This window comes from Pontibacillus marinus BH030004 = DSM 16465 (assembly GCF_000425225.1).
GTDB classification, from domain to species: domain Bacteria; phylum Bacillota; class Bacilli; order Bacillales; family BH030062; genus Pontibacillus; species Pontibacillus marinus.
Genome location: NZ_AULJ01000008.1, coordinates 115,343 through 173,013 on the forward strand (window position 1 = coordinate 115,343; position 57,671 = coordinate 173,013).

General features: G+C 39.3%; 46 protein-coding genes and 3 riboswitches (2 of these 49 running past the window's edge). Of the genes, 29 read left to right on the forward strand and 17 right to left on the reverse strand.

All coding sequences use genetic code 11. The annotated features are described in order from the left end of the window. Positions 1-135: the 3' end of a helix-turn-helix domain-containing protein gene (locus H514_RS0101745; protein ID WP_027445393.1), read on the forward strand. Its footprint begins 153 nt before the window's first position; the window shows 135 of its 288 coding nt (coding positions 154-288); its start codon lies off the left edge, out of view; its stop codon occupies positions 133-135. A 62-nt stretch (positions 136-197) separates the two neighbouring features. Here the strand turns inward: H514_RS0101745 and H514_RS0101750 are convergent, their stop codons facing one another. Continuing rightward, complete coding sequence (locus H514_RS0101750) at positions 198-2,153, reverse strand: PTS fructose transporter subunit IIABC (protein WP_027445394.1); 1,956 nt, start codon at positions 2,151-2,153, stop codon at positions 198-200. 106 nt (positions 2,154-2,259) lie between these two features. Further along, positions 2,260-4,176, reverse strand: a complete 1,917-nt coding sequence (locus H514_RS0101755) for a BglG family transcription antiterminator (protein WP_027445395.1) — start codon at positions 4,174-4,176, stop codon at positions 2,260-2,262. Between the two features lie 196 nt (positions 4,177-4,372). Here H514_RS0101755 and H514_RS0101760 point away from each other — a divergent pair, with 196 nt between their 5' ends. Continuing rightward, positions 4,373-4,528 (forward strand): hypothetical protein, encoded by a 156-nt coding sequence (locus H514_RS0101760; protein WP_161625877.1) that lies wholly within the window; start codon positions 4,373-4,375, stop codon positions 4,526-4,528. Between the two features lie 20 nt (positions 4,529-4,548). Here H514_RS0101760 and H514_RS0101765 read toward each other — a convergent pair whose 3' ends face one another. The 3 genes from H514_RS0101765 to H514_RS0101775 form a co-directional block, all read right to left on the reverse strand. Continuing rightward, the gene (locus tag H514_RS0101765; RefSeq protein WP_027445397.1) at positions 4,549-5,502 is read right to left on the reverse strand and encodes an ATP-grasp domain-containing protein; all 954 of its coding nucleotides are present in this window, start codon (positions 5,500-5,502) and stop codon (positions 4,549-4,551) included. Further along, on the reverse strand, positions 5,499-6,563 hold the full coding sequence (locus tag H514_RS0101770; RefSeq protein WP_027445398.1) for an LLM class flavin-dependent oxidoreductase: 1,065 nt from the start codon (positions 6,561-6,563) through the stop codon (positions 5,499-5,501). The genes H514_RS0101765 and H514_RS0101770 overlap by 4 nt, the downstream gene beginning before the upstream one ends. Positions 6,564-6,718: 155 nt before the next feature. Beyond that, positions 6,719-6,822: riboswitch (SAM riboswitch) on the reverse strand. A gap of 167 nt (positions 6,823-6,989) precedes the next feature. Beyond that, the gene (locus H514_RS0101775) at positions 6,990-9,152 is read right to left on the reverse strand and encodes a glycoside hydrolase family 3 N-terminal domain-containing protein (protein ID WP_027445399.1); all 2,163 of its coding nucleotides are present in this window, start codon (positions 9,150-9,152) and stop codon (positions 6,990-6,992) included. A 229-nt stretch (positions 9,153-9,381) separates the two neighbouring features. On the opposite strand from H514_RS0101775, the gene H514_RS0101780 reads away from it, so the two are divergent. The 5 genes from H514_RS0101780 to H514_RS0101800 all read left to right on the forward strand — a co-directional run bounded on the left by H514_RS0101780 (position 9,382) and on the right by H514_RS0101800 (position 14,486). Continuing rightward, positions 9,382-10,620 (forward strand): sugar ABC transporter substrate-binding protein, encoded by a 1,239-nt coding sequence (locus H514_RS0101780; RefSeq protein ID WP_027445400.1) that lies wholly within the window; start codon positions 9,382-9,384, stop codon positions 10,618-10,620. Between the two features lie 76 nt (positions 10,621-10,696). Then, positions 10,697-11,584, forward strand: coding sequence for a carbohydrate ABC transporter permease (locus tag H514_RS0101785; RefSeq protein ID WP_036841691.1), 888 nt, complete (start codon positions 10,697-10,699; stop codon positions 11,582-11,584). Positions 11,585-11,622: 38 nt separating this feature from the next. Next, positions 11,623-12,453 carry a carbohydrate ABC transporter permease gene (locus tag H514_RS0101790; protein WP_027445402.1) on the forward strand — a complete coding sequence of 277 codons (831 nt, stop codon included), beginning with the start codon at positions 11,623-11,625 and terminating at the stop codon, positions 12,451-12,453. A gap of 298 nt (positions 12,454-12,751) precedes the next feature. After that, the gene (locus H514_RS0101795) at positions 12,752-13,735 is read left to right on the forward strand and encodes a LacI family DNA-binding transcriptional regulator (RefSeq protein ID WP_027445403.1); all 984 of its coding nucleotides are present in this window, start codon (positions 12,752-12,754) and stop codon (positions 13,733-13,735) included. A 217-nt stretch (positions 13,736-13,952) separates the two neighbouring features. Beyond that, a complete protein-coding gene (locus tag H514_RS0101800) occupies positions 13,953-14,486 on the forward strand; it encodes an REP-associated tyrosine transposase (RefSeq protein ID WP_027445404.1) in 534 nt (177 codons plus the stop codon). A gap of 66 nt (positions 14,487-14,552) precedes the next feature. On the opposite strand, the gene H514_RS0101805 is transcribed toward H514_RS0101800, so the two are convergent. Together H514_RS0101805 and H514_RS0101810 are read right to left on the reverse strand one after the other, a co-directional pair. Next, positions 14,553-15,518, reverse strand: a complete 966-nt coding sequence (locus tag H514_RS0101805; protein ID WP_027445405.1) for an HD-GYP domain-containing protein — start codon at positions 15,516-15,518, stop codon at positions 14,553-14,555. 147 nt (positions 15,519-15,665) lie between these two features. Next, positions 15,666-15,872, reverse strand: coding sequence for a hypothetical protein (locus H514_RS0101810; protein WP_027445406.1), 207 nt, complete (start codon positions 15,870-15,872; stop codon positions 15,666-15,668). A 339-nt stretch (positions 15,873-16,211) separates the two neighbouring features. Here H514_RS0101810 and H514_RS23820 point away from each other — a divergent pair, with 339 nt between their 5' ends. From H514_RS23820 to H514_RS22270, 5 genes are all read left to right on the forward strand, one after another. Then, positions 16,212-18,641 carry a trypsin-like peptidase domain-containing protein gene (locus tag H514_RS23820; RefSeq protein WP_051254980.1) on the forward strand — a complete coding sequence of 810 codons (2,430 nt, stop codon included), beginning with the start codon at positions 16,212-16,214 and terminating at the stop codon, positions 18,639-18,641. A 284-nt stretch (positions 18,642-18,925) separates the two neighbouring features. Then, positions 18,926-19,405 (forward strand): flavin reductase family protein, encoded by a 480-nt coding sequence (locus H514_RS0101820; RefSeq protein ID WP_027445407.1) that lies wholly within the window; start codon positions 18,926-18,928, stop codon positions 19,403-19,405. 114 nt (positions 19,406-19,519) lie between these two features. Then, positions 19,520-19,636 (forward strand): symporter small accessory protein, encoded by a 117-nt coding sequence (locus H514_RS25330; RefSeq protein ID WP_324604026.1) that lies wholly within the window; start codon positions 19,520-19,522, stop codon positions 19,634-19,636. Next, entirely contained in the window at positions 19,633-21,210 is a 1,578-nt protein-coding gene (locus H514_RS0101830) for a sodium:solute symporter family protein (protein ID WP_027445408.1), read from the forward strand. Before H514_RS25330 ends, H514_RS0101830 begins: the two co-directional genes overlap by 4 nt. A 186-nt stretch (positions 21,211-21,396) precedes the next feature. After that, the gene (locus H514_RS22270; protein ID WP_051254981.1) at positions 21,397-23,184 is read left to right on the forward strand and encodes a methyl-accepting chemotaxis protein; all 1,788 of its coding nucleotides are present in this window, start codon (positions 21,397-21,399) and stop codon (positions 23,182-23,184) included. 77 nt (positions 23,185-23,261) lie between these two features. Here H514_RS22270 and H514_RS0101845 read toward each other — a convergent pair whose 3' ends face one another. Next, entirely contained in the window at positions 23,262-24,815 is a 1,554-nt protein-coding gene (locus H514_RS0101845; RefSeq protein WP_027445409.1) for a S8 family peptidase, read from the reverse strand. Between the two features lie 271 nt (positions 24,816-25,086). Between H514_RS0101845 and H514_RS23825 the strand changes: the two genes are divergently transcribed. Further along, a complete protein-coding gene (locus tag H514_RS23825) occupies positions 25,087-26,592 on the forward strand; it encodes a DUF5050 domain-containing protein (protein WP_051254982.1) in 1,506 nt (501 codons plus the stop codon). 49 nt (positions 26,593-26,641) lie between these two features. Here the strand turns inward: H514_RS23825 and H514_RS0101855 are convergent, their stop codons facing one another. Next, positions 26,642-31,048, reverse strand: coding sequence for an S-layer homology domain-containing protein (locus tag H514_RS0101855; RefSeq protein ID WP_027445410.1), 4,407 nt, complete (start codon positions 31,046-31,048; stop codon positions 26,642-26,644). 69 nt (positions 31,049-31,117) lie between these two features. After that, positions 31,118-31,205, reverse strand: a riboswitch (cyclic di-GMP riboswitch). A 680-nt stretch (positions 31,206-31,885) separates the two neighbouring features. Then, a riboswitch (cyclic di-GMP riboswitch) is annotated at positions 31,886-31,971 on the forward strand. Positions 31,972-32,114: 143 nt separating this feature from the next. On the opposite strand from H514_RS0101855, the gene H514_RS0101865 reads away from it, so the two are divergent. The 3 genes from H514_RS0101865 to H514_RS0101880 all read left to right on the forward strand — a co-directional run bounded on the left by H514_RS0101865 (position 32,115) and on the right by H514_RS0101880 (position 36,419). After that, positions 32,115-34,307: a leucine-rich repeat domain-containing protein gene (locus H514_RS0101865; protein WP_027445412.1), complete on the forward strand. Its 2,193-nt coding sequence runs from the start codon at positions 32,115-32,117 to the stop codon at positions 34,305-34,307. A gap of 102 nt (positions 34,308-34,409) precedes the next feature. After that, positions 34,410-34,991 (forward strand): SMI1/KNR4 family protein, encoded by a 582-nt coding sequence (locus H514_RS0101870; protein ID WP_027445413.1) that lies wholly within the window; start codon positions 34,410-34,412, stop codon positions 34,989-34,991. A gap of 1,011 nt (positions 34,992-36,002) precedes the next feature. Next, positions 36,003-36,419 carry an immunity 70 family protein gene (locus tag H514_RS0101880; RefSeq protein ID WP_027445415.1) on the forward strand — a complete coding sequence of 139 codons (417 nt, stop codon included), beginning with the start codon at positions 36,003-36,005 and terminating at the stop codon, positions 36,417-36,419. 66 nt (positions 36,420-36,485) lie between these two features. On the opposite strand, the gene H514_RS0101885 is transcribed toward H514_RS0101880, so the two are convergent. From H514_RS0101885 to H514_RS0101905, 5 genes are all read right to left on the reverse strand, one after another. Beyond that, positions 36,486-36,959, reverse strand: a complete 474-nt coding sequence (locus H514_RS0101885; RefSeq protein WP_027445416.1) for a hypothetical protein — start codon at positions 36,957-36,959, stop codon at positions 36,486-36,488. A gap of 143 nt (positions 36,960-37,102) precedes the next feature. Beyond that, the gene (locus H514_RS0101890; RefSeq protein ID WP_027445417.1) at positions 37,103-38,251 is read right to left on the reverse strand and encodes a mannitol-1-phosphate 5-dehydrogenase; all 1,149 of its coding nucleotides are present in this window, start codon (positions 38,249-38,251) and stop codon (positions 37,103-37,105) included. A gap of 1 nt (position 38,252) precedes the next feature. Then, on the reverse strand, positions 38,253-38,690 hold the full coding sequence (locus H514_RS0101895) for a PTS sugar transporter subunit IIA (RefSeq protein WP_027445418.1): 438 nt from the start codon (positions 38,688-38,690) through the stop codon (positions 38,253-38,255). 12 nt (positions 38,691-38,702) lie between these two features. Then, positions 38,703-40,802, reverse strand: a complete 2,100-nt coding sequence (locus H514_RS0101900; protein ID WP_027445419.1) for a BglG family transcription antiterminator — start codon at positions 40,800-40,802, stop codon at positions 38,703-38,705. A 177-nt stretch (positions 40,803-40,979) separates the two neighbouring features. Then, positions 40,980-42,449: a PTS mannitol transporter subunit IICB gene (locus tag H514_RS0101905; RefSeq protein WP_027445420.1), complete on the reverse strand. Its 1,470-nt coding sequence runs from the start codon at positions 42,447-42,449 to the stop codon at positions 40,980-40,982. Positions 42,450-43,073: 624 nt separating this feature from the next. On the opposite strand from H514_RS0101905, the gene H514_RS24915 reads away from it, so the two are divergent. Both H514_RS24915 and H514_RS0101920 read left to right on the forward strand, forming a co-directional pair. After that, positions 43,074-43,361, forward strand: a complete 288-nt coding sequence (locus H514_RS24915; RefSeq protein ID WP_036841687.1) for a hypothetical protein — start codon at positions 43,074-43,076, stop codon at positions 43,359-43,361. Next, positions 43,354-43,935, forward strand: coding sequence for a Fic/DOC family protein (locus tag H514_RS0101920; protein WP_027445421.1), 582 nt, complete (start codon positions 43,354-43,356; stop codon positions 43,933-43,935). The genes H514_RS24915 and H514_RS0101920 overlap by 8 nt, the downstream gene beginning before the upstream one ends. Before the next feature lie 79 nt (positions 43,936-44,014). On the opposite strand, the gene H514_RS25275 is transcribed toward H514_RS0101920, so the two are convergent. Both H514_RS25275 and H514_RS0101930 read right to left on the reverse strand, forming a co-directional pair. Further along, entirely contained in the window at positions 44,015-44,143 is a 129-nt protein-coding gene (locus tag H514_RS25275; protein ID WP_267879763.1) for a hypothetical protein, read from the reverse strand. Between the two features lie 23 nt (positions 44,144-44,166). After that, positions 44,167-44,487: a hypothetical protein gene (locus tag H514_RS0101930; protein WP_154657296.1), complete on the reverse strand. Its 321-nt coding sequence runs from the start codon at positions 44,485-44,487 to the stop codon at positions 44,167-44,169. Between the two features lie 207 nt (positions 44,488-44,694). Between H514_RS0101930 and H514_RS0101935 the strand changes: the two genes are divergently transcribed. The 5 genes from H514_RS0101935 to H514_RS23830 all read left to right on the forward strand — a co-directional run bounded on the left by H514_RS0101935 (position 44,695) and on the right by H514_RS23830 (position 50,559). Next, positions 44,695-45,000 carry a hypothetical protein gene (locus H514_RS0101935; RefSeq protein WP_027445423.1) on the forward strand — a complete coding sequence of 102 codons (306 nt, stop codon included), beginning with the start codon at positions 44,695-44,697 and terminating at the stop codon, positions 44,998-45,000. Between the two features lie 128 nt (positions 45,001-45,128). Continuing rightward, entirely contained in the window at positions 45,129-46,127 is a 999-nt protein-coding gene (locus H514_RS0101940) for a nuclease-related domain-containing protein (RefSeq protein ID WP_027445424.1), read from the forward strand. A gap of 24 nt (positions 46,128-46,151) precedes the next feature. Then, entirely contained in the window at positions 46,152-46,799 is a 648-nt protein-coding gene (locus H514_RS24520) for a hypothetical protein (RefSeq protein WP_051254983.1), read from the forward strand. A gap of 165 nt (positions 46,800-46,964) precedes the next feature. Next, positions 46,965-48,140: a beta-ketoacyl-[acyl-carrier-protein] synthase family protein gene (locus H514_RS0101950; protein ID WP_027445425.1), complete on the forward strand. Its 1,176-nt coding sequence runs from the start codon at positions 46,965-46,967 to the stop codon at positions 48,138-48,140. A 13-nt stretch (positions 48,141-48,153) separates the two neighbouring features. Next, positions 48,154-50,559 carry a sensor domain-containing protein gene (locus H514_RS23830; RefSeq protein WP_051254984.1) on the forward strand — a complete coding sequence of 802 codons (2,406 nt, stop codon included), beginning with the start codon at positions 48,154-48,156 and terminating at the stop codon, positions 50,557-50,559. Between the two features lie 240 nt (positions 50,560-50,799). On the opposite strand, the gene H514_RS23835 is transcribed toward H514_RS23830, so the two are convergent. After that, complete coding sequence (locus H514_RS23835) at positions 50,800-51,120, reverse strand: hypothetical protein (RefSeq protein ID WP_051254985.1); 321 nt, start codon at positions 51,118-51,120, stop codon at positions 50,800-50,802. 193 nt (positions 51,121-51,313) lie between these two features. Between H514_RS23835 and H514_RS22300 the strand changes: the two genes are divergently transcribed. The 6 genes from H514_RS22300 to H514_RS0101990 form a co-directional block, all read left to right on the forward strand. Then, positions 51,314-52,294: an N-acetylglucosamine kinase gene (locus H514_RS22300; RefSeq protein WP_051254986.1), complete on the forward strand. Its 981-nt coding sequence runs from the start codon at positions 51,314-51,316 to the stop codon at positions 52,292-52,294. Then, complete coding sequence (locus H514_RS0101970; protein ID WP_027445426.1) at positions 52,291-53,244, forward strand: GNAT family N-acetyltransferase; 954 nt, start codon at positions 52,291-52,293, stop codon at positions 53,242-53,244. Before H514_RS22300 ends, H514_RS0101970 begins: the two co-directional genes overlap by 4 nt. Then, positions 53,241-54,293: a serine hydrolase domain-containing protein gene (locus H514_RS0101975; protein ID WP_231566548.1), complete on the forward strand. Its 1,053-nt coding sequence runs from the start codon at positions 53,241-53,243 to the stop codon at positions 54,291-54,293. The genes H514_RS0101970 and H514_RS0101975 overlap by 4 nt, the downstream gene beginning before the upstream one ends. A 14-nt stretch (positions 54,294-54,307) precedes the next feature. Then, positions 54,308-55,888, forward strand: a complete 1,581-nt coding sequence (locus tag H514_RS0101980; protein WP_081672896.1) for a glycoside hydrolase family 3 protein — start codon at positions 54,308-54,310, stop codon at positions 55,886-55,888. Positions 55,889-55,992: 104 nt separating this feature from the next. Further along, positions 55,993-56,823: a MurR/RpiR family transcriptional regulator gene (locus H514_RS0101985; protein WP_027445429.1), complete on the forward strand. Its 831-nt coding sequence runs from the start codon at positions 55,993-55,995 to the stop codon at positions 56,821-56,823. A gap of 220 nt (positions 56,824-57,043) precedes the next feature. Next, on the forward strand, positions 57,044-57,671 hold the 5' portion of the coding sequence (locus H514_RS0101990; RefSeq protein ID WP_027445430.1) for an exo-beta-N-acetylmuramidase NamZ family protein. 524 nt of this gene lie beyond the right edge of the window; only the first 628 of its 1,152 coding nucleotides appear in the window; the start codon lies at positions 57,044-57,046; the stop codon falls past the right edge of the window.

Here is a 57,671-nt window from a genome sequence, read left to right on the forward strand (position 1 = left end):
AAATCAACGATTGGAAGGATTGAAGCGGGCATAACGAGTCCTAGACTAGATACCTTACTACAGATTTCAAAAGCATTAGACACTGCCTTTGTGATTGATGGTACGAATGATCAACCTGATGTCAAAATTCCATAAAAGTGCCTGACCCCCACCACGGTGATGCTTTAATGCGGTGGGGGTCAGGCACTTCTGTCTATTTATTTAACTTCTTCCAACAACTCATATGCTTCTTCTTTAGTCTCAACGTTCAACAACTTTTCACGATACTCTTCATCCATCAACTGGCGAGATAACATCTGAAGAATCTTCAGGTGTTGGTCACCTTCGCTATCTTTCGGTACTGCGATCATAAAGATGAGTTTTGCAGATGTGCCATCGAAGCTATACCAGTCGACTCCGTCTTTTTTACGTCCGAAGACAACACTTGGTTTGGTAACGGTGTTTGATTTTCCGTGTGGGATGGCGATGTTCATGCCGATTCCTGTTGTGCTTTCTGCTTCGCGAGCTAGGATGGTTTGTTTGAATTCATCTTTTGATTGGATCGAACCATTTTGCTCTAGTTGATCTACCATGTGGTCAATTACGTCATCTCTTGTGTTTCCTTCTACATCAATGTCAATCAAGTTCATATTTGTGAGGTCTACAAGTTTTTCAGACTCTTCTGCTAGTGTTTTTTCTTCCTCAACAGGAGCCTCAGGTTGCTTTTCTGCGACAGGTTGTTCAGCCTGAGTTTCTTCAGTAGATGAAACTGTTGCTTCTGTTTCTACATCTTTTTTCAATAAGTTCGCAACCGTTGCAGTTACTAGAGAACCAGCGATAATTGCGATAAAGAACATAAATACGTTATCTACTGCGCCAAGTACAGCAACAATTGGACCGCCGTGTGCAACACGATCGCCTACGCTACCTAACATTGCAATAACGGCACCGACCATAGCACCTGCCATGTTACTTGGGATTACGCGTAATGGGTCTTGCGCTGCGAATGGGATGGCACCTTCCGTGATACCGAATAGTCCCATTGTGAATGAAGCTTTTCCTGTTTCGCGCTCGGATGATTGATATTTCTTTTTTTTCATAAATGTTGCAAGTCCCATTCCGATTGGAGGGATTGCGATTGCTGCTGCAATGGGTCCCATGATTTCGTAGTTACCTTCACCGATCATAGCGGAACCGAATAGGAATGCTACTTTGTTTACAGGTCCGCCCATGTCAAAGGAGATCATGGCGCCTAAAATCAATGCTAGTAAAATAGAGCTTGTACCCTGCATGCCTTCTAACCAGCCTGTTAAGCTCGTGAATACCTGTGCAATCGGAGCACCTAGGAATAGTACGAAAATAAGTCCTACAGCAAGGGATGCTAGTACAGGGATCACGATAATAGGCATGATCGGTTGTACAGCTTTTGGTACCTTCAAGTTCTTAATCCATAGTGCAATGTAACCAGCTAGGAAACCAGCGATAATACCGCCAAGGAAGCCTGCGCCAGCTTCACTTCCATAAAGTTCACCGTGATTGGCAATGTAACCACCCACCATACCAGGGGCTAGTCCAGGACGATCAGCAATACTGTATGCAATAAATCCTGCTAAAATTGGAACCATGAATGAGAACGATGCTGCACCAATGCTTTCGATGGTTTTCCAAAATGAATCATCCGGTATGACGATTCCGCTTGGTGTTTTGTCGCCACCGATTGTTAGGGCGATGGCAATAAGTAGACCACCAATAACGATGAACGGAATCATGTAGGAAACGCCGTTCATTAAGTGACGGTAAATCGGGTTTTGCTTATCTTTCTTTTGACCGGAATCAGAGGAGGCTTCATTCCCGTTTCCTTGATAAATGGCTGCCTCTTTATTTCGAATTTGATTGATTAATTTTTCGGGTGAGTTGATCCCTTCTTGAACCCCAACAGCTACCATTCTTTTACCGTTGAAGCGGCTTTTCTCAACAGTTTTATCAGCTGCAATAATGACGCCATCAGCTTCACGAATATCTTGTTCTGAAAATTCGTTTTCAACACCAATGGAGCCTTGCGTTTCTACTTTAATCTCTACACCTAATTTTTCGGCGGCTTTTTGTAGGTTCTCAGCTGCCATGTAGGTGTGTGCGATACCATTTGGACATGATGTAATCGCTAACAGTTTCATGTTTGTTCCTCCTTCGCCTTTCGTAATCGCTTACATATAATATAACAGCGAGATCTCATCTAAAAAGACGAAATCTTTACCGTAGGCTCCGGAAGTATGTGATTTATTATGATTTTAACGAAGCTAAAAAACTCATTGCATCTTTTTGTTGGGTTAAACGGTGAACGTGATCAGGGTTTTCACTTAGCTCTGATAGTTCTTGGAACAATCGTTTTGTTTCCTCGCGATTTTGACTATGAACAGCCAGTAAACAGATGAACGATACCTTCTCAGATCCCCACTGAATCGGCTCTTCTAATGTAGCGATTGCTACGGCCGATTGTTTTATATAATTGGGATTTCCGTGAGGGATGGCTAGCCCACCGCCGATGTTTGTTGATGCTGATCTTTCGCGTAATAAGCAAGTGTGGATATATTCTTCTTCGACGTACCCTTTTTTGTATAGCTGTGTTGCCAGTTCTTCGATTAGTTCATAGCGATGAACAGGTGGGTGTTGCAGGTTTACAAGAAAAGGGCTGGTAAAAGTTAATAAGACGGATTCTTGCTTTTCTTTTTCAGGATTTTCTTTTATAAAAGTTTCTAGTTTCTGTTCATCTTTTGCCTCAAGTAATGGTGACACCACGATATGAGGTGTGCGGATGTTTTCCAAAGGGATGGTTGAGATTACAAAATCCACTTGGTTCTCTTTTAGATAATGAGACAGATCTGCTCGGGCGATAGAATCAACTACAGTTAGGGTTTGAAATTTCCGTTCTATCTTGGTTTGGAGTAGTTGTGACATCCCGATTCCCATATGGCAGACGATCAATACATTTTTCTGAATTCCTTCTTGAGAGGTTAGGCGTTCTAGAGCAGCTTGGAAGTGTAAAGTGATATAGGCTGCTTCCTCTTCAGGGATTTTGTAAGAAAAGTGTTGTTGAACGTCTTCTAATACAAGGAGTACTTGATCAAACATATGAGGATACATCTTCTTAATGTCTTCGAGCATCGGATTGGATACTGAGAATGCATAATCCAAACGGTGCAAAGTCGTTTTGAGATGCGTCTGTAATCCATTTTTCAGCTGAATATCCTTATCGAAACTTAGCTCACCTAGTTCAGTCATCCGCTCAATCATAAATTCTGTAATAGGGAAGAGGGAGGGATGAGATTCATCTGTTGAATCAAACCGAACCTTTCCGCCTAGAATGTGTAAAGTGATATACACGATTTCTGGTTCAGGGAAACGAACAACGAATGTGGGCTGGAGCTTATCGAGAAGCTCTTTTGTCCATGCGTATTCTTTTTTCTGTTTTATCTGTGAAAATTCATTGGCCGATAGTTGTATGGGGTCCCCGATTTTAACGCGTTTGATCATCAATAATATATGGAGCGTGAGTCCGTTTACTGTGTCATCTGTAAAATAAAGCTCATGCTTTCGCTGGAAAGAATCTAGCTCATTTTTGATGATCGATACCTCATGATTATTGAACAAACGTTTGATCAAATGATCTGTACCCGTTTGCTTATGGGTTAAGTCGTGAACACGAGCGAGCGCTTTTCGCTTGTTTTTTTCTGTTCCTTCTATATAAATACCTACACGTTTCTTCGTAATCAACGCTAAGTCGAAGTTTTCGAGCCAATGTTGAATTTCCTCTAAGTCTCGTTTGACCTGAGATTTCGGTGCAAAATATGTGGATGTTATGCCGTTTATCGTTTTTGGTGACTTGGACATTAGTAAATCATATGCCAAACGCATTACAAGGTCATCCTGGTCTTCTTCTGTATTTGCGTCTTCCTGATATACGTAGTTATAGAGAGATGATTTTTCTGCCTCATCAATGTCTAAGGAAACACCAAAACCAGGTTTTCTGTTTATGGTAGCCTTCCAATCCTCTTCGTGAAGTAACAGTTCAATGCTTTTTAAGTCATTTCTTACTGTCTTCTCCGAACAATTTAGCTCTTCAGCAAGGTCTTGAACATACATATATTGATTTGGATTTCTAAGTAAAATTGAAAGTAACTTTTGGTGTCTTGGGTGCATGCTTTCACCTTCTTATGTATTTGGTCCTAGGTGTAGTATAGACCAATGCGGTGCCTGTCACCACCCGGGGATTTTGTTGGTGCCTGACCCCCGGTGCGGTGATGCGGTAACGCGGTGGGGGTCAGGCACCGTGCAAGGCACCGTGCATAAAATTCAATGTGACAAGGGAGAATCTCTAATGAAGGAGGAGTTAGGGATGAATTTTGAAGAGAAGAATCGTCGATCAAATCAGAATGAGGAGGGGGAATCAGGTAAGAAGAGGGAGCCTTATTTTGATCCTTCTATACCTGATGAACCTCTCATGTCTGATGAAGATACATCTATTAATGCATCCAATGCTAAGAAGAAATAACTCTTATGCGTATCTCTCCATCATGATGCTTGATGGGGAGATACTTTATAAAGCTGATTTCCTAAATATCTAGCTAATTCAAGCATTCCATGGATATTCGCTTCTTGCTCAGCGTCCGTATTATAATTGGTATTCGTGTTAACATCATATGTGTACACTTGGCCATGCTGATCGTGAATCGCTTCAATGCCTGCTACTTCGATGGAATTGGCATATAGTAATTGTTCATAGTATTCGATGATCGGGTCACGATATTCAGTTAAGATCTCAAACTTCGCTCCACCTTCTGACTCTGCTCCAGTTGGGCAGTATTGATCTTCAATGGAACAAGCATCTGCAGGGCAGAGTTCGAAGCCTTCAGATGTGTCTACTTTTACTGCATAAAGGAACTTTCCACCCACAAATTCATGACGGATAATATAAGGTTTTGGTGCATCAATATATTGCTGTACTAAAGTAATACCATCTACAGGTTCCTCGAAATTCGCACCATATACATATTCCTCAAGAGCTTGAATAGAGTGAAAGAGCTGAACACCTTGACCTTTACCAGCACGATTATGTTTTGTAATAAAAGGGGAGAGGTTTAACTGCTTCGCTGCGCTTACAATGTCATCTTTTCCTAATGCTACTAGAGTTTTAGGTGTTGTAACCCCGTTTTGATTTAAGCTCATATATTGCTCCACTTTGCTTAATTCCAAACTAAGTGCACGACTGCCGTTAACCACGGTTCTACCATGACGCTCCAGCCATGAAAGGACCGCTTTTGTAAATTCAGGTGCAAAACGGTGATTCCTTGTGTGTGAGGATGCACTCATTCGGTTATAAAAGACTCCTTGAGGTGGCTCCTTGGTTAAATCAATGGATCCATGATCGAGGTGCCAGCATTCGTAGGGAAGGTGCAACTCTTCTAAACGTTTCGTTAGGTGAGCGGTCCATTCTTCGTTTTCGTGTAATATATAAATTTTGCTCATGTTTGTAGCTCCTTTTTATGTGTTCGTTTTGCTTCAACTAAAGGCATGACCTTTTTACTGAAGCGTTCCATTTCTTCTAATTGAGGTGAGCATTGTAGTAAAAGAAGGTCAACTCCAGCTTCTTCAAACTCTAAAATGCGTTCCGCGATTTGTTCGGGTGTACCAATGAGCTCAGGGCGTAATCCTCGATTTGAAACAGAGTAATCTAAAAGCTTCACTTGTTGTTCAAGCTGAGACTTGTTGGTGAAGTCTTGATAACCAGCATAAGCGCTCGATTCTTTTACCTGTGTAATCCGGTTCAGCTCATCAAAAGCTTTCTGTTCTGTATCGCGGCAAATAACATAGGCTGCCATGCCGAATGATTGAAATGGAGGTTTACCGGCTTCTTTCCGTCTGCTCTTCATATCTTCAATTTTTGTTTGGACCTCTTCAACGGTGCCGCCATGCATGACATAAGCGTCACAATGATCAACAATTGTCTGTTTTCCGCGAGGGCTTTCTCCGCCAGCATATAGCTTCGGATTTGGTTTTTGTACCGGTTTAGGGTGGAGATGGGTGTCCTGAACCTCGTAAAACTTACCTTCATAACTGTAGGTCTCGTTTTCCTCAGCCCATAGGCCTTTTACAACTTCTAAAAATTCATCGGTTCTGTCATATCGCTCATCATGCGCCGTGAATGCTCCGCCATATTGTTTCGCTTCTTCTCCCCACCAGGCTGACACGACATTTAAGGTGAAGCGGCCACCTGAAATGTGATCAATGTTAGAAGCCATCTTTGCTGTAATGGCTGGGTTATGAAAGTTAGGGCGAACCGCTGCCATGATCTCGGTTGTCTCGGTCACCGCTGCTAGGCCAGCTGCCGTTGTCCAGGCTTCTAGAGAGTCATGTTCTGGTCCCTTAATATCATTTAAATAAAGCTCTGCGATTAAAGTCGTATCAAAACCTAACTGTTCTCCTTGCTGGATGACCTTTTTTGCGTATTCAAATGTGGTAGGCATTCCTTCATCCTCTACGTTCCGTAACCAACCTCCAAAAATCGGTAGCCAATAGCCATATCTCACATCATTCCACTCCTTCATTGTTCTTATAGTAATCATATGAACTTACTTGGTTTAATGGTGCTACTAATTAACATTTATAGCTTTAATATATAAAAAATCCCCTCTTCAAGTCTGGCAGACAAGAAGAGGGGATTTGGTATAAGGCTATCCCACACTTCTCATCTGCCAGGACACTGCCTGTTGGAATTGGCACGGTATTCACGTGGAACCCGTTGCCGAGGTTTCAAAGGGCCTTTCCCTCCACCTCTCTGGATAAGAAGATTGAATTTTTTGATATATTGTAAATGTAATCATACACGGCGTGGGAGGAGGTGTCAAGTGCCTGTCACCACCCGGTTTTTGTCGAAGTATGTTGTTACAGAAGGTGCCTGACCCCCGCCGCTTTACAGCATTACCGCGGTGGGGGTCAGGCACTACTTCACATTTTTATTTCAATTCAAACACTTTCCCGTTTTCTACTGTGCAGTTTTCTCCGATAAATACTTGGAATTTTCCTTTATCGCTCTTTAATTCCATGTCGGCATGGTAGTAGCGTAGTTGTTCTTCTGTAATGGTGAATTCAACCGTTTTGGATTCGCCAGGTTCTAGGTGGATTTTCTCGAATCCTTTCAATTCTCGAACGGGGCGTACAACTTCTCCTACTAGGTCACGTAGGTAAAGCTGAACGACTTCTTCACCTGCAACTTCTCCTGTGTTTTTCACTTGCACAGAAGCGGTTAGCGTATCTGTTTTACTTATCGTTTCAGATGACAATGTAACCTCACTATAATCAAACGTACTATAACTTAACCCGTAACCAAATGGGTAGAGTGGGGTGTTTGGTGCATCCAGATACTGTGATTGGAAACGGAAGTCCGGGTCATTCAATTCTTGTGGACGTCCTGTATTATAGTGGTTGTAATAAATCGGCACCTGTCCAACTGAATGAGGGAAGGACATGGTTAGTCGTGCTGATGGATTTACTTCCCCAACCAAAATATCTGCTACTGCGTTTCCGCCTTCTGTACCTGGGTACCATGCTTCAACAATCGCATCGGAGTGCTCAATGACACCGTGCAAATCAAGCGGGCGTCCATTAAACAGTACAGTGATCACTTTTTTGCCTAAAGCACGGATTTCTTTAATTAAATCCAGTTGAACTTGTGGTAGGCGGATGTCCGTTAAGGATCCTGCTTCTCCGCTCATATCAGAATGTTCGCCAAGAGCTAAAACAACGGTATCAGCACCCTCTGCAGTTTTTATCGCTTTATCAACCAACTCTTGTGAACCTTTTTCAATTCCACAGCCTTCTGCGATTGATAGGTTTTCAGAAGAAACGTACTGACGTAACCCTGTTTCAACGGTTATGGTATCCTTGCTTTCGCCTCCCCATGACCATGGTCCAAGGATGTCTGTGCTTTTTGCAAATGGGCCGATGAGTGCTACCTTTTCACTTGTGTCTAACGGAAGTGTTTGTTTGTCATTTTTCAAAAGCACGATCGATTTAGATGCAAGGTCTCTAGCTACCTGACGATGTTCATCTGATAATATCACGCTTTTCTCTTCCTCAGGGTTAGCAGAACGGTAAGGGTCCTCAAATAAGCCTAGCTTTTGCTTTAATTGTAGAATTCGAAGGACAGCTTCATCGAGAACCTCTTCTTTTAGCTCTCCTTCTTCAATTAGAGCTTGTAGATAATTCACATAGCAAGACGTCATCATTTCGATGTCCACGCCGGCTTCGGCTGCTTTTAGAGCGGCTTCTTTTTCATCTTCAGCAACACCGTGTGGAATTAATTCTTTTACAGCTCCCCAGTCAGAAATCAATACGCCATCAAAACCAAATTCCTCACGAAGGACTTTGCGCATGAGGTGTTTGTTTCCGGTAGAAGGGATTCCATTTAAAATATTGAAAGCTGTCATCACCATTTCACAGCCTTCATCAAGGGCAGCTTTATAGGCAGGAAGGTACTGTTCACGTAGCATCCATTCGGACATATCTACCGTATTGTAATCTCGACCGCCTTCTGGAGCCCCGTATGCTGCGAAGTGTTTTACACATGAAGCAACTTTGTATGGATCGTTCACCAAGTCTCCTTGGAAACCTCGTACAAACGAACGTGCGAATTCACTATTTAAAAACACATCTTCTCCTGTTGATTCCATGACACGTCCCCATCTAGGCTCTCGGGATAGGTCAACCATAGGTGCGTAGGTTACATGAACGCCTGAAATAGCGGCTTCTTTTGCTGCAACTTCTGCACTTTTTTCAGCTAAGTCCAAGTCCCATGAACCACCGATTGCTAAGGGTACAGGGAATATGGTTTTGAAACCGTGTACAATATCGGACATAAATAATAAAGGGATTCCTAGACGGTTATCCTCTAAGTGTTTTTTCTGGATATTGATCGTTTCTTGTGCGCCGGAAGCTCCCAGTACGGAACCAGCTTGTTCAATATCTTCTTCAGTAATATTCATGTCTACCATAGGACCTGTAATATGTCCTCGGTCTGAAGCTCCTTTAAAAAATGGAGTGGCTAATTGAACAAGTTGTCCGACTTTCTCCTGTAATGTCATTTCATTTAGTAATGATTCTAGTTGGTCGTTTCTCATAATTACCTCCAGCAAACTGTGTGATGATTTGAAACGTTTCGATTCGATTTAAGTAGAAGTATATAGACCCGTATTCTCTGAGTCAATAAGTAAACACTAAATAATAAAGGGTTTTCATAAAAATTTAGAAAAAATTAAAAAAGTTGTTGAAAGCGGATACATGATGTCGTAGAATAACCTCAAGTGAAACGTTTCGATTATTCATTTTTTAAAAAAAGGAGAATTCTTAATGAAAAAATTACTTGTCCTTATGTCGATGATGGTACTATCCCTTGCATTAGTTGCTTGTTCTGGTGGCGATGAAGGTGAATCGGCAGATGGTGAAAAGACGTTAAAGGTATGGGCTATGGGTGAAGAAGGTAAGAAGCTTAAGGATTTTGTGAAAGATTTTGAAGAAAACAATCCGAAAATTACTGTAGATGTACAAGCTATTCCTTGGGGGAAAGCTCATGACAAATTATTAACGGCTGTTGCATCAGGAAATGGTCCAGATGTTTTACAGATCGGAACAACTTGGGTACCAGAGTTCGCTGAAGCAGGTGCATTTAAGGATTTATCTGAGTACATGGATGACTATGAATCATTTAATAAAGACAATTTCTTCGACGGATCTGTTTCAACCATGAAATATAACGATCAAGTCGTTGGGGTTCCTTGGTATGTAGATACACGCGTTATGTATTACCGTACAGACTTATTAAAAGAAGCTGGATTTGACCAAGCACCAGATACTTGGTCTGAATTGAAAGATGCTGCGAAAAAGCTAGCTGACCGTGGTGAAGGACAGTATGGAATTGATATTGACCGAAATGACCAGATCAATCCATTTATTTTTGCATGGCAGAATGGATATGAAGCTGACCTTGCGAATAAGGATCTGAATTTTGAAAGCCCTGAATTCAAAGAAGCGATGGAGTATTATGTAAGTTATTTTGAACAAGGTCTTAGTCAAAAAGAAAAAGGCGGAGACATTATCCAAGGCTTCAAAACAGGGAAAAAGCCAATCTTCTTCAGCGGTCCTTGGATGATAGACATTATTCAAGATAAGGCGCCAGGAATAGAAGGTAAGTGGGCAACAGCTGTAATGCCTAAGAAAGAATCTAGAACATCAAGCATGGGTGGATCAAACCTTGCTGTATTCCACAACACAGATAAAGTAGATGCTTCACTCAAGTTTATCTCTTATATGACACAAGTAGATACACAATTAGATTGGTTAGAAACGTCTAACACACTACCTTCTCGTACGGAAGCATGGGAAGACTCTGCATTAAAAGACGATCCAATGTATGAAACATTCGGAAAGCAGCTTGAGCAAACAAAACCAGGCATTCAAACAGAGCAGTTTGAGCGTATTGCACAAGAACTATTAGCAACATTAGAAAAAGTTGTTGTAGGAGATGCGGATTTAGAAAAAGAACTAGAGAAATTCAATAAAGAAGCACAGGAATTAATTACGGAAGATTAAAATGAATCGCAGGTGGAATCAGTCGATTTCGCCTGCCTTTCATCTACATCAAGATAGAATTAGGTGGTGTAAGACAATGAACCGTTTATCTGGCAAACCAATTAATAAATATCCTTACCTATTCATTGCACCAGCCGTGATTTTATTGGTTATCTTTTTCATCATTCCGATTATAATAGCTTTTGGCGTTAGTTTTACGGATATGGACCTAAAAGGGTTAGCCAATTTATCGAATGTTAGTTTTGTTGGTTTGGAGAACTATACGGATTTGTTCTCAGATGAAAAGTTTCTAAAATCGATCTACAATACAGCGTTTTATGTTGTGATTGGAGTACCTCTAGTCATTATATCTTCTCTGTCAGTTGCTCTTATGCTGAACTATGGGAGTAATTGGTTGTTCAGGACCTTTCGTGGCGTTTATTACATGCCATCGATCACAAACATCGTTGCAATTGCTGTGATCTGGGGGTATTTATACAACACGGATTACGGTTTGCTTAACTATATTTTGTCATTAATCAGTATCGATAAGATTCCTTGGTTGCAGGAGCCGACAATTGCTAAAATTTCTTTAATTATTTTGGCTGTCTGGAAAGGGATCGGAATTAATATGATCATCTTTTTAGCTGCATTACAAGGGATTCCAAAGAGCTATTATGAAGCAGCTGAAATGGATGGGGCAAATCGAATTCAAATTTTATTTAATGTCACACTACCTCTGTTGCGCTATGCGACATTCTTTGTAACGGTTACAACCTTAATTGGATGGATGCAATTCTTCGAGGAACCTTTTGTCATGACAGATGGTGGTCCATTAAATGGTACGTTATCTGTTGCGCTATTTATTTATAAGGAAGGTTTCCAGTTCAGTGAATTTGGATACGCTGCAGCCGCATCGTTTGTATTATTTATCATGATCATCATTGTAACATTGGTTCAATTTAAGTTTAGTAAATCGGAATAAGATTAATAATGGAATGACTGAAGAGAGGTGTGACAACCATGGCAAGTCGAGACAACAAAAATCGTGTCGAGAAAACCATAGTAACAATATTATTGGTAGTGGGTGGAATCCTCGTATCGATTCCTTTTATATGGATGATCTTGAGTGCGTTTAAGCCAGAAAGTGAAGTCTTAGCGTTTCCACCAACTATATTCCCGGAAAATCCTACAATTGAAAACTTTGTTCATCTATTTACCAAGCTAGATTTTGGTATTTACTTTAGAAATACGGTTATCATTGTTTTGGCATCCTTTGTTGGACTTCTATTTAATGCAATGGCTGGTTATGGGTTTGCGAAGTATTCCTTTAAAGGAAGAGATAAATTATTCTTTTTAGTACTCGCAACCATGATGATTCCAGGGCAGGTAACGATGATTCCTGTTTACCTTCTATTAAACGAAGTCGGATTAACGAACACCATGGTCGGGATTATTCTTCCTGGTCTTGCTGTAGCGTTCAGTATTTTCTTATTTAGACAGTTCATGACGACGGTACCAGACGATTTAATAGAAGCAGCTCGGTTAGATGGGGCAGGGGAGTTTTATATCTTCTTCCGTTTAATTATCCCCGTTGCAAAACCGATATTTGCTGTACAAGGGATTTTAACGTTTATCGCAGGTTGGAACAGCTTCATCTGGCCATTAATCATTGCGAGTGATGATAGCTTATACACCTTATCAGTAGGCCTATCCTTGTTACAAGGCCAATACGCTAGTAACTTCGCACTCCAAATGGCAGGTGCAGCATTTATGGTGATCCCGATTATCATTATCTTCTCCTTCTTCCAAAAATACATTGTAGAAGGATTTACAATGTCGGGTATCAAATAGAGTAGTAGAAAGGGTGCCTGACCCCCACCACGCTATCGCGTTAAAGTGGTGGGGGTCAGGCACCTTTGAATCGGTGTCTAGCTCCAGCGCCCAGCAACGAAAGGACTTGGGCCCACACGACGTGGGTCAGATCGACGTTGTCACAGGACGTGACGAACTTAGTCGATCATACTTTCTCCGTAAGATAAGTCAACATCGATTCACTTTGTTCATCGTGTTTCCTTTATCGTACTACGGGCTCAGTCCAGTCCCTTCGTTGCTAAACGGGCGCTTGCGCTTTTCTTAGGAGGTTATATGAATGGCGACGATTAAAGATGTAGCCAAGCGAGCGGGTGTGGCTGTCTCAACAGCTTCTTATGCTTTGAATGGTGTGAAGAAGGTAAGCGATGCTACGTTACAAAAAGTATTGCAAGCTGCCGAGGAATTACATTATCAGAAGAATGGGTTCGCATCAGATTTAAAGAGAACAAAAACAAATACGATTGCTTTAATATTAAGAGACTTATCTGGACCTTTCTATTCGGAGTTAATTAGAGGGATTCAAGAGGTTACGACAGCGAATGGATATGATCTAATTGCTTGTAGTGCGATAGGTGGAGATGATTCCACTGCTACAAAGTTTTTGAAAGAGAAAAGAGTAGATGGTGCAATTGTACTTGCTCATAATATTAGTGATGATATTATCAAAGCATCTGCTAATGCTGATTTCCCTGTTGTCGTTTTAGATCGTCATCTAGATAATCCGCATATTCTTCATGTAGAAGTAGACAATTATCAAGGTGGATGGATAGCCACAGAGCATTTGATTGAGAAAGGTCACAAGTCGATTGCGTTTATTAGTGGTCCCAAAAACTCGCATGACAGTGAAATGCGTTATAAAGGGTATCGAGATGCACTAGAGAAGCATAATCTTACCTTTCAATCTCGTTTTAAATTCACGGGAGATTTTCAGAGAGAAAGCGGATATCGCTCAACGAAGATGTTAATCGCTCAACAAAATTTACCTGACGCTATCTTTTACGCCAATGATGAAATGGCGATCGGCGGATTGAAAGCGTTTGCTGATAATGGGATACGAGTACCTGAGGATATTTCAATTATTGGTTTTGATGATATACAAATTTCCGAGTATTTAAATCCACCATTAACGACCATACGTCAGCCAAAATACGAAGTAGGCGCATTGTCCGCTCATATGATTTTTCAATTGTTTACTGGAGAAGACGTTGAAAAGCATTATAGTTTGGTTACGGAGTTGGTTGAGAGAGAGTCTGTGAAGTAGGAAGTGCCTGACCCCCACCGCGGTGATGTGATAAAGCGATGGGGGTCAGGCACTTTTATATTATAGGAATAAATCTGATGCTATGTTTCGAATTTTCCCTCGGTGTATTTAGTTTATAAGGAGTTAATAGGAGCTTAAAATTAAATTTCATAGATTCGCATAATCCTCTTTCTTGTATTAACCTTTATTCAATCTATAAGAGGAGGTATGTTGATGAATGGCTAGGAATCCAAGAATTTGGTATCCGGGAGCAATGTTTCATATTACAGCGCGAGGAAATCGAGGGAGTAGTTTGTTTAATGATGAAGCAGATTTTAATCAATATTTAGATCTGGTGAAGCTATGTCAAACAGAGTATCCCTTTAAACTTCATGCTTATTGCTTAATGACGAATCATATTCATTTGTTAATTGAAGTAGATAATTATACTAGCGGGGAGATAATGAAGTTTATTCAATTTAAGTATGCAAAATATTATAACAAGCGGTATGAAGTCACAGGTCATCTCTTTCAAGGACGTTACTACGCCAATGTCATTAAATCTATTGATTACCTACTAGAGGTGAGTAAATATATACATTTAAACCCTGTAAAAGCTGGGATTGTTCTATCACCTGAGTCTTACAGATGGAGTAGTTATAATATCTATATGATGAGTGAAGTTAATAATGGTTTTGTAGATACTAGTAAAGTATTGAAACATTTTATAACCCCTAAGCAAGAACAGTACAAAGAATATGTAAATGAATAAGTGCCTGACCCCCACCGCTTTACAGCATCACCGCGGTGGGGGTCAGGCACTTTACAAGGCACTTTACTACATAGGCTCAATCATCAAAGTTGGGTGATCTGCCAAATCAATATCTCTTCCCTTCGATAACACGCGTACAACGGGTCTTTGCAGGTGTTGTTGTACTCGGGTGACGATACCATCCTCTTTTGATGCGATTTTAACTTTTGTGCCAGGCGGGTATGTAGGTACGGCTTGACTAAATGCTTGTATAACATGAAAGCTATACGTAACATCCGAAGTAGCCATTACAGCTTCCATCGCCTGGTGTGGTAACAGTTGTTCTTTGGATATGTGATTCTCATAGTTGTTAGCCACGCCAGCAATTTGAGCAACCTCCAAAACATCCGTAAGCTGTCGTGGAGCCCCTTTTCCATCAATCGTTTCATGGTGTTGGTATGCAATATGGGCTGACATTAGGCTGATTTGTCGGTTGCTTCTTAAATGATTAAATCCCTCTTCTGGGTGACTACTGTATTCGTCTGTAATCATTTTGCCAATATCATGTAAGATAGACCCTAGAGCAAGTTCCTTCATTTGGATGTTGTTGTAGCTCATTTTTTTAGCTGTTAATAATGACAAGATCGTTACGTTCACAGCATGTGCGTAGGGTTGAAGCTCTTGGTCAATAGCACCTGAAGGAATGGTTACAAGGGTTGGCCTTTTCTTCACTTCTTCGATTAATTGATCGGCTACCCTTTGGACAGGTAGAATATTAGCTTCCTCTTCATCTCGTACTTGCTCAAAATACTCTTTTATCACTTGGATACAATCTGTCCACTTAGGCATGTCCAGCATATCATCAATATCGATTCCCTTAGAAATTTCATCTTCAACAAACAGATAGCTGATTCCCATTTGTTTTACACGATCTAAAACTTTAGGGTTAATACTTTTCCCAGCAGCAATTAAAATCCGTTTTTTTGAATCATAAACAGGTTTAGCTAATACCATTGTCTCATATTTATATTCGGAAACATTTATAAGTCTCACTTTCTTCCCTCTCTCTTACCAGAAATTCATATAGTCTTTTTCAACTATCTAAGTGTATCGGAACAATTTAATATTTTTAAATCAAAATATTATGTTTTTTTCCTGGTAAGTGTGAGATCAATGGGAAAAGGAGTGTAACGAAAAGCTTTATACTTGATTGTTTTGATATTCTTTAAATTGTTTAGCGACATTGATACCTTCAGTCATTCCAGCCCTATGTGACTGGCCGTGCATTTGATTCAGTAGGTGCATAATATGATATTTGTTGTTTTCTGTGACCTTGATATTATGTTCCTGTTCAACGATCTCTACAATTTTATGTAATGTTTCTTGTCTAACGTCAGATATACTCATACAAAACCTCTCTAATCAATAGTTGGAAATTTTAACTCTAGTTTATCATATACTTGCATTTACGTGTGAAGGTGCCTGACCCCCGCTGCTTTAAAGCGGTGGGGGTCAGGCACCTGTCGGAATAGAATTTCTCAAAATAAGACTATAGTTTCATAAAGACAACACAACACCACTGGAGTATGGATAAAAAAGTATATTAACTAATTCATAAGTTCTCTTTTTTAACACCTAAAGATTAACAGACATAATTCGACAAAAATACCTATATACTTATGGTAGTATGAGCGCATTCGATTATTTTTTCAAAAAATTATATAGGAGGATGATCTTATTCGACATTTGAAAGCAGTTGCAATTTTAGCCTTATTTTCTTTAGTGTTTACGATTAATCCAAATCTTTCATTTGCACAGTTATCACAACAATCTAATGTGCCGGTGAACAAGATGTGGACGGTTCATTTTAACACCAATATGGACCAAGATTCTATAGATGAAAACTCTATCTATATATTAAATGAGGAGGATCAAAAGCTAGAAGATATCACATTAAAATGGGTGAATAACTCTACTTTAAAGGTGATTAATGAATCTGCTTATGCTTATGATCATAACTATGACTTATACATAAAAGATAGTGTGAAATCTGCACGAGGTAAAGAAATCTCAAAAGAAGTGCACTTCTCATTTACTACACAAGAAAAACCAGAGAAGTTAAGCACTCAAGAAATCATTAAAAACAATGACCCTAAAGTTGTTATGGTAGAAACGGATTACGCTCAAGGTAGTGGGGTTATTGTAGGAGAAGGTCTAATCCTTACAAATGAACATGTTATAGCTGGTATGCAATCTGGAGAAGTTACTCTAAATAATGGAGACACTTTTTCAATTGATGGTATTGTAAAAGCTAAAAAGGATGCAGATTTAGCTCTAATTAAAACAGAAGAACCTATGGATGTTGACCCTGTAAAAATTGGGGATCCAGACCTTCTAACTAAAGGTGATGAGATTGTTACGATTGGTAACCCAATGTCATTACAAAACACAGCTTCGACTGGAATGGTAAGCGGTTTTCATAACGAAGGTGTAGATTTAATTCAAATCACAGCCCCTATTACTCAAGGTAGTTCTGGTGGCGGTTTGTTTAATGAGCAAGGTGAGTTAGTTGGAATCACTTCGTTTGTATTAGGTGATTCAGGGAACTTAAACTTTGCTGTTTCAACAGATGAATTGCAAGATTGGATGCATCTTTTTGACGATGATTTGGAGGATTTAGAAACCAAAACATCAAATCCACCTACAAACGTTGGGGTTAGCCTCTTACCTTATGGTGGCGTAATGGTGGATTGGAATGAAGTAGATGGTGCAGATTTCTATAATGTTTATTATAGTTATTCCAAAGATGGCCAATATAGTCTATTACAATCTCTCGAAGGTAATACGCGCTATACAGATTCTTTGTATTTAGATATCGATGTTGAGGCTGGCGAAACTTATTATTACAGCGTTGTTGCTGTTAAAGATGGTGTTGAATCTGAATTAAGTGAACCAGCAAAAGTGGTAATACCTGAGGAAACAGATTCGAATATGCAACAAACATTGCTCGGTATGACAAAGAAAGAAGTTAAAATGCTTCAAAATGGCACTCTTTTAAAAGAGGAAGAGAATAAACTTACGTATAAAGGTGTAAACTCATATAACTTTGAATACAAGAGAGATTATATATTCTCTGACAATAAACTTATTGAAATGGAAGAAGTGATTCTACTTCCTGAACAAGATTCTCAAGAAGTACTTTCAGCAATGAAAGAGCAGTTCATTCTTCTAGCAAACTATGTATATGGGGAGCCTGTGGAGCAAGATAATGATTGGGATGATGATGCATCCGGAAGCTTTGTAGGAGCAAAATGGAATCGTGACTCTGAGCAGATGAAAGGTTCCTTTACATTTGATATAGGATTTGAAAATGACGAAATGGCGATCATAAAGACGCTTGATGAAGGTGTATTAACAGATAATGCATCCCCAGAGCTGGATTATGCTGAAACAAGTTCTGCTAAAACATTAGATCTTTACTTTAGTGAAGATATTTCGTTTGTAAGTAACCCTTCAACATTTTTAGAGTCAATCACGGCAACTAATTTAAATGTAGAGGGTGCAACGGTTGAGATTAATGATTCAATGCTTACAGTAACATTAGGCGAAGGTCAAAAGTTTGATGATAACTACCAAGCAAACGACCTTTCCATTCAGTCAGGTGCCATCCAAGACCTTGCTGGTAATCGTTTCGAAGTATCCGGTGCAACTATTGTGGATGGATGGGTAGCACAAGTTCAAAATGTTACTTATATTGATAACAAAGAAGGAGGAGGCGCAACTCCTAATGACATCGGAATTGAATTCGATGACATTGGTGAAGGGGACGAGTCTCAATCACCATACGACATTTCTGGATACTATGTAGTATTGTTTGAAGATGGTGTGACCCGCGAGCAAGCTTCATCTATGATTATGGATGCAATCATGGAGAAAGATCCAGATACAATAAGTCCTGGTGGTACATTGAAGGTGATTTTGTATGAAAACAAATCTGCTGGATATGCTAAAGCCTCTAGTGAACATGATGGAAGTCCAAAAGGAATGTGGTCAGAACAACTTACATTCAGTGGTTCAGAAATTGGACCAGGAAATTATGAACTCTATGTAATTCCAGTAGACCATAATTTAAACTATTCTATATCAGAACCAGCATCAGCTGTTGTTGGTGACTAATTCAAAAAGCTGTCCTCACGTTGAGTGGGACAGCTTTTTACGTGAGAGTGTCTGCTATTCGACAAAAACCGGGTGGTGACAGGCACCACCCGAAAAAAAGCACCACCCGGAAACCACCCGCAATATATCTTTTTAATATAGTTCATCAACAATATTCATATTTCAGAAAGCCACCAACAAATGGTACATTTAAATTATGTAAATATTCAGATAAAAGTTTGGACCAAGAATATTTACGGTTCAAAACTAATAGGATTGAAGAAATGAAAGGGGAGTTTGATCATATGGACGGACGTACATTTCGTAATGCAATGGGGAAGTTCGCGACAGGAGTAACGGTCGTAACAACGAAAAGTGGTGAGGATGTACATGGAATGACAGCGAATGCTTTCATGTCAGTTTCCATGGACCCACAGTTGATTTGTGTTTCGGTAGGACACAATGCAACGATGCATAACAAAATTAAGGATTCAGGTAAGTTTGCTGTAAGTATTTTATCTGATGCACAGCAGGATATGTCCAATTATTTTGCAGGTCAGGTTAAAGAGAAAAAAGACATACCATTTGAATGGATTCATGAATATCCGGTTATTTCAGACTCACTAGTCAATATCATGTGTACCGTGTATGATGCACATCCTGCGGGAGACCACACACTTTACATAGGTGAGGTGCAAGATATTGCCGTAAAAGATGAAGGGGAACCTCTTACGTTCTTTGGCGGTAAATACTGTCGCTTAAATCGAGAAATTGAAGTTGAATAAATCCCTACAAAAATTCAAGGAAAGGAGTGAGTTTTTTCTTTCATTAAAATGTAAGCGATTTCAATAAAGTCAGCTAGGCCAAGTCATAAGATCACTTTTGAGGAGGAGATGGAGATGTTAGGAATGGAAAGTGCGTCCATTGCTATTGTATGGCTCTTAACGGTTTTGTCGGCGGTTGGTTGTGTGGTTTATGGCGCTATGATGTGGAATAAAGGAGGTCATGAAGAATGAATATGGCCGTGCTGATTCCACTATGTATCGTGTACATCGGTATTATGAGTGGACTAGCTTACTATGGATATAAAAAGACGACGACAAAACAAGATTACTTAGTCGGGGGACGTAACATTAACCCTGTTGTTATGGCTCTGTCCTATGGAGCTACCTTCATTAGTACATCAGCTCTTGTAGGGTTTGGTGGTGCAGGTTCCATTTTTGGAATGGGTCTCTTATGGTTAGCATTCTTAAATATTGCTCTTGGTATTTTTGTTGCATTCGCTATATTTGGAACTCGCATCCGAAAACTCTCTTTAAAACTAGATGTTTCTACGTTTCCATCTTTGCTAGGGAAGCGTTTTGACTCCAAGTTTATCACGGTGTTTGCTGGAGCTATGATTTTTATTTTCATGCCGGCTTATACGAGTATTGTATTAATAGGTGGAGGGCGCTTCCTGCAAGAGTCACTGTCGCTAAACTTCAACGTAGCACTGTTTGTTCTTGCTGCAATCGTTGCTTTGTACGTAATCAGTGGTGGAATCAAAGCCGTTATGTACACAGATGCGTTTGGTGCTGTGATCATGCTTGTCGGTATGATGGTTTTCCTTGTTGTAACGTATAATGCTGTCGGAGGCATTGTTGATGGTCACGCAGCTTTATCTGCAATGAAAAATATGGTGCCTGATTCGCTCGCTGCAGGTGGACACCAAGGCTGGACCAGTATGCCAGTGCTTGGATCACCACTATGGTGGACACTCGTAAGTACGATCATTATGGGGGTTGGAATCGGAGTACTAGCGCAACCTCAGTTAGCGATGCGCTGTATGACGGTAAAAGATGACCGTGCGTTGTATCGCTCCGTTCTAATCGGTGGGATTTTCATCTTCTTTATGACAGGTGCTGCTTTCATGATTGGACCTCTAAGTAACGTATATTTTATGGAGACATCTAATCAATTAGCTATTACAGCAGCTGGTGGAAACTCAGACTTAGTTATACCTAAATTTATTAATGAAGTCATGCCTGGCTGGTTTATTTATCTGTTCACTCTAACGTTAATGTCAGCTGCTATCTCAACCGTAAGCTCTTTGATCCACCTTCAAGCTTCAGCGTTTGGGGAAGATATCATGAGAACGCTTGGTATTGGTAAAGATGGTAAAACAATGACTCGAATTGGGGTTCTTGTTGGTGTAACAGCTGCCATTATTTTAGCTTACATCCTACCAGGTGGCGTAATCGCGCGTGCGACTGCATTCTGGTTTGGCATCTGTGCTGCAGGGTTCTTACCAACATTAATGGGAGCTCTATTCTGGAAAGGTGCTACAAAAGCTGGGGCAATCGCGAGTATTGTTACTGGTTTTGCTGTAAGTATTTTCGGATTCTTGTTCATGCATGTAAGTGAGTCTGGTGTATTTGGATTATCTAAAGCTTTATTTGGTAAAGATGCACTGTTCGCATTCCCTTGGACACATATTGATCCGTTGTTCTATGCGCTGCCACTTTCAGCTATTGTATTCGTAGCGGTTAGTGTACTAGATAAAAGCAAGAGTGTAAGCGGCGATGTTGAACAAGAAGCCATTGCAAAATAACCAGATTTTACTCTCGCTCCTCTTTTAAGGGGGGGGCGATTTTTTTATGTGATTCATGTCGAAATTAGTAAAGATTTTCGAAATTATGACGATAATAATTATAATATTCAGAAAAACTAGGGAGGAGGAAGTGAAGAATATTTGTTCCTTAAACAAATTGATTTGGATACACAGGGGGAAATCAAAATGAAATTATTTAAATCGATTCGTGCAAAAATGATGGTAGCCATGACCGTGCTTTTACTATTACCTATATCGATTCTAGGATTCATTTTTTATAATAATACCAGTATTTTAGGTCAAGCCATCATCCCGAAAGAAGTATTAGAGGAGAATAGTGATAAGGTTAAGGAAGTCTTTCAAGAGCATGAAAAGATGCTTTCATCTATAGGAAAAAGTTCTGAGATGGACTATAAGAACTATGAGTTTTCCAATGAGGTAGAGAATAGTATTTCGAACATGCCAAGTGTGAATGACCCTCAGAAAACAGAGTTCTATGAGGATCATTTGAATAACCTTGCAAGCGAAAGTGACTACATTATTAATCTATACTTAGCTACTGCTGAAAAAGGAGAATTCTACTTATCCAATATTCCGCCTGAAGAGGTCAACTTAAATAAGTTCGATCCTCGTCAGCGTGAATGGTACACGCAAGCTATGGAAGCTGATGGTAAAGTGATTTATACGGAACCTTATCGCGATACAGGTACTGGTAAATCAACGATCACCCTAGCCAAAACAGTAACGAAAAATGGTGAAGTAATTGGCGTCTTAGGGATGGACTTTAGCATGTATAAGCTTTCTGGGCTCATCCGTGATGGTGTTAAAACAAATACGTTAATTATTGCAGGAGTAGCATTACTAGTTGCATTAAGCTTTGTTTTCTTCTACATCACTCGTATTAGCAAAAACCTCAATAGGGTAAATGAAGGAATGGCTAATGTGGCGAATGGTGACCTATCAATGGAAACGCTCGAAGTTAAAAGTAATGATGAGATTGGTAGACTCGCAGGAAGCTATAATGCCATGGTCATCAGCCTAAAAGAGCTTGTTTCCAATGTGTTAGAAACATCAGAGCAAGTTGCTGCGTCTTCTGAACAGTTAAGTGCAAATGCTGCTGAAACATCTACTGCATCAGAACAAATTGCAGGTTCTATACAAAACGTTTCTAGTGGAGCTGAGGATCAAAGCAGTAAAGTGGAAGAGTCGTCAGAATTAGTTCGTACGATATATGATGACATTGGAAAGATCCATCGAGTAGTAGACCAGGTTCATGAGTCTTCAATGGAAACAGCAAATCAAGCAAGTGACGGAAAAGAGAATATCCAGCAGGCTATTGAACAAATGAGCATTATTAGTGAGAATACAGGAAATACAGGAAAGGTCATTGCTTCCTTAAATGAGAAATCAAATGAGATTGGCTCGATTGTTTCCTTAATTACGGATATTGCAGAACAGACAAATCTACTAGCCTTAAATGCAGCGATTGAAGCGGCTAGAGCAGGGGAGCACGGTAAAGGTTTCGCTGTAGTTGCGGATGAGGTAAGAAAGCTTGCCGAGCAATCGAATAATTCGGCTCAAGAAATTAGCGGATTAATTAAAGACATTCAGGTAAGTACCGAAGATGCAGTAACTTCCATGGGAGAAGGCGAACAAGCTGTAAAAGAAGGCTTGGATGTGGTGAATTACGCTGGTCAAACTTTTGAAAAGATACACCAGTCTATTACGGATATCGCGAATCAAATGAGTGAAGTGAGCAACTCAGTAGAAACGATCAACAGTGGGACTGAGAATCTAACAAATGCGATGGATACCATTACAAGCATTACCCAAGAAGCATCAGGAGCTACTCAAGAAGTTGCGAGTGCTGCTGAGGAACAAAATGCTTCAATGGAAGAAGTTTCGGGGGCTACACAGCAGTTAGCTGAGCAGGCGCAGGAACTGCAGGGGATGGCGAGTAAGTTTAGAATGTAACAATTAAATGAGCTACTATCTCTAATCTCCTTTGATTAGAAAAACCTCTCCATAATCGGAGAGGTTTTTTACTATCTTTATTCAAATGCCGAGTACACTGTTGTTAGACCATGTCCGAATTTTTCATCGTGGCCTTCAACACCAATATCTTCAGCTGTTTGCTTTAGCATAACTTTAATGTCACTTGGTGAAGCACCTTCATGCTCATCATATAAAAGAGCTGCAATTGCTGCTACTTTTGGAGAAGCCATTGAAGTACCTACATACCAACTATAGCTAGGTCGAGTATATTCATAATCAACCACAAGACCATCTTCGTTCGTAATGTAATTCAGAACAGGTACGGAGCTAAATGCAAATTCAGTTGCATAAAGCATGTTATTCATATACTCATCAGATTTACCTTCAGCCTCATACTGCAGCATTAGGTCATAGTTACCACCTGGAGCCGCTACATCTACATATCCATTTCCATAAGTAGAATAAACCGCTAACTCATCTTGTGGACCCGTAGCTGATACTGTCACAACGTTTGGAATATCCGCTGGAGCATAAACGCTAGCACCTTGGAACTCGTATCCTAACTCACCATAATTATCATTAGCTAACTCTGTTACAGTCTTAGGACTCTTAGCATCAATTGCATCGTTACCGGCAGAAGAAACGATTAATGTACCTTTGCTTTCTGCATATTTAGCCGCACGCATATATGCAACGTACTCTGCGATATCGCTACCTAGACGTTCTTTTTCACCTGTAACAGGATTGTTGTAATAAACCTGACCTTTAGAATAAATACCGCCTAGACTCATGTTAATAACGTCTACACCATCATTTGCAGCTGCAACAATTGCACTCATAATCCAAGCACTATATGCGCCGCCTTCAGCACCAAACACACGGTATGATTGGAATCCAACATCAGGTGCAACACCTAGCATAGCACCGTTACCAGCGATACTTCCGGCAACGTGAGTACCGTGGCCATTACGGTCCTGAACATCGTTAATGTCGCCAGTTTCAGAAGTGTCTACACCGTAGATGCCGCCGGCTGGAACAAAGTTTTTAGAGCCTGGAAGTAGGTTCTTTTGAACATCTGGGTGGTTTAAGTCGATACCAGAGTCAATAATCCCTACTACAACATCGTGACTTCCGCTATGTTCAGCAAAAGTAGCGCCATCATTTGTTAGGCGTTGAATATCCCACTGGTAAAGGTCAAAGAGAGACGCATCCTCTAAAAGGGTTTCAGACGAAGTAGTAGTTTTACCCTTTCCTTTTCCGTTACCATTATTGTTTGTTTCATCTTGCTCTTCGGCCATTTCCATCTCTATTGATTTGCCATCTGGCAATTCATATTGTAAGGATGGGTTAGCCGCAACAATTGAACTATTGTTGATTGCGTTACTCGCGAAACCAACAGGGGCTTCTACTTGTACAAGACCAATTTCAGGAACTTCGTATATAATCGTTCCTCCTAGGTCCTTTATTGTCTTTTTAGCATTCCCAGGAATGCTACTGTCTTTAAAGACTACTGTGAACTTTGTTGTTTCTTCCTCTGCGTTACCCATAGTTGGAGAAGTGATTCCTAGGATAACCACTAAACTCATCAAAATAGCTAAAAATTTCTTCATGTTCTTCCTCCCTGTGAATTTTTTTACTACACCTATTTTTATTTCGAGATAATTCAAAATTCCCCTCTATAAATTTTCAATTTTCAGATTAATAGTACTTTTATCACTGCTTTTAAATAGTAAATTATAACTATTTAGAGTTAGTCACTAAAAGTTAACATGGAATAATAACCCACCATTACTAGTAGATTACTATTTATCCCCTACAAAATCCCACGTAAAATCAAAATGTAACAAAAATATTACAAAGAAGTGGGAGAGTTTCAACAACATGAATGTCAAAAGAATCATAATAGGAATACTAGTCTTCTTAACAGTTCTTCATACGGACTTACCTGAAGTGACTGCTGAAAAGACGACTACCTTTCAAGATTTAGTTCGATTTGAAGAGGAGATCCAGTACTTACATAACTTAGAGGTAATCAATGGATTCTCTGAAACGACCTTCAAACCACTAGCAGAGATTAAAAGAGTCGACGCAGTGCGTATGATCATTCGAGAGATGGAAGTGGATTTATCAGAAGTGCAAGATCCAAACTTCACGGATGTTCCAAAAGGGTTCTCAGGTTATAAGGAGATCGCCAAAGCGAAAGAGCTACAAATTATAAATGGTGTAGGGAATGGAAAGTTTGCTCCAAATGCACCTTTAACTCGCGCTCAAATGGCAAAAATTTTATCAGAAGCTTATGATCTACAAAGTCAAACTGAGGTTGCTTTTACCGATGTAAACGAAAAGCATTGGGCAAAAGCCTATATTTCTGCTTTAGCTAGTAATCGCATTACGATCGGTTATCCAGACGATACATTCCGCCCCAAAAAGAATATTACACGTCAGGAATTCTCAGCGTTCTTGGCACGTCACTTAAATGAAGCGTTTGTTCCACATGAGTACGGAAATAAGCTATCTAATATCATCAATAGCGGTAACTTTGCGAAATCAGGCGATTGGGTTTACTTTGGTGACGCTGGGATTTGGAAGGTTTCTGAGAATGAGCGATATGTGAATCGTGTAGCTTCCGATCAGGAGAATAATGTTGCTTTTTTAAATGTAATTGGTGATTGGATTTATTATTCAAATGCCCAAGACAACTTATCTATTTATAAGGTTAAGAAGGATGGTTCAGACCGTCAAAAGCTTGTTAACGCACCTGCCATGTATCTGCATGTAGTTGATGATTGGATGTACTACACAAACCCTGAAAAAGAAGCAATTTATAAAGCGAAAACAGACGGATCACAGTTAGTCAAAATCACAGAAACAAGTTCACCGTACACATCGGCTGTACACCAAGGTTGGATCTATTATGTAGATTCAAAAAGTGGTGGCTTCTATCGCATCAAAACGGATGGAACACAGAAGACGAAACTCACATCCGAAATGGTAACGTACTTTGCTGTGTACGAGGACAAAATGTACTATGTGAATGAGTTTGACCAAAATCATCTCTATAAAATGAACTTAGACGGAAGCCAACAGGAAAAAGTATTAGATGAATCGATGATTGGTTTTAATATTTCAGACGAGCGTGTTTATTATATTAGCCGTGAGAATGGTAGCCTGAATACGTGCTCTCTTGATGGGACTGTTCATGAAGAATTAGACGCTAATGGTTATGGAGGTTCAGTCATGATTCATGGTGACTGGCTATACTATAGTATGTATAAAGAAGATGGAACATATCAGTGGTATAAGATAAGAAAGAACGGGGAGGATCGTCATCAGTTTCCTGTGACGATTACGTTTTCTGAAGTACAAAAAGAAGAACAGACTAAGTAGAATATGATATGTAAAAAGGACGTCCGAAGTTTGGACGTCCTTTTTGCTACTAATTATTAAAATAAAACTTACTCATTAATCGTTTTAGAACGACTGCACTTTCTGCACGTGTTGTTGTGTTATTTGGTAAAAGATTATTTTGTGAAGTTCCTTGAATAATACCTGCTTGTATAACCGCAGAAACATACTCTAATGATGTTTTCTTCAGTTTATTCGCATCATGATAAGTAGTTAGTGTATCAATCTTGAATTCCATTTCACCATTTACGAAAATTAAAGCTCTAGCTGTCATTTCCATCAATTCTTCACGAGTAAGAGCTTGATTAGGTTTAAACTGATCATTATTATAGCCGCCTAATAGATTGGCTTGTATAGCAGATTGTAATTGAGTGTAGTACCAATCATCTTTTGAAACATCTTCATAAGGTACTTTTGTATCCTTATTAGGTGTTAATCCCATTGCTCGTGTTAAAAGCACAGCATATTCGGCGCGAGTAACGTTCGCTTCAGGATCAAAGTTTCCGTTGCTTCTGCCCTCGATAATTAATTGAGAAGCTAATGATTCAATTTCTTTTTTGGCCCAATGATCTTGAATATCTTTGAATGTTTTATCTTTCATCTGAAGAACAGCGTAGGTACTATTTCCGTTTCGGTTGAAGATTGCTACGGTATTTCCATCTTCATCAATTTCAATACGCGCTGGAACCGTATAAATGGAATCTGTCTCTTCATTATAGGTAACAACAAGTGTTTGATCAGCATCTACTTCACGGTCTAGTACAATGCTACGTTCTACATACTGTGTGCCAAAGGATTCAATTTTTGTTACAGTGTCGTCTTCAATGATATTCACTTCAAAATTCATTGGTCGTGATACTAGTTCAAGGTCCTCATCACCATCAATATGTCTACTGATAGACTCTTGAACATTATCTGATGATTCACGTATACTTACTTCAATCTTAGCATCCTCACTAATATCACTGAAGTCAGTCATTTCTAATGGAAGCTGATAGGACCCACTATTTGATTTAATATAAAGGTGTTTTTCCTCTCCTTCTTCTTCCTTGGCACTATCAAGGAAGGACTTAGAAATGGAGAAGTCTACATAATCAGAATCATTTTCGCTCTCATATTCATAAATTTCTATAGGCTGTGTTGTAGTACGTTTGATAAAGATATCCTTGTCGAATACTTCAACTTCAATTTCAGCTGTTGTTTCTCCGTCTTCTCCTTCAAGAATGTGCTCGATGACTTCATCAATCTCTTCATCAGTAAGTTCAGTCTCTTGATTATCCTCTTCATCTTCTTCGTAATTATCATCAATAATGACAGGTGTACTGTTATAAGATGAGTCATCCTCAGTATTGGATTCCTCTTGAGTTGGATCCTCAGTTGTATCATTAGTACTATCATTTGAGGTATCAGTATTACTATCCCCAGTAGAATCACCATCAGTAGATCCAGAAGTATCAGTTGATGTATCATCAGATGGCGAGCTGCTAGATCCATCAAACGTTTTTGTTAGTGAAAATGACTGACTAGATTCTGTACCATTTAATTTTGCTGTTACTGCAAAATTAAGTGTTTTACCCATCCAATCACCAGTGACATAGCTTGTCACATCGTATTGCGTTTCTGTCAATGCATTCCCAAGACTAGAGATAGTTGTAGCTCCATCCTCTTGGAAGTATAGATTGTATCCATCTGCATAGGCATTAGCATCCCAAGTTAAGAAAAATTGTCCTTCAGCATTAGCTGTGAGTTTCAAATTGTTCGGTGACTGAACGTCAAAGGATTGTGTTACATCAAATGTTTGAGTAGATTCAGCACCGTTAACGTTTGATGTTACAGCAAATTGCATTGTTTTGTCTTGCCATTCGCCAGTTGCTTTATCTGTTACATCTAATTGTGTACCTGAGATAAGTTGATCGAAACTAGAGATCGATGTGGATCCCTCTTCTTTGTAATAGATCGTGTATCCCTCAGTGTAAGGAACGCCATCCCAAGATAAAATGTGTTGCCCTTGTTCATTTAATGCATATTGCAAGTTCTTTGGTGGTACTACATCAAAGGTTTTTGTAATGTTATAGGTTTGATCCGATTCTAAACCATTGATCGTAGATACTACTGCAAGTTGCAATGTCTTACCTTGCCATTCGCCTAATGCTTGTTCTGTTACATTGGCTTGTGTCTCGGTGAAGAGATTATTAATGCTTGATACAGATTCGGTATCCTTATAATAGACTCTATATCCTTCCATGTAAGGTACAGCATCCCAAGTTAATAAGTGCTCACCTTTAGTGTTCTCTGCATATTGTTGATTTTCAGGAGCTTTTATCACAAACTCGTAAACCTTTTGAGCTGGATTAGATTGTATATCACAAATGTTGGTTGTAACACGGAATGTGACGGTATCTCCAAACCAAGGTTTAAATTGGCTTGGTGTGACTTGAAGTTGTGATTCTGTTAAAGAATTTTTAAGTGTATCGAAATACGACATACCAGATGTTTTATACTCTACCGTATAATCATCAGCAGTCATCGTATCCCAATCTAAGATGAATTCATCGCTAACGTTAAAATTCGCTGTGAAGTTGGTTGGTTGAATGGCCCCAACTTTACTTGCAGAGTCAAAGCGATAGATTACCGATTTATCTTCAGGTTGAGCAAAAACTCTGCCAGTGGAGTCTGTTGTTACAAGATTAACTGTACATGGGAAGTCAGCCACCTTTGTGGTGGTGCCTCGCTCATACACGGCTGTTTTTGTGAATACATAGTTAGCATTCACATAGATAATTGGGTCAGTGTATAAGTTAGTAGTAGTTAATGCACTTGTATCAAACTGATTCATAGCATAAAAGATGTCTGAACCATCTAAAATCACTTCTCGGTTTGGAGTAGAGAAATCCTGGCTACTTTCCTTTATTGCCCCAAAAGTTGATGCATCTATTGAGAAAAGTTGCGAACCAGTGCTTCCTGACTCTCCAATATAAAGGGTATCGTTAGTAGCATCTAATTCTATATCAGCTTCATAGAATGTATCTAGATTACTAAAGTTATTTGGGACTAGTTGTTCAGTCTCCGTTGATAAATCAATATGATGTAAATTTATATGCTGATCTTCAGGTGCGTAAAAAAGAGTAGAAGTCCCATCAGTTGTGATATTATATGGGTTTTGCTTTGTTGTTAGGTAAGTGACGGGTTCGTTATTAATATCATTAGTAGTTGATGGCTGGTATGTAGTTGATTCTCGGGTGATGTTCGTGCCACCAAAGTTGGCAATAAAAAGTTCATTATTTACTAGATCAATATCTGAAGGCATTGAACCTACAAACTTTTTATTCTCTACTTCCATGGTATCTGGATTAATGTAATAGAGCGTATTGCTTTCTTGAGAAATGCCGTAAAGCCTTTGATTTGTTTCGTCATATTCCCAATCACTAAGCTGATCGTTTAAAAGTAAACGATTGTTCGAAGTGGTAGTCGTGCTGTCAGTTGATTGAGGGTTAAATGAGTATTGATAAATCGTTTGATCTGCAGGATTAAACATATAAACGTTTGTCATGCTTGATCCTAGAATGAACTCTGTCTCAAAAGGTAAATCTGCTACCTTTTCAAAAGTCATTCTGGTAAAGATGTCATTATCTGTAAATACATAATTCCCTATGACTTCATATGCTGTTTCTTTTGAAGTGTCTGCATCATCAACATAAGTTCCCTTGATATTTTCTAGGTTGTTTGCATCTAGACGTTTACCTGCGTAAAAGATCTCTTGATTATCTAAGACGATTTTTCGTTCAGGTAATGAAAAACCGTATCCATCATCATAAGTGGAACGAGTCTTTAAGCTATAGTCTGTAGTTGAAATAGCATCAATAACAGAACCTGTCATATTCGATTCTCCAACATAAAGGGTGTCCGTATTATGGTCTACCTTTAGACTAGCTTGCTCGTAAGGTGAGTATGCACCTTCGTCTTCTGGCAAAACAATTTCAGTTTCCTGATCCGTATCAAGATTATAAGAATACAATCTACCATCTGCATAGATCAGTTGATTTCCATGTACCGCAATTTCATTTGGCGCATTAAGTACATTTATATCTCTTTCTAAAGCTTTTGTTGAAATATCGACCGTTTTAATTAAATTGTTTCCTGCAAACGTTACATAAAGCGTGCCACTATACATATCAAGTTCACTTGGGCTACTAGCTGCTAAATCAAGGGAAGATTCAATGCTTAGAGAACTTAATGATATAAAGTGGAGTGTTCCTGTACTTGTTACAGCATAAATTTGATTGTTTGGCTCATCCATAACCCAGTCTGTTAGGTCTTCATTTAAGGCTAAGTTAGCTAATTCACCTGCTGAAACCTTTTCTGGTGATGTTACTAAATCACTAAATAAAGTAGTGAAAACGAGCAACATGGCTGTAAAAAATGATACTACTTTCTTCAAAATAAAACCCCTCCTCTTAAACATAAAAAAGCCTTGTTGCCAAAAAAAGCACACAAGACCCTCACGAATGGTGGTAGCCCGGCGGTCATGGTCTTTATTAGACAGTAGATCCGTGGCTTTGCGTCATCGCCTTTCGACGATTTTGCCTTTGACAACTTTTTGGTATGAAGTTGATAGAAAATTACTATATTTATAATAAGTTCTTTTCACTAGAAGTCAAATTTTGTAGGTATATCGGTTATGATATATTTATTTGTAGAATGGACTTATCGTATTGTTTTTATTGATTAAATTGGAAAATGTGGTGTATAATCCATGAATTCCTAACCACAAAAATTGTCGATCACTGTCGAAATGTAGGGGAAATGTACTAAATTAAATTAATTTTGTGGTACATGCATTTTAATGTTTATGTAAATGCCATTCTAAGGAGCGGTTATATGCAAACTAAAATAATATTTTTTCTTAGTGTTTTAAACTATGTCCTGATACTAGCATTAGTATATAGTGATTTTGCGAAGAACTATCTATTGGTATCCATTTTGCCACCAATTATTTTAATTGTATTTCAAAGAGTGAGGTTAGATTCATCTAGACTAGCGCTCATCAACTATATCCTCAATGTAATATATATACTAATCTATATAGTATTTTCTTTAATGGTCATTCAAAGTGTTCAATATCATTAAAAGGAGAAGTTAGAATCCTAATAAAGATACCTCGCTACCATCTATAAAGCAGGGGTCTTGTTATATTTGATTTTTTGTGAATCCGCTTTCGAAATAATTAGAATTTATGATATGCTTAATAAGTATCAAGACTAAAAACCTACAAAATTAATGAAAAGGGCAAACTTGTCGAAAGGCAAGGACGCAAAGCCACGGGTCTAAAGTATCGTTTTACTAAGACAGCCGGTTGCCGTATGAGTAAATACGAAGCTCCGATATTTGTTTATCACGGTAGTTCTATGTCCGTGGTAAATAAATATCGGAGTTTTTGTGTTAGAGACATATAACTTCAATTTTGTCCTAAAGCTTTTCGGGTTGCTTTTTAAAGGAGGAGAATAATGAAACGTCAGATGTTAAAAGTGAAAGTAATAATTGTACTAGTGATGATTTCTCTTTTTTATTGGGGTGGTACTTCCTATGCTAATGAAAATGTAGAAGAGGATAAGATTACCTTTAAAGAATTGGATTCAGAGGCAGATGTATCAATACATAAAAAATGGGAAATCACCTTTGACCGAGCAATGAAGCAAAAGCTTTTTGAAAAGAATATTTTGGTGGGGGATCGCTTAGATAACCTTATTCCGGTAACAGTGGAATCAAAAGATAATGGAAGAAAAGCTGTTATTCATCCTCCAGAGGGTGGTTATAAAGAAGGGAATATTTATTATATTGTGATCACCCATTACCTAAGTGACCAGGAAGGGAGATTCTTCTCTCAACCAATCCTCAAGAAATTTGAAACTGAATATAGCGAAGAAGATATTGTGGAGATTCCTGACCCTAACTTAAAAGATAGACTTCTATCACAATTAGATAAGGTAACAAAGAATATAACAAAACAGGACCTTGAAAATATAAGAGGGATAGACCTTAGTAAAAGTAATATAAAAAGTCTGGAAGGTCTCGAAATGGCTATAAATCTTCAAGAATTACATATGCCCAATAATCAAGTTTCTGACTTACAACCAATTTCACAGTTAAAACAATTGAGGTATCTTAATGTACGGAATAATAACATCACGGACTTAGATCCTGTAAAGGAATTAAGTCAACTTCAAGTGTTATATGCAAGTCAAAACAAAATAAAAAATCTTGATCCATTGGCTCAGCTGTTTAACTTAAGGAAGTTAGATATGGACTCTAACAATATAGAAAATATAGAACCATTAAGAAGTTTAGGAACACTGTATTATATTTCGCTACTACAGAACCCATTGTCCGATGAGGCGATGGATGTAATTAATAATCTAAGACAACATGTTTATACAGTTCGTTATGGAACAGAATTTCATTTTGAAGATCCTAATCTAGAAGAGGTAGTAAGGATGTCTCAGCATATTGAAAAAGATGTGCCGATTTATACAAGTGATGTAGATACACTTTATAACCTGGAGATTTATGATAGAAACATAAAAAGCTTAGAGGGGATTGGTGAATTGGTAAGCTTGAGGAATTTGGAAATTTCTCATAATAATATTACAGATTACAGTCCTATAAACAAAGTAAAAGGATTAAAGGGTCTTTCTATTAATAACACGGACCTTAAGGAACTTGATTTTCTTAAAGGAATGGATCAATTAGAAAAACTTCATCTAAAGCATAATAAGATCTCAGATATAAGTGAACTTGAAAACCTAGAAAATTTAACATTCCTTAATGTGAAAGGGAATAAAATAGAAGACCTTTCTGTGTTAAGTGAACTTAATAAAGTCCAAAATTTGATTCTAACAGATAATCATATAAAGGATCTTTCCGTATTTCAGGAATTAGAGAATGATTTCTACTGGCTCTACTTAGATGATAATCAAATATCTGATATTTCTCCTTTAGTAAAGATGGTAAAAGATAAAAAATATAAGGGGTTATTAGATATTTCATTTAACCAACTAGACTCAACAAGTAAGACAGTTCAAGATCAATTGTCAAAGTTGAGAGAGCAAAATGAATATTTATGGGCTCATTTTCAAATGCCTAAAACCATAGAAGAAGGCAAAGGAATCTTATATGGTAGGTACTATTCTATTAGTATGTATAGTCTCAAAACAAAACACATAGATGTAGAAAATGCTAAGGTACAACTGCTGAATCAGGATGGTGAAGTAGTAACATCATCAACTGTCCATGAGAATGGAAGATTTAAGACTAAACAAGTTCCTGCAGGGATGTATCATATCCAATTCAAAGGAACCCATTATACTCAAGATGCTCCAAGGGAAATAGAAGTTAAGTCAGGCAAGGCTATTTCTACAGACTTGTACGTCTTTCCCCTTCAAATTAAAGGTAATGTAACAATCAAAGACACACAAGTTAAAGTGAAGGAATATGAAATTCAGTTGTTAGATGAAGAGGGCCAAGAAACAGATGCTGAAATTAACAAAAACTACAGTGAATTCGACATCATGTCATTAAGCAAAGGTACCTATACACTTCGTATAAATGCAGAAGGTTTCCAACCATATGAAAAGGTAATCGAGCTGAAGAACAATTTAGATGTACAGGTAGAATTAGAACCTTTAAAGAGAAGTGAATAAAATAGTAGCCCTCTTCCTGCTTGCTAGGAGGGAGGGGGTGTTAAATTCTTTCATTATTAATTGTACTAAGGACGTACATTTATGATTTGAGAGGGGTTAAATATGAGTGAAACTCCAATTATTAACGAATTATCTAATTTAGGAGTAAGTATATCTGAAAAACCTTTCGATAAAGATCAACAAATGGAACACTTAAGAAAGATAGAAAATCTGTTTAGTATCAGTATCCCTGATGATTACAAAGAATTCCTTTTGCTCTATAATCAAGTGCTTTTTGAAAACTATATAACTATTTCACCCAAGGTATTACCAGAGTTAGGTGGGCATATCCTTGAAGAACTATATGGATTAGATTGTCTTTCTTATCACATGAATAGATATAGTGATAGAATACCTAGTTCATTCATTCCGATAGGAGAGTGTGTAGGAGGGGATTTAGTTTTAATAGGAATTAAGGAAGATTCTGATGGGAAAGTATTCATTTGGGATCATGAAAATGAGCTGCAAGCAAGGCTAATGTTAGGTGAAAAAGTTGAAGCGGATCTAAATTCATATAAGGAAAATTTACATTTAATTTCACAAACATTTGTAGAGTTCTTAAGTATCTTAGAGATTGATGATAACGATGATCTAGAACTTGATGGTGTTGAAATATGGTTGGATGATGATCTGTTAGATGATTAAGCATATTAGTGATAGGTTACGCTGGAATTTGTAATAATTCCGGATGTTTTTCTCTGGAACTTAAAGAAGCAGTGATTCTATATAATAGATGCCATGATGGAGGCAAAAAATAATGGAGAACAAACGAAACTTCATGGGTATATTCATGATAGTATCTGTTTATTCTATTTAGTTCTTCGGTTTTATCAATATACTCTCAAAATAAATTACTAGAAGGGACTTTATGCTTATGGATGTCATTTTTGGGTTTATATTTTTCACATTACTCCCACTCGTTCTATGGGGATCGATCGTATATTTTGGAATAAGAATGTTAGTTGGGTTGTGGAAAAAAGATTTTCAATCAATAAAATGGAATGGTAGACTTCTATTTTATTTTATAAGCTTTTTTTTCAATTCAATCGTAATTATGATAATACTTATGTACTTAAATGTTTTGGAATCTTTTACTTTAAAGGGAATTATCACATTAATTTTCTCCGCAATAATATTATATTTAACTCATAGGAGTAGAAGGAATAGTGTTACATATAAGGTGTTGGTGATTACTCAAGTTGTTTTCATCTGTTCGGTGATTATTTATGCTATCTTTTTTCTGGATCGCGGGCCTGTAGCTATTCCTGTAACAGCATAAATGAAATATAAAACATTTTTAAAATACATTTTTATATTAACAGTTGTTATGATGTTAATCATATTTCCTATACTATACACTGATGGGGATATGACATCTGTTATAGTCTTTACATCGTTCCTTATCTTAATGATAATATCAGGAAAATTAAATAAGTTACACAAAGTTATAATGTCGATTGCTATATTAATTAGTATAGTTATTGCGCTTTTGATAAAGTAGTCTTTTACTAGAACAGCTTGAATTTAGTCTTCCAACATATTTTAATGGTTGGAGTACTTCGAGTTTTTTATTAAATATATGAGCTCTGTTTCAGAACTATAGTGACGATGATACTTTCTCTAGGGGACTATGGAACAATTAAGAGGTGATCTAAATTGGCTGTTGGTTTTAAAATAGATTTCTTATGGTACCAAGTAGGTCATGGTGATTTCCTTCATTCATTTTTTTCAACAATTAGTTATCATTTGGAACCGAATGGCTGGGGGAGTGAATATCCATATTTAATGAATGAACTTTATCAAGGAAAACTCTCATGGAAGGATGTTCCGAAAGCATTAACAGAAGTGGGGGAAGTGCGTTCGAAATTAAAATCATTCACTCCTGATAAGGTGATATGGGATATAGAAGATACTTCAAAACAACCACCCTGGGGCCAAAATATTAGTTCTACTATAACTAGCTTAGCGAATTACTTTGTTACAAGTGATGGCAGAGATATGTTTGAGGTTTTAGTTATGGCATTGAAAGATGCTGAGTATGAAAAGGTAGATATTGAGATTGAAAGTATTTAATTCCTTTAAACCTGGTTGGTTGATTTAGCCAACCAGTTTTTTTAAATTCCACTAATCTATCTGGATCTAAAAAAATTGAATACCTGTAGAGAATGGTTCATCCCCAATTTTAGAATCGAAGAATTGGAACGTTACACCTTTATAGCTGAGATATTCATCTTTTTTGGATCTCATCGTAAGTATTTTTTCCATAGCCTTCTTTGTTAAGTCTATATCGTAATCAAGTTCTAAAATTTTTAGTGCCGAAGTAATTGATTTCATATTATAGATATCATATACGGCTATATCTGATTTTCGCGTATAGTTAACTATGGGAGGGTTTGGATCACTTTTTTCAGAAACAATAAACAACATTTTCTTGTCCCAAACGTCATATCCCATCTTCGTTAAAGTGGTATTTAATTCTTTCATAGATTTGGTTTGATGGATTTCTTGGTTAAATTCCACTTTTATATCATCATTACCTAATGACGTTTTGAAGGTAAATAAAGTGATAAGACCAATGCCTACAATTGTAATGAGCAATAAAGGTTTCTTCATTAGTTTTTAACTCCTTAGCATAAATTGTTTTACCCCATTATAATTTCGACATTTCATTAGTTTATCTTAAATGATCTTTTACAATAAAAATAATCGGCCCCTCTCTTTTGGGTAAGAGGAGACCGATTATAAGAACTACTTATTTAGTTAGTCAATCTGTGTATTTGCTCACTAACAACACTAACCAAACGATTCCCTTGATCAAGCTCAGCTACCTGCTGCAATGCTTGAAGCGCGCCTTGATTTCGCACTACTTCCTGCAATTCCTTCGCCTCTTGATCACTCTCATTTTGATAAAGTAGGGCAGAGGCAATTACCTCAGCTAGATACTCTGGATCTTTTCCAACCGTTTCAATATGCTCTGAAGCTGGTCGAACTAGACGATCTTTTGGTCCAAGTTTGCGCTTAGGGCCACGACCTACACGTGTAACTTCATCTGAAAGGTCTGGGTTAAGGAAGCGTTCGATGATTTTTTCAATATAGGCTTCGTGTTGTGATTCATCAAAATTATATTTTTCAATTAAGACAGATCCAGTTTCCTTTAGTGTTCCGCGTACTTTTTCTAAAATTGTAGGGTCATCCATAGCTTGCTTAATCGTCTTGTGACCGTGATAATGTCCGAGGTAAGCGGCTGCGGCGTGTCCTGTGTTAACGGTGAATAGCTTTCGCTCAATGTAAGGGGTTAAGTCCTCTACATAGGTGATTCCATCTACGTTTGGTTGCTCCCCTTTAATGAGAGGTGTTTCAACAACCCACTCAAAATAAGGTTCCACTTTTACCGTTAAAGGATCGTCATTGTTTTGGTCTGGGACAATGCGATCAACAGCTGCATTTGGGAAGCCTACTGTTTCGTCTAGTATTTCATGCTTTGCTTCGTCAAGATTTTCAAGTACATGAGTACGCAAGGCTTCACTGCCACCGATCATGTTTTCACAGGCGATTACATTTACAGGTCCACGGTTTTCAACCAAGCGTTTTTCGAGTCCTTGAGCTAAGACCTTTGAGATAGCTGGCAGAATGTGAGGACCCACAGCTGTTGTGATCAGGTCAGCTTCTGCGATCGCTTGAATCACTTCATTTTGTTGAGTCATGCTGTTGAGACCACTTACGTTTTGGACCTCGATGGTTTCATCACTTCCAGCTAGATCCACTGTGTAGCCCTTACGGTTATTTAGTTCATCAATTAATGTGTCATTTACGTCTACAAAAATGGTCTCGTAGTTCGCTTGGTCGAGTAGTGCTCCGATAAATCCGCGTCCAATGTTTCCGGCTCCGAAGTGGACTGCTTTCATATTAGTTCACCTCGCTGAACATAGAAATGACTTCTTCTTTTGTCTCCGCATCAATGATCTTTTGAATGTTTTCTTCTTCAGAGCAAACGATTGCGATCTGAGATAGGATTTCAAGGTGTTCGTCACCTTTTCCAGCGATACCGATTAGAAGTTTTACAATGTTACCATCACCGAAATCAACGCCTCCAGGGACGGTTACGACAGAAATTCCTGTTTCGTGAACAGCTTTTTTCGCATCTTCTGTTCCGTGTGGGATTGCTACATAGTTCCCCATGAACGTGGAAGTGATTTCTTCGCGTTTAATCATTTCGTCGATGTATTCCGGGCTAACATAGCCTTGCTCGTTTAGGATGCCTCCAACGTAACGGATCGCTTCCTCTTTATTGTTAAGCTCTTTATTCAGTACGATATTTTCTGGTTTTAAAATGTTGTTAGACATGTGAATTCTCCTTTAGGTTTGTTTAGATTTATAAAAGTCATAGAGTTGATTCGAAATATAGTGAATCATTCTCTCTTCATCTTTTGACTGGAGGATGGTTGTGCAATCATCCTCTTCCACGATGAGGGAGCTAATAAAGCTTAAGATCTCTAAGCCCTCTTGATGGAAGTCTTCTGGTGCAAGCATCAGCAGAATGGTGTGCACCTGCATTTCCTCTTGATCCATTCCCTGAACTGTTAATGGTTCTTCCAATACATGAATGGTAAAAGAAGCCTGTTCAACTGCTGAACTTCTGGCGTGGTAAAGGGCAAGGTGTGTATCTGGTATGCCCAGTCCGCCTATTTTTTCTCGCTCCAGTAAATGCTCAACAATAGGGGAAGGATCTGAAATAATTCCTGCTTGTTTTAATTGTAGAGAAGCTTCGTTAAGTGCTCCTTCTACATCTGTAGCTTTTAATGATTTTACAAAAAGGTTATTTAAAATCTGGTTCAGAGCTTCTGCATAGCGTTGGCTTTTTGCCAAGGATTGTCTGATAGCATCCAAGGATTCGTCTCCACTCTCTTTTGGTGTGGATGGTGCTTTTTGCAGTTGGCTCGTTACCTGTACGCGACGGATGATGTGCTCGATTTTCTGAATATCTTTTTGTGGGAGCACAGGGCTTACATGGACATAAGATTCAAAATCCGTAAGCGCAATGGTTGATACGATCAAATCGAAAGAATCTGTATCAAGCTTTTCTAAATCAAAAAGCGATCGATGTTCGACAGTTTCAATCTGCTTAAATTGTCGCTGCAGTTTAGCTGCTAAAATTTTAGCTGTTCCCACGCCGCTGGAGCAAACGACTAATACATTGAGTCCTCGACCACCTTCTAAGTTGATCAGGGCAGAAGCGAAGTGCATGACGACAAAAGCCGTTTCTTCTTTTGGGAACTCAAACCCCGTAAACTCTTCATGGAGAGCTTTTTCAACATGGTCAAAAAGCTCTGGATAATCCTGCTCGATTTGTTCGGTGAAGGTGTTTTCAATGTCCATTTTTTGTTGAAGTCGATAGACACTTGGTTTCAGGTGTACAACCAGGTCATTCAGCAAACGTTCAGATTCGTGTAAGTCGATGTTAATTCGTTTGGATACATTGGCGATTAGTTGTTTGGTTTTAAAAGCAATGCTAATACTCGAATCCTTAAGCAACGTATCCTTTTCATATCGCGCTTTTGCTCCCATCAGGTGCATGGTGATATAACCTGTTTCAGCTTCAGGAATATTGAGTTCGAATGTGTCAGAGAGCTTCTCGATTAATTTTTCAGCAGTTGAAAATTCTTTTGCGGATCTGAGCTTTTGAAGTTGCTCTTGATCCATATTGATCGTTTCGCCTTGTTGGATCCGTTCAAGGGCTAGAGCCAGGTGAACGACGAGTCCAATGTAGGCGCTATCTGCTAAACGATAGGTTAGTTCATTTCGTAGTTCATCAACATGCTGCTCGATTAAAGACAATTTATCTTTATTGACGAGGCCAAGCAGCTGCTCGGATACAGAGTCCACCAGGTTCTTAGGTTTTTCTTGAATGTTTTGGCGGAGTAGGGAGAAGAAGTCGAGTTCATCCATATGGCGCATGATCAGATAACTGATGGCTTCTCGGATTTTACTTTCTTCCCCTTCGATTTCAACACCGTATCCTCGTTTTCTTACTAACGTAAGTTGAAAGTCAGACAGATCTTCTTCAATTTTGTCGAGGTCATGACTAATCGTTGCGACGGTCACACCCAGTTCACTTGCTAGAGCAATAAGCTTAACGGGCTCTCTTGCTTCTAGTAATGTTGAAAGGATCAATACATGTCGTTCTTCAGGCGTGTAATCTAAGGTAGTTTGTTGGTTCAATTCAAGTTTAAATGCTTGCTTGGATTCGAATGGACCTGTGATCTCAAGTTGACCTTCTGTTGCTTTTTCAAGTTGAAGGTTGTACTCATCCAAAAGGGATTCAATACTTTTGAGATCACGGTGAACAGTACGTGTGCTGACGTCCAATTCTTTTGCCATATGCTTGATTGTGGCTGGCTCATCCTGTTGAGAGAGCAGCATATCAAGAATTTTTCGTTCGCGCCCTGTAACATACATCTCTGCCTGACCTCCTTTCTTGTGACAAAATTGAAATAGCTTACACTCTAATGGTAAGCCGTTTTATGGGCCTTATCAATGAATAGAAAAAGCATGTTCGTCACGTGGGGTGTGACAAAATTTAATTACTGATATATAAAAGAAAGGACCTGACTCGGGTGAATCAGGTCCTAAGAATTAGTCTTCGTTTTTGAGTTCTTTTACAAGTTCATCATACTTAGGACTATTTAAGAAGTTTTCCACAGAAATGTGGTGAGCATTCGGTACTTTTTGAATGGCACGTTCTGTTAAGTCCTTGTGTGTGATGACGATGTCTACGTCACTTGGTAAGTCGTTGATTGCCATGTTTGTGACATCAATGTCGATGTTTTCTTTCTTGAACTTGTTTTTCAGTAGGGAAGAGCCCATCGCACTGGAGCCCATACCTGCGTCACAAGCGAAGATGATTTTGTCCACTTGGCTACGATCGACATCTGGTACTTCATTTGTATTACGATTTTCAGTCTGCTCTTCTTGCGCTTCAGCTTGCTCTTCATTTGTTAACTGGTCAGAAACGCGGCTTTTCTTACCTTTCATTTCTTCCATTTTAGCTGTAGCGTCGTTCAAGTCGCCTTCTTCTTCTTGCTTACTAAACTTCAGGATGAAGGAAGCTACGACAAAAGATGCGATTGTTGCTAGAAGCACACCTAGAATAACTCCGAAAATATCTCCTTTAGCCGTTAGTGGTAGTAAGGCTACGATACTTCCTGGTGAAGGTGTTGCTGTTAGTCCTACACCTGTGAATACGAATGTTGCTGTACCTGTTACACCACCTGCAATGGCCGCTAAAATTAAGGACGGTTTTGCAAGGATATAAGGGAAGTAAATTTCGTGAATACCACCAAAGAAGTGGATGATTGCTGCACCTGGAGCTGTTTGACGAGAAATTCCTTTTCCGAAAAACATGAAAGCGAGTAGTACGCCTAAACCAGGTCCAGGGTTTGTCTCAAGTAAGAATAGTACAGATTTACCTAAGTCTTGTGTTTGTTCAACGGCAATTGGGCTTAAGATACCATGGTTGATGGCGTTGTTTAAGAATAGAACTTTAGCTGGTTCGATAAAGATATTAACTAATGGTAGTAGTCCGATATTGATTAAGAATTCAACACCAGCGCCAAGAACATTTGTTAAGCCAGCCATAATTGGTCCAATAATGTAATAGCCAATGATAGCAAGGATTGCGCCTGTAATACCTGCAGTAAAGTTGTTCACTAACATTTCAAATCCGGAGCGAATGCGACCTTCTAGCGGCTTGTCGACAGCTTTAATCGCTGCACCTGCTAGTGGTCCAATGAGCATTGCCCCAAGGAACATCGGAATGTCAGCTCCGACGATAACACCCATTGTGGCCGTCGCACCAACAACTCCTCCGCGTAATCCGTGAACCAATCGTCCACCAGTGAAACCGATGAGTAATGGTAGAAGATAGTTGATCATCGGTCCAACCATCTCTGCTAAGTTTTCATTTGGAAAATATCCATCAGGAATAAATAATGCTGTTATAAGACCCCATGCAATAAATGCACCAATATTCGGCATAATCATGCCACTTAAAAAACTTCCGAATCGCTGCACACGTGCGCGAATTCCAGTTTGTTGCTCACTCATGAGAAGTTCCTCCTTCGTCTCTGTTTCTGTGTTTTTTCTGTACTTTTATGATAAAGCGGTTACAGCCGAATCTACAAGACAATCTAAATGCAGGTTTGTCATAGGTCCTGTGACATCATTAAAAAGTCGGATTTGGTGGGAGTTTGGCGCGCTCATATTTTAGGGGGTGCGCTCTTAAAAGGGGCAGATCGCTCATAATTCAAGGGGTGCGCTCATAAAAGAGGCAGGTCGCTCATATTCTAGGGACTGCGCTCATTAAAGCAGTAGGCCGCTCTTATTCCAGGGATTGAAATCATAAATGAAGTGACTCGCTCATATCTCCAAGATCGCGCGCATAAATGAAAGATATCACTAACTATCAATAAGCTATCCCCAAAATTGATCAAACGTTTGATCAAGTATAACCATCCGCCTTCATGTCCATGATGATAAAAACATCATAGGAGGTTGAATTATGGAGGAAGAAGGCAACATTTTTGAAGGATTGTTCTGGGGCATCTTTTTTAGCATACCCTTATGGATGTCGATCATAGGATGGTACAAGATTCTCTTCAAGTCCTAAAAAATGTCTCATAAACATGTTATAATAGAGGTTAGGGACAACGTACTAAAGGGGAGAACAGTATGGTTACATCTGAGCTATTAAAAGAAGCTCCATCGATAACGATGAGACGAACAAAACCGCAGGAAAAAGCTGATACGTTAAAAACCTATTATGCGAAACTGAAAGGGGTCGTTCCATCCGTGCGTGATTCAGAAATCCAAAAGGGTATGAAGTCAGTTAAAGGAACATTAGCGATGGAAGGACTTGATTTGCAGTCTGAGGAAGAAAAGCTGATCCGAGCCAAAGTAGAAGGTGAGCTTTCCGAGGAAGAATTTATGCAAAAGGTGCAAGAACTAGCTTATGAATGATAAATATGTCTATCCAGATAGTGATGTTTTGCAAAATAAATTTGACGTGAAGAATCAAGATAAGCTTGAACGCCTTGAGCGCATGCTTACAGGTCGCCGACTAATAGAGCTTTTTAAGGATCCATTAGAAGGTCAGTTTGATTTGAACCACTTACAAAGAATTCACAGTTATATTTTTCAGGATATTTATGAATGGGCTGGTGAACTCCGCACAGTCAACATCACAAAAGGGAATTATTTTGCCCTCCATAACGTGATGGTTCCCTATTTTGAAGAACATGTGACCGTTCCTTTGCATGAGGAGAAATTTTTGGAAGGCGTTAGTGGAAAATCTGATTTGGCACAGCGAATGGCAATTTATTTTGACCATGTAAATGCCGCCCATCCTTTTCGCGAAGGTAATGGAAGAGCACAGCGAGAATTTTTCCGAACGCTAGCATTGCGCCATGGGTTTCAGCTTGATTGGAGTAAGGCCTCACAGGAGGAAATGATCGAAAGTTCGAAACAGGCTCTTGCTAAAATGGATCCTACCGGCTTAGAAGAAATCTTATATCGTTGTATGTATAGAGTCTAGTAATCTCATGGTTTTGTGCCATGGGGTTTTTTAGTTTTATAGAAAAAGGGAGCAGCTGTCGGGGCTGCTCCCTTTTGAATTAGGATTGTCTATGATTAAAGAAATCTAAAAAGGAATGATAAATCTCAATTCCTTGAAAGAGCATTAGACTTAATGAAGTAGCGGAAAAAGCTCCTATAAGAATCATGCGTACCCAAAACATCATCATGGTTTCCTCCTTTTTGTTAGGGATTATGGAGAAGTGACGATGTTTTGCCGAAAATAATTCGATTGATAAAAGACCGAGGACAAAAAGTGCATGAACTTTTGCCTGCGATCAAGTAGCGTTCCGCTAATGATTAGCAAGGATGCTAATGTAATAGGAAGGTATCCGAATTTAGTGACAGAGGAGGACTGATCATCCTCATGCCCATCCATTAGATTAACAGATTCACCAGTCTCTACAATGGAGGTGATCGGTACTTGGATGTTCGATGTATAGGTGAACTGAATAATGATTCCGATCATGACCGTAAATAGTATCAACTTCCACCGCTTTTGAATCATCTTCAACTCACCACCTTCCTAAAGGATTTGTTATTTCTATTTTAGTACCTTTGGACACTGTTGGAAAGCTTTATGTTGTAAGGGGAGCGTCCATTTTTTATGTTTATGTTGGGGTGGGGTTGTTTGATGATTGTTTGTTTTAGGTTAATGTGAAAGTGACACCACTTTTGGTAGTTTTCAATCAATGAAAAGAAGTGAAGGGAGGTAAATTTCTTGAAAAAGTCAAAAGCAGAGAAACAACGTGACCGAGAAATACTAGAGTTATATCATAAAAAGGTCACAGAAGAAGCATTAGAGCCACTCTGGAATTACTTCGAACAATGGAAAGCAGGAGAGTATCCATATTATGAGCTCACTGAACGCATCCACGAATTTCATAATGAAAATCAAGAAATCTATAAAACCTTTCAATACTTACAAAGGGAGAGGTTAATTTTTAAAGCTAAAAAGGAAATGGATATGTTTAATGAAGAGGATCTTCAGAAGGAAATATATCAGAGATGGCTGGATTTAGATTAAGTGAAAGCAGGGAACAAATAAAGGTACGATTATTAAGTGAGGAATTGATCAAACGTTTGACCAATTCCTTTTTTGATGAAAAATCTTGTTGATTATTGTAAAATAATGTTACTAGAATGAGAGGAGTGATGATACTGAATAATATTAAAAGGGAAATCCCTTTAGACATCCCACAAAAAGAAGGAGTTTTAAGAAGGATCACGCCACATAATCCAAAACGGAAACGAGTCGAAGAGAAGTTGAAAAGAAGGTGGTCAGGTCACAAAGGAGAACTTGCGCTTGATTATCATCTGCGATTTTTACCTTTTAAATCCTATCAAGTCATTCGTGGTGTTCGATTACGAGCTTTCGGAAATGCTTTTCAAATAGACACCCCTATCCTCAATCCTCATGCCATATTTATTACTGAAGCCAAAAATCATAAGGGAACCATCACATACAATGAAGAAAAGAACCATTTTGAACAAACGATAAATGGCGTCACGAAACACATGGATGATCCATTACTTCAAGTAACCGAACATAAGCAACAATTAGAAGAATGGCTTCGCTATCGAGGCATTTATGGTTACCCCGTCGTTCCTCTGGTAGCCTTCACTAATCCCTCAACCGTAGTAATCCCACCTCAAAACCATAAACACAACTGGTCACTTATGAATGCAGTCCACATTGTCGACAAAATTAAAGAAATTGAAAGACAGTATAAAGATCGCCCCACCTTTAATATTGATAAAATTAGAGACGCTCTCCTAGCTGAAAACACCCCACTCGAGCAAGATATCCTCCAATCCTTTTCAATCAAATCCTCTGATATTATCCGTGGAGTCATGTGTCCCAAATGTGAAAGCTATGCTATGGAGTGGGTGCGTTTGAGGTGGCAGTGTCCTAAATGTAGTTATCGCTCAAACAGTGCTCATCTCTTAGCACTAGCGGATTATTTTTTGTTAGGGAAGGACTCTATTACGAATCGGGAGTTTAGGGATTTTGCTTTGGTTTCTGATAGGAATACAGCGCTAAGAATGCTAAAGAGTAGCGGTTTAGAATATGAAGGTCTTTCAAAAAAGAGAGTTTATAAGAAGCCAGATGATTTACCAGCTTTTGTGAAGCATGCGATTAATCAAAAGTAGTATTGGAAGCAGGGAGAAATGCTGGTGCAGACAAAATCTCTTACACACACCCGAGCGAAAGCAAGACGCACCCGAGCGGAAGCAGCTCGCACCCGAGCGAAAGCGGCCTGCACCCGAGCGAAAGCAACTCGCACCCGAGCGAAAGTAGCTCGAACCCGAGCGAAAGCAGCTCGCACCCGAGCGAAAACAGCTCGCACCCGAGCGAAAACAGCCCGCACCCGAGCGAAAGCAGCATGCACCCGAGCGAAAGCAGCGCGTACCCGAGCGAAAGCAGCTCGCACCCGAGCGAAAGCAGCTCGCACCCGAGCGAAAGCAGGACTCACCCGAGCGAAAACAGCTCGCACCCGAGCGAAAGCAGCCTGTACCCGAGCGAAAGCAGCGCGTACCCGAGCGAAAGCAGAGCGTACCCGAGCGAAAGCAGCTCGTACCCGAGCGAAAACAGCTCGCACCCGAGCAAAAGCAGCGCGTACCCGAGCGAAAGCAGCTCGTACCCGAGCGAAAACAGCGCTGCCGCCTGCCCCACAGCCTCAGCCCCAAAATAGGATAGATTCCTGCCGTGGCAGGAATCTCCCATATCATCACCAATCAAAGCCCCTCGTTACTCAGCCAACGAGGGGCTCTTTATCTACCAAAAAGCCATATCCTACCATTCACCCACAACTATCCCATTAGCCCTAGACTACACATCAAAATACCACCCCTCCCATAGTCAGGAAGGCCGATTCTGTCGAGATTTCGTTGAATTGCATGCGTTCTGCGTCGATACATGTAGTACGAAACGTCGTGGAATGTCGTCTAACTGACTTAACATGCACGAACAATAAGGGGGTGATGTGATTGGGGAGAACAGTTGTTACTGGAATGGGGATTCAGGCGCCACAAATTCAATCGACCAACGATTTTGAACATGTGCTTGAGAAAGGTGTCTGCACACACTCTATCCTTCATGATCATGGGCCGAATCATTCTAGTATTGTCGCCGGCCAAATCACCCAAGAACCCCTCAACGAGAGAGCATACAAACGGTATCCACGCTCAAGTCGGTTAGCTATGGCTGCAGCAGACGAAGCACTACGGCAAGCTGACATCAAAAACATCAATCCATCCAGAATTGCAGTCATTATGGGGACTTCCCTTGGGAGTCTGCTTGAAATTGAACAAAATTGCGATGCCGCAAAGGATTTCCGTAAGTTTCCGTGTCACGGTGTTGTACTCGCGGATTCGCATACGCTTTCCTCATCTGTCGCAATGTACACAGGAGCAAAAGGTCACGTCCACACGATTACAACAGGATGTGCATCTAGCTCAGACGCTATTTTGATGGGAAAGCTTTTGCTAGATTCGAACCAGGCGGATGTCTGTATCGTTGGTGGAGCGGATGCATCACTAGGGCAGTGGAGTACATATGGATTCGCCAAACTCAGATCCATCGCTCAAAACACAGATCCTCGCCACACCGGCGTTCCTTTTTCAAATGAGCATCATGGATTTGTCATGTCAGAAGGCGCTGGCATTATCACCTTGGAGCGAGAAGACCACGCTAACCAAAGAGGAGCAATCATTCATGGCATCGTGGAAAATGTGTACTCCAACAATGAAGCACTACCAATGCTTAAAGCTGATGAGACTGGAGAATCCATGCTCGAAGCTTTAAATGGTGTACTCCAAAATCATCAGCCCAGCTATGTAAACAGCCAAGCACTCGGTCTACAAACAAACGACAATGTAGAAAAAATAGTGCATCATAAGCTTTTTGGCAATTCGATCCCAATTACATCCATCAAAGGCATGACCGGGCATATTTTTGGATCGATGGGCGTCATCCAAGTCATCTCATCATTGATTTCTTTTAACAAAAACTTTATACCACCAACGATTAATACGAACGGCAAAGGTTACGAAGATCTTCCAATTGTTTATGAACCAAAGTATCAGCCGGTCACCAGTGTTGCCATCACAACGCACGGTAATGGTGGCAATAATACGTGTTTATTAATGAAAAAATATGAGTGAAGGAGGCACGTACATGCTATTTATTTTCATGACGTTATTTGCAATTATTCCATTAGTTATCGGAATCACGATTTATTTTATGCTTAAGAAAACGAAGCTTGCCTCAGCACTCCTTTTATTCTTAGGTCTCGCGAGTGTTTGGCAGTTTGATGTTGCCATCTTGTATGCGCACGAATTTTTCTCCTATGAAGTGATTGATACAGTTTTCCGTGCGTTACGTTTCGGATCCATCATGCTGACGCCGACTCTGTTTTATGTAGCCTACCTTGTTGTAAAAGAACATCTTCCTCAAATGAAGGGGACGAAGTGGAAGCGTTTTATGGACATCAAAGTGGTCTGGGCATTTTACGCATACAGTCTTTTTGCGTATGCCGTGGGCTGGAGTCATCGTGGTATTAGTGGTCTAAAGCTAATGGAATCTGACTCATTTAACAGTTTTTATTTCCCGCAGTATGGACCGTTATCATGGGTGTTCACTACAAACGTGATTTTATTTATATTTTGTACCGTCGTAACATGCTGGTTAAGTTTGAAAATTAAAAAGCAAGGCATCGGAACGTTTCTTACTTATTTTCTTTTCTCCACATCTGTTGGCTACGTGATAGGAATTTTGAATATGATGCCAGAAGCGAGACTGTTCCCAAGTGCCATCGCTGTTATGGTTTTTGCCCTCACTATCCTCGTTTTAGTAACCAAGATAGTTAACGAGAAAAGTGAGGAGCTAGAGGAAAAAGAGGCTTTCTTAAGGTCGATCATTGATATTAATCCGAACTACATATATGCAACGGATAAAAACGGCACGCTCACACTTGCGAACAAAGCATTTGCTGAGTTGAGTGGCACGACAACAGATGAAGTCATCGGAAAACGAAAAGAGGATACTTTCGACACATTAAAGACACCACTTACAGATGACGATGATTGCTTCTTTTTACAAGCAACAAAAGATACAGAGGAAGTCATCACAGACGTTCACGGGAATAAGAAATGGATTCATACCGACGAGATTCCTTTCCAAACTACACAAGAAAATCTCTTATTGGGGGTTTCCACGGACATCACGAAAATTAAGCAAAAAGAAGTGGAGATCATCTGGCAGGCGTTTCATGATGAGTTAACGGGTCTTCCGAATCGCCGATATTTCAATGAGATTTTACAAAAAGAGATTGAAAAAGCTGAAGGCGTACATCAAGAGATCGCCGTTATGTTCTTAGACTTGGATCGATTTAAATACATTAACGATACGCTTAGTCATGAGGTTGGGGATGCCCTGCTGAAGCAGGTTTCCGTGCGTCTGCAGCAAAGCAGCCGGAACAAGAAAGGGAAGCGAGCTAAGGTATGCCGCATAGGTGGAGATGAATTCACCTTTATTCTACCGAACAGTAATGGTCCTGAGGCTGTGCTATTTGCAAAAGAAATCATCGCATCTTTTGAAGAAGTTTTTACAGTGTACGGGCACAACCTTTATATAACGCCAAGCATTGGAATAAGCTTGTACCCATTTGATGGCGTAACAGCCAACACCCTTATCAAAAACGCTGATTCTGCCATGTACTATGTAAAAGATAAAGGAAAGAACGGGTTCCAGATCTTCAACTCTGATATGAACCATGACTTTTATCGCAAGATGGTGCTGGAAAAAGAGTTGCGTCAGGCGATTGAGAGAGATGAGCTTTCTCTTCATTACCAACCACAACTCAACCTTGAGTCAGGACGTGTTGTTGGAATGGAGGCACTTGTGAGATGGGATAGCCAGGAGCTTGGACGAGTATCACCAGGTGAGTTTATCCCGCTAGCTGAAGAGACAGGATTGATCCTACCTGTAGGCGAATGGATTTTACGTAGAGCTTGCCGACAAAATAAAGAATGGATTGACCAGGGGTATGAACCACTGCGTGTAGCGGTGAATATCTCCCAAATGCAATTCATGAATCCTAAATTCTCAGATCTAGTATTGCAGGTTTTGGAGGAAACTGGGTTGCCTGCAGAGTACTTAGAACTTGAAATCACCGAGAACATCGCGATGACAGACGAACAACGAGTGATTTCAGTTCTAAGTAAACTCACGAAAAACGGTGTGAAAGTCGCGATTGATGACTTTGGTAAAGGGTACTCATCCCTTGGCTACCTCAACAAATACTCGGTCGATTACCTGAAGATCGACAAAACATTCATTCAAGATCTACCATACCATCCGGATAACATTGCAATCGTTAAGAGCATTATCTCGGTAGCGGAGCATCTTGAAATTGAGTTGATTGCTGAAGGAATTGAAAATGAAAAAGAGCTTCAGTTTGTGAGGGAACTGGGATGTCAGTATGCGCAAGGCTATTATATCGGCCATCCAACTCCTGCGAACAATTTTGAAGAGAATGTATTAGGGAAGATTGGGCAGTTTCGGATTAATGGAATTACTTGATAGAGGAGGACCTTAAGCTTGGCTTAGGGTCCTTTCTATGAATAAGGAAAAGCAGTGCCAACCCGATGGAAAGCAGTGCCAACTCGATGGAAAGGAGTGCTGACCCGATGGAAACCAGTGCCGACCCGACGAAAAGCAGTGCCAACCCGACGGAAAGCAGCACCGACTCGACGAAACCCAATCCCCACCCAAGAAAAAGCGTGATCTCCCAAGGAGCATCACGCTTTTTCAACTCTCTAGTTAAGCCATCATCATCAAAGCACTCAGTATAATTGAGATAATCAACACAATTACTGACACAACCATTAACACAATGCCATGTACTTTACTTCGCTTCCTAAACGTCAGTACACCCATCACGAACGCTGCTGGGCCAAAGATGATCGGAAGTACAATTAACGTTAGAACAACAAATACCCAACCTAATATAGGATAGATTTTACCTTCACTTTCTGTTGTAGCTGACATTTCCTGTGCTGCGTTCACTGGGAGTTCAGCTTCACAAGCACCACACGTTGTTTTATGTTTTGAAACGGATTTTCCGCATGATGGACATTTCATATAAAGTCCTCCTTCGGTAATCTTACTTATTTCATAACATAACCTTGAGTGAAAAAATTAAACCTCATACGATTATCGTTAATATGATGATGTTGTCTAATTATGAAATATTATTTCACATTATAAATAAAATAATTGAATTAATATAACTCTCCTTTATAATAGAAGTAACAAAAACGATGGAGGAATCCACATGTACGTAATTGGAATAGACGGGGGCGGTACGAATTCAAGAGCTACTTTATGTGATGAGATGGGACACGTATATGCTCTTGCGAAGGCTGGTCCAGTGAATCAAAATAGCGTATCCATACAAAAGGTTGAAGCAGAGTTCCAACTTTTAATGCAAAATTTGCGCCAACAAGCTCCTGAGCATTTTCAACAAGTAAGTTATGTTTTTGCAGGAGTCGCTGGAACAGGAAAAGAAGAAGCACGCCTTCGTGTTCATGAAATCCTTGAAGATTTAAGGCCATTGAATGCATCAATTGAGGTAAAACATGATGGTTACAATGCGTTGTATGCAGGAACTTTAGGAGAGCCTGGTGTTGTACAGATCTCAGGCACTGGTTCGCTAACTTTTGGTATGAATTCACAAGGTAATACAGCCCGTGCTGGAGGTTGGGGATATCTAATTGGAGACGAAGGAAGCGGCTATGCGCTTGGACGCGATGCACTATCTGCTATGGCTAAAGAGCAAGATGGATGGGGGGAGCCCACTTCGTTATCTGACTATATTCTGAACCAATTTGAGGTCAAAAACCCTCATGACATAATTCCTCATATATATAATCAGAGTCACCCTCGTCAACATATTGCAAATCTAAGTCGATATGTGATGGATGCTGCTATCAATCATGACACTGTAGCACAAAACATTATTCAAAAAGCCGCTCATGATCTCTCGGAACAGATAAGAGCTGTTGTAACAAAGCTTTTTGATAAACATCAAAAAGTTCCAGTTGTTCTTACAGGCGGTGTTTTTACTAGGGCTGATCTGTTCACTCCATATATTAATCAAACGTTTGATCAATATAATATTAACATTGATTTAATCGAGCCTAAACTAACTCCGCTGGGAGGAGCAGTGATTGCTGCGTTCCGTGCCTCTGATATGCAAGTAAACTCAGGGTTTGTTAACCAATTTATACAAACAACTAGGGATGGGTTGGAATGAAGGTCATAGAATGGAACAAAAAATATGTCTCAGAGCTAGTTGATCTCTGGAATACTGAACTAGGAAACGAATATCCCATGCGTGAAGAGCTCTTTCTCCAAAATAGCTTTCAAGATAAAAATCTTCTAAAAGAGGGTTCTTTTATAGGCTTAGAAGAAGACAGGCTGATTGGCTTTGTAATATCAAAACGTTGGCAGGAAACGTTAGATGTAGCTATGAGTACGGAGGTTGGTTGGATTCAAGCTTGTGTTATTCATAATGATTTTCAAGATCAAGGAGTGGGGACTGCTCTGTTAAAGCGAGCTGAGGTAGCGCTTTGGGAGAGTGGTGTGACCAAGATTCATATGGGGAGTGACCCGTGGCATTACTTTCCGGGCGTTCCCACAACCTGTGAAAAAGCTCATTACTGGATGAGTAAAAACAACTATCAAAAAGGTGTTACAGAATATGATCTACTGAATGATGGGAAGGGAGTATTTACTTACCCTTCTCATTTTGAAAATGTTGAATTTAAGCTACTAAACCTTAATCACAAGCAAGAGCTAGTTGATTTCTTACATAAAAACTTTCCTGGAAGATGGGAATATGAAGCCCTTCACTATTTTAATAGAAAAGGGACTGGGCGTGAATTTATTGTAGCCACTAAGAATGATAAGATTATTGGTTTTTGCCGGATCAATGATAGTCTTTCACCGTTCATTGCCCAAAATGTGTACTGGTCGCCTCTATTCGAGAAAGCTTTAGGTGGAATAGGACCACTTGGGGTGACTGCTCAAGAACGTGGGAATGGATATGGGGATGGTTTAGTGCAAGCAGCGATTTATTTTCTAAGAGATAGAGGAATTCAAAACATAGTAATTGATTGGACTGGGTTAGTAGATTTTTATAAGAAGTTTCATTTTGAACCTTGGAAATTATATGTTTCTTACTCAAAGGAGCGAGAAGAATGATGCGCGAAAAGGTATTGAAATTTTTACAGCAGGAGATTGATGCTCAACACATACCCGGAGCCGTTATACACGTATCTCATCAGGGGGAAGTGTTGATGCAGGACGCCATAGGTAGTCGGTCTTTATATCCTGGGAGAAACCCTATGAGTATTGACACTGTGTTTGATATTGCTTCATTAACGAAGGTAGTTGCAACGTTACCTGCAGTTCTTCGATTGTTGGAAAAGGGAGAACTACATCTTGATGATCCAGTACATTACTTTATATCTGATTTTAAAGGTGAAGGGAAAGAAGGAATAACGATCAAGCACCTCTTAACTCATACTTCAGGATTACCATCTCACCGTCCATATCATTTAGAACGACTTAATGCTTCTCAAATTATAGAGCGAGTATGTGTTGAGGAAATCTCAGCGCCAATAGAGGAACGCATTATATATTCTGATCTAAATTTTATTCTTCTTTATCATATCATTGAACAATTAACTAATAAGCCTTTCCAAGAGTTCGTTAGTGAGGAAATTTTTAAACCACTTGGCATGAAAGAGACGATGTTTTTACCTCATTTCTCAAAAGAACGGTTTGCATCTACAGAATATTTTGACCATCTTCAAGATTATAAGTGTGGTATGGTCCATGATGAAAATGCTGAATCAATGGGGGGAGTAAGTGGCCATGCAGGTCTATTTTCTACCATAGATGACTTAGCTAAATACTGCCTAATGATTGAAAGAGAGGGTACAAACGAATTTTCAACATTTCTATCAAAGGTAACCCTTCAATTAACCAGGAGAAATTTCACTCCGTATGATCCCCATGAATTTCGAGGGTTAGGATGGATTTTAAAAGGACCTAAACAATCTTCATGTGGTGACTTATTTTCAACTAACTCTTACGGTCACACTGGGTTTACAGGGACAAGTATATGGTTTGATCCAGACGAAGAACTTCATATTATTTTACTAACTAATCGAGTTCATCTTGGGCGGAAATCTCCAATCATTCGATTGCGATCAAGGCTACACAATATTATTCGTGCGAGTATATAAGAGGGGGGATAAAGGTGACGACGTTAAAACAAAGAGTAGGCAGTATGCTTGTTGTAGGGTTTGATGGAAAAGTAGTAGATCGTCATATTAAACATATGATACATCAATATCGTGTAGGAGGGATCATCCTTTTTGGGCGGAATATCGGAACGCCTAAAGAAGTTTTACGACTTACTACAGATTTACAACTTGAAGCTGAAAAAGCTGGCTATAATACTCCTCTTTTAATATGTATCGATCAAGAAAACGGAGTAGTGAGACGCCTGGGGGAAGGAACGACCAGGTTTCCAGGATCCATGCTAATAGGCGCTACACAAAATCCAATGAATGCTTACCATGTAGGAAAGGCAACGGGGGAAGAGCTTCGAGCTTTAGGGATCAATTGGAATTTGGCTCCATCCGTAGATGTAAATAGCAATCCGAAAAATCCAGTTATAGGAGTTCGTTCTTATGGTGAATCTGCTGATATGGTTAGTGCTTTTTCAAAAGAAAATATCCGTGGGATGAAAGAAGCAGGAATTCTCTCTACAATCAAACACTTTCCGGGTCATGGCGATACAGAAGCAGACTCACATCTTGGTTTGCCAGTAGTTCCTCATACTAAAAGCCGCTTAATGAATGTTGAACTAAAACCTTTTATAGATTGTATAGAAGCAGGAGCAGATGCGGTCATGAGTGCTCATATCCATTTGCCATCAATCCAAATAGAAGAAGGTCGACCTGCTACGTTGTCAAAATCTATTATTACTGGTTTGTTACGAGACGAGCTTGGCTTTGAAGGTGTAGTTACTACAGACTGTATGGAGATGGATGCAATCTCCAAAGGTATTGGAACTCCCCAAGGTGGAGTTGAAGCCATTAAAGCTGGGGTTGATTTAGTAATGGTCTCTCATACACAGGGAATTCAAGAGGAAACGATTGAAGCTATTGTCGAAGCGGTTAAAAAAGGTGAGATTACTGAAGGAAGAGTAGAGGAATCAATGAAACGTATTCAAAAATTAAAAGAATCTTCATTAAGCTGGAATCAAATCGAAACCTCAATAGATGTCCCATCAGTAGTCGGTTGTAATGAACATAGAGAATTGGCTCAACGTGTATTTGATGAAGGAGTGACTCTTGTTCATGATATAGGGATTTTACCACTGTCACAGGAACATACTGTGCTTGTTGTGTATCCACAGACTTCTTTGCTAACACAAGCTGAAGATCCTGCAGGGAACTCAACAAAGCTGGGAGACACTGCTCAATCCTATTCTGCAAATGTAGATGTAATGCAATTAAATGAACCAATTAATGCAATAGATGTCAGTAATGTTTTAAAACAAGCTGGAGATTATGATGTAGTTATTGTTGGTACCGTGTCGGCTAAACTTGAAAGCTTCCAGGTTGAACTCATCAATAAATTAAAGGAAGCCAAATCCCCTGTTATTGTAGTATCTACACGTAATCCGTATGATGTAATGCGTTTATCTGAAGTAGATGCTTATATCACAACATATGAAAATACAAGTGCAGCATTAGAAACAGCAGTAGCTGGTATTTATGGTGAGACCACCTTAAAAGGGAAGCTTCCTGTAACCCTGAAATCGTTGTAAAGAGAATGGCAGTTTTGACAAATCTATAAAGACCATGAACAATAGTATTATCATAGCTAAGAAAGGACCGAACGGACATGTCATTTCATACTGGTGGTCTGGTTATGCTCTCAGAAATGTTAGATGAGCTTCCTCGATCAGAGAAAAATATAGCTTCATATATCTTAGAACATCCACAAGAAGCAATTAATATGACAGCAAGTGATTTAGGCAAGGCAAGTAGTACAAGCAGTGCTGCAGTTATTCGTTTATGTAAATCACTTGATCTAAAAGGATTTCAAGAGTTAAAAATTCGTGTCGCAGGTGATCTGCAAAAAACAGAAGAAGCAGGATTTAGAGATATAGAGCCAAATGAATCCTTGCATTCGATTACGGAAAAAATGACGTTTAATAGTATTCAAACATTACGTGAAACTGCAGAAATTCTTCGTGCAGAAGAGCTTGAGAAAGCGATCAAGGCTTTAGCTGAAGCGGAAAATGTTCACTTTTTTGGAGTGGGAGCTTCGGCTATTATTGCTCAGGATGCACAACAAAAATGGCTAAGAATTGACCGCAATGCCTTTGCATTTCCAGATGTCCATATGGCTGCTACCCTAGTTGCAAATACAAAGCCTGGTGATGTAGTTTGTGGAATTTCCTTTTCTGGTCAAACAGTAGAAGTAACAAATATTATGGAGTTGGCGAAGTCAAAGGGAGCAACTACAATCAGCTTAACGAAGTATGGAAGTTCTCCTGTGACAGAATTAGCCGATATTCGTTTATATACTTCTGCTACAAAAGAAGCTACATTTCGAAGCGGAGCCACATCATCTCGTCTTGCCCAACTGCATGTGGTAGACATTCTCTTTATGTGTCTTGCTTCAATGAAATACGATGAAACAATTACTCACTTGGATGATACCCGTGCCGCAATAGATGCCATACGTAAGTATTAGAAACGTTCCTAATTGGGACGTTTTTTTATTTTGGAAAGGGAGGGAGTGAGATAAAGAATTAATTGAAATAATATTTCAGACGTTTTAAGGCTGCAGTAAAGTGATGAAAAATATTGGTTAAAAATATAATTTCATAATATTACTTAAAAGTTTGATATTTTATTTCAATTCGAATACAATAGTTGTAGATAATACGATTCCAAAAGAGGGGAGGGATCATATGAAATTAGGTGTGGAAACCTTCTTTTCTGATTATACTGAGGCATACTCAGGGAAACGAATTGGACTTGTTACAAATATGACCGGAGTAGATCATGAGTTATGCTCAACCATTGATCATTTTTATGAACATGAAAAGTTAAACTTGGTAGCTTTGTATTCCCCTGAGCATGGGATAAGAGGTATGGCTCAAGCAGGAGAAAAAGTCAACTCAAATAGTGACCCCTACACGGGTTTACCCGTGTACAGCCTTTATGGTGATACCCGAAAACCTTCAGCTGACATGCTGCAAAACATTGATGTGATGGTTTATGATCTTCAGGATATTGGAAGTCGTTACTATACATATATCTACACGATGGCCTACGTCATGCAGGCATGTGGGGAACAAGGGATTGATTTTGTTGTTCTGGATAGACCTAACCCCATAGGTGGGATTGAGGTTGAGGGGAATCTTGTTGAACCTGAGTTACGTTCCTTTGTGGGCCTTTACCCAATACCTAACCGTCACGGATTAACTGTTGGAGAGCTTGCTTATTTGTTTAAAGGTGAATTTGATGTAAAGGCAAATCTCACGGTAATTCCGATGACGGGGTGGAGTAGAAGTATGAGCTTTCAAGATACAGACC

Coding starts and splice junctions, on each gene's coding strand:
- H514_RS0101785 (WP_036841691.1), top strand. CDS start 10,697: ATGAACCGTTTATCTGGCAAACCAATTAATAAATATCCTTACCTATTC.
- H514_RS0101905 (WP_027445420.1), bottom strand. CDS start 42,449: ATGAGTGAGCAACAAACTGGAATTCGCGCACGTGTGCAGCGATTCGGA.
- H514_RS0101885 (WP_027445416.1), bottom strand. CDS start 36,959: ATGAAGAAACCTTTATTGCTCATTACAATTGTAGGCATTGGTCTTATC.
- H514_RS0101975 (WP_231566548.1), top strand. CDS start 53,241: ATGATGCGCGAAAAGGTATTGAAATTTTTACAGCAGGAGATTGATGCT.
- H514_RS22270 (WP_051254981.1), top strand. CDS start 21,397: ATGAAATTATTTAAATCGATTCGTGCAAAAATGATGGTAGCCATGACC.
- H514_RS0101775 (WP_027445399.1), bottom strand. CDS start 9,152: ATGAGAAACGACCAACTAGAATCATTACTAAATGAAATGACATTACAG.
- H514_RS0101795 (WP_027445403.1), top strand. CDS start 12,752: ATGGCGACGATTAAAGATGTAGCCAAGCGAGCGGGTGTGGCTGTCTCA.
- H514_RS22300 (WP_051254986.1), top strand. CDS start 51,314: ATGTACGTAATTGGAATAGACGGGGGCGGTACGAATTCAAGAGCTACT.
- H514_RS0101920 (WP_027445421.1), top strand. CDS start 43,354: ATGAATGATAAATATGTCTATCCAGATAGTGATGTTTTGCAAAATAAA.
- H514_RS0101760 (WP_161625877.1), top strand. CDS start 4,373: ATGAATTTTGAAGAGAAGAATCGTCGATCAAATCAGAATGAGGAGGGG.
- H514_RS0101820 (WP_027445407.1), top strand. CDS start 18,926: ATGGACGGACGTACATTTCGTAATGCAATGGGGAAGTTCGCGACAGGA.
- H514_RS24915 (WP_036841687.1), top strand. CDS start 43,074: ATGGTTACATCTGAGCTATTAAAAGAAGCTCCATCGATAACGATGAGA.
- H514_RS25275 (WP_267879763.1), bottom strand. CDS start 44,143: ATGATGATGTTTTGGGTACGCATGATTCTTATAGGAGCTTTTTCCGCT.
- H514_RS23825 (WP_051254982.1), top strand. CDS start 25,087: ATGAATGTCAAAAGAATCATAATAGGAATACTAGTCTTCTTAACAGTT.
- H514_RS0101985 (WP_027445429.1), top strand. CDS start 55,993: ATGCTCTCAGAAATGTTAGATGAGCTTCCTCGATCAGAGAAAAATATA.
- H514_RS0101765 (WP_027445397.1), bottom strand. CDS start 5,502: ATGAGCAAAATTTATATATTACACGAAAACGAAGAATGGACCGCTCAC.
- H514_RS0101940 (WP_027445424.1), top strand. CDS start 45,129: ATGATACTGAATAATATTAAAAGGGAAATCCCTTTAGACATCCCACAA.
- H514_RS0101865 (WP_027445412.1), top strand. CDS start 32,115: ATGAAACGTCAGATGTTAAAAGTGAAAGTAATAATTGTACTAGTGATG.
- H514_RS0101750 (WP_027445394.1), bottom strand. CDS start 2,153: ATGAAACTGTTAGCGATTACATCATGTCCAAATGGTATCGCACACACC.
- H514_RS0101870 (WP_027445413.1), top strand. CDS start 34,410: ATGAGTGAAACTCCAATTATTAACGAATTATCTAATTTAGGAGTAAGT.
- H514_RS25330 (WP_324604026.1), top strand. CDS start 19,520: ATGTTAGGAATGGAAAGTGCGTCCATTGCTATTGTATGGCTCTTAACG.
- H514_RS0101800 (WP_027445404.1), top strand. CDS start 13,953: ATGGCTAGGAATCCAAGAATTTGGTATCCGGGAGCAATGTTTCATATT.
- H514_RS0101830 (WP_027445408.1), top strand. CDS start 19,633: ATGAATATGGCCGTGCTGATTCCACTATGTATCGTGTACATCGGTATT.
- H514_RS0101790 (WP_027445402.1), top strand. CDS start 11,623: ATGGCAAGTCGAGACAACAAAAATCGTGTCGAGAAAACCATAGTAACA.
- H514_RS0101845 (WP_027445409.1), bottom strand. CDS start 24,815: ATGAAGAAATTTTTAGCTATTTTGATGAGTTTAGTGGTTATCCTAGGA.
- H514_RS0101970 (WP_027445426.1), top strand. CDS start 52,291: ATGAAGGTCATAGAATGGAACAAAAAATATGTCTCAGAGCTAGTTGAT.
- H514_RS23835 (WP_051254985.1), bottom strand. CDS start 51,120: ATGAAATGTCCATCATGCGGAAAATCCGTTTCAAAACATAAAACAACG.
- H514_RS23830 (WP_051254984.1), top strand. CDS start 48,154: ATGCTATTTATTTTCATGACGTTATTTGCAATTATTCCATTAGTTATC.
- H514_RS0101890 (WP_027445417.1), bottom strand. CDS start 38,251: ATGAAAGCAGTCCACTTCGGAGCCGGAAACATTGGACGCGGATTTATC.
- H514_RS0101900 (WP_027445419.1), bottom strand. CDS start 40,802: ATGTATGTTACAGGGCGCGAACGAAAAATTCTTGATATGCTGCTCTCT.
- H514_RS0101895 (WP_027445418.1), bottom strand. CDS start 38,690: ATGTCTAACAACATTTTAAAACCAGAAAATATCGTACTGAATAAAGAG.
- H514_RS0101810 (WP_027445406.1), bottom strand. CDS start 15,872: ATGAGTATATCTGACGTTAGACAAGAAACATTACATAAAATTGTAGAG.
- H514_RS0101755 (WP_027445395.1), bottom strand. CDS start 4,176: ATGCACCCAAGACACCAAAAGTTACTTTCAATTTTACTTAGAAATCCA.
- H514_RS0101780 (WP_027445400.1), top strand. CDS start 9,382: ATGAAAAAATTACTTGTCCTTATGTCGATGATGGTACTATCCCTTGCA.